Source organism: Aneurinibacillus aneurinilyticus ATCC 12856 (assembly GCF_000466385.1).
In the GTDB taxonomy this organism is placed as follows: Bacteria; Bacillota; Bacilli; order Aneurinibacillales; family Aneurinibacillaceae; genus Aneurinibacillus; species Aneurinibacillus aneurinilyticus.
In genome coordinates, this window is record NZ_KE952746.1 from 1 (window position 1) to 41,474 (window position 41,474).

Consider the following 41,474-nt stretch of genomic DNA (forward strand, 5'->3'; position numbering starts at 1 on the left):
GGACACAAACAAGGCCTTTCGTCTCCCTTTCCGAATATATTGTAGTATCCTTTCATTGCTCTAATGGGGCCGAAATGGCGCCGACCTATGTCGGCCTTTTTTATTTCCCCTCTTTTTCACCATTGTCATATTGCAAAACACACTACTGCTTCTTTTCTTTAATTTTTACTTCTTCAAAAATTAACCTTTTTTCATTCCTGTATAAATAAGAATGGCATCTCTGAGAAACTCTGCTACTCCAGAATTTTTTTTATCATAATAGGCTGCAAATCTTTCATCATCTACATACAATTGTGCTACCCCTGCATGTGCCTCCTTCGTGTAGCTATCCCAAAAGTAGCTTAACCATTGGCGATGCAGATCAGCAGCTTTCTGTGCTAATTCGCTTGCAGGGTCTCCGATTAGGAACGCCTCATTTACTAGATCCAGGACCTCTTTTTCAAGCTTTTCAACCTCAGCATACTGTGCCTCTGTCATTCCTTTTAATTTTTTATTTGAATTGTCGATTTGTTCGTCCCCATACTTTGCTCTAATCTCTTCACCATAGTTCTTTTCATTTTCATTAATCAATTTTTGTTTAAAGGCTTCAAACTTTTCTTTATCGCTCATGTTCATTCTCCCTTCCCTAACAGCTAACGTTTTATCAACATTAGCAATTAATAAATTTAATTGCTGACGTTTGGTCAGGAGCTTTTCACGGTGTTCTTTCAGTGCTTTTACGTCATCAAAGGATGGGGAGTTGACGATTTTTTTTATACTTTCCAAATCTACATCAAGCTCCCTGTAAAAAAGAATTTGCTGTAGCCTATCAACCTCTGCTTGCCCATATATGCGATACCCGGACGAATTGATTCTTGCCGGCTTAAGAATTCCAATTTCATCGTAATATCGCAATGTTCTGCTCGTAATCCCAGCCAATCTTGCTAGCTTTTGCACTGTGTATTCCATGCCCTCACCTCCTGACACCATCACTATATACCTTTACGTAACGTTAATGTAAATAGGTGATTTATGAAAAATTATACTAAGGTGTCTTCTGCCTTTTTCAATAAAAATCAGATCAGAAAGCAGGCATTACTTACAGCAGCCTGCCAGAACTAATGAGTATACCTATTTATTATATACACTCTCTTTTTGTTCTAATGCCAGCAAGCATCCCACATGATGGTTAAACCGCTCAAAATGGTGGTTCAGTTCTCCTGATTGCTTCCGCTCATGCCCGGCTGCCCGGTATAGGTCAATATACCATACATGATAGTGCCCCCAACCACGATGCCATACGGATAACAACCATTGTCTCATCCTGCTGTCCCCTTCTTTTCCATTCTTTTTATCTGTTGAATCGTATCAGCCAACGCTTTCGCTTTTCCACTCCAGTAAAAGTATGCCATATAATCTGGCATGTCCAACAATTCATTAGCCCGCTGCTTAGCTTGTCTCTGTTCTGCCTGCAACGTTTTGACCAACTCGATAAAAAAAGAATCCATATTCATCCACTACCTTTTTTGCAGATTCGTCGATGTTATCTGCCCGCATATCGATTTTTTGGCCAGCCAGCCCGCTCGGCAGGCCTTTTTCTCCAAAAATGACTATATAATTCATACAACGCTTCTGTTTTCAGCTCCCGCTGTCACTGACAGATTGACATCGACATTCCCTTTATCATATGTAGCAATGAATCGTACGGTTCGTACTTTTTTGCTTCATTCATCCACGTTTTGACCAACTCGATTCCCTTTGCCATTGCAGCTTGCAGCACTCCCCTTCTTCATATTCAAATAGCTTTACATAATAAAAAAAACCTATTTTTTTATAGATCAAAAGGCCTCCATAAATCATTATCCAACAATAACCAAGAACTTTCCGACCATGAAACTGTGTAAAAATTTAGGTATTACATCATTTAACAAATTCTCCCGTTTGGGATATTATTTTTATGTCCAGGCAATTGGATGTATTTTTTACCTGACTTCACAATTGAATAAGGCAACGATAATAGCAAACGTATCGAAAGATAGGGACGCAAAGCCACGGGTCTAACGTGTAAAAACCATGACAGCCGGGTTACCGAAAGCCTTTTAGTATAAGGGCTATTTCTCATGCAAAGAGATAGTCCTTTTTATATAGAATTTTTAGTAACAGGAGGAGATGTACATATGCATAAAGTTTTAGTAGTAGATGATGCTGTTTTCATGCGAAATATAATTAAGGATTTTCTAACGAAAAATGGATTTGAGGTAGTTGGTGAGGCTGGAAATGGGGCGGAAGCCGTCCAAAAATACATACAGACACGCCCTGATCTTGTCACTATGGACATTACGATGCCAGAGATGGATGGGGTAGAGGCACTGAAGAAAATCAAAGAACATGATCCCCTTGCCAAAATCATTATTTGCTCTGCAATGGGCCAGGAGAAAATGGTTATTCAAGCTATGGGAGCTGGTGCAATCGATTTCATCGTCAAGCCTTTTCAGGAAGCTCGGGTGCTTGAAGCCATTACTAAAGCTGCTGCTTCCCTATAGGAGAAAAGAGATGAGAACATTAAAAAAATCATATTCACTACTATTTAAGTTTCAGGTAATTATGGACGCGATGATATATGAAAACAATGCTCGAGCCGCCCGTAAACATCAACTGAATATAACGATTGTCTCCCGCTGGGTCAGAGAATACAAACAAGGAAAATTCGACTCCTATTTCAATGGCTAATACGATTGGCAACCCATCGGCTAAACCGATGGGTTATTCTTTGCTTCTGCGCTTTCTTATCTATAAAAAAGCCACTTGGCAGTGGTTTTAATGCTGACTTCCTGCTTTATTAACGCCAGCATTAATCTCTCTATTTTTTGGCGTTTGGAATAAACTTCGTGATAAGATCTGCTTCTTTGTCCATAGACACAACATCAGTCATCACTGTTATATAATCGCAGCGAATACGATAGGCAGATTATTCGGCTATCATTTGCCGAGCAATCGCAGTTACGTTATTTATGAGATGTAACCAATGGCAAGCGAATTTCTACCACCGTTCCTTCCTTCTCTTTGGACTGTACATTGATACTTCCATTCATTTCTTCAATTAATCTCTTGCATATACATAATCCCAAGCCTGTTCCTTCCTCTTTCGTTGTAAAGAACGGATCGAAAATTTTACTTAGCTGGCGTTCCGGAATTCCTACTCCATTATCTGCAAAAGTTAGTACCACTTGCTTACCGTCTTCTGAAGGAGATAAGCTGACAAGCAAGACCCCTCCTGAATCCATTGCAGAAATACTATTTTTCGTGATATTGAGAATAATTTGTTCAATATAGGAAGGTATCCCCCGGACAAAAATATTAACCGAAGGCAAGGATAAACGAATATCCAGGCTGCCCTCCAACACAAAATAAGCAGACAGATGGTATACTTTTTTAAAAAGCTCGTTTAAATTAATTGTCTCCCATCTATTTTTTTGCGTATCATTTTTTCTTGCCAAAAGCAAAAAATCAGAGACAAGATTCTCTACTTTCGTAATTTCCTCAATGCAAATGTCGATGTAATTCAAAAAGTCTCCCATGCTTTCTGAACGATCTGCTGCCATCTGCCTTATTAGCTGTTGAAAGCCTTTAATGCTGCATAGGGGATTTCTAATTTCATGGGCCATTCCAGCTGCCATTTGTCCCATAATCGAAATCTTCTGGTTATGCAAATGAGTGATCATTTTATCCTTAGCAAATAGAAATCCGTTAATATAACCATAAAATCTTGTATTTAGAATATCGACAAATCGAGAGGTAAGAAGGGAACGCGTTTCCGGATCAGGTACATTCTGATTAATCAAATCACAAACGTATCCGAAAGAGTTTGTTCGGATGCTATGTGTGAGTTGGAGTACGACTTCCCTGTTCATTTCCTTTACTTCTCCAAAATATACCCCTACCTCATAGCCGTCCTCTTCTATTTGCTGTATACACTTCTTATACTCCTTCTCACTCTCGAATAACATTGTCGCTACTGCAACATATACTGATTCCAGGGAAGCGGCATACTCATGTATATCTCCAATAGCTTCTTGAAAGTTCGTTATGTTTCTTTCCATATCTTGCAGATGCGCTTCGATCATTCGTGGTATTTTCCGAATAATTAAAGGTAATAAAGTATTTCTATATTCACTTATTCTAGCCATTTCCATTCTCCATCAAGCATAGTATTTTAGCATTCATATTTGGAAATAAAAATACATGCATTATTTCCACCATAACCGTGCGACGTGACAATAAAGCTGTCAACCTGTGTTTGAATTGTATGACATACGATAGGTACATCCGGATAATCATTCTGCCCAATATGTATAGTAGATGGGATGAAATGACGCTCCATTCCAATAAGGGAGGAAATGATTTGCATGCCCGCACTTGCCCCGAATGTGTGACCCGTTATTCCTTTTATCGAAGTAATTGGAACACTTTCACCGAATACCTTCATATGATTTATAGCTTCAATTGTATCATTTTCTACCATTCCTAATGCCTGGCTATTAACATATGAAGGATTTTTTCCCCCGGCGGCCCGCTTTATATCATGAAGCAAATGTTTTCCTTCCCGATCCGAAAAAAAGATTCCTTTTCCATCATTCGTCGTGCTGATTCCATCGATTACGCCCAAAATTCTGGCGCCTCTTTTCCGGGCGATGGATTCCTTCTCAAGAATAAGTACACTTGCTCCCTCCGCCATTACGAACCCCCCACTTTTTTTTGAAAATGGCACCCCCATCATGTGCAGTTCCTTATCTTGAGATAAACATCTTATCTTTCCGAAAGCATACATCACGGTCTTAGATAAAGGAGCATCCGCACCACCGACAATGCAGGCATCCAGTTCCCCCATATGTAAGTACATCATTGCATCCTGAATGGCATCAATACTTGCCGAGCATCCTGTTGCTACCGTTCTGGTAACACCATGTACGCCGACAAATTCCGCTATCGAAGAAGCCAAGCTATGATAATGAACGATGCCGCATCCATTTACAGGCACATCTTTAAAATTGCTCTGATGCGCAAGAACGACCATCTGATCATAACCTAAAGTCCCCCCTAAAGCCGTTCCCATAAAAACTCCTGTTCTGTATGTATCCCAGTTTTTATACCCGGCCATCCTTATTGCCTCGCCGGCCGCTGACATGGCTAGGAGACTAATTCTAGGATATCTCTTGTATTTTTTATCCTGCACGTCTTCCAGTCTATCATGTACCACGCCAAACGCGATATTTTTTCCTTCTGTCCCTTCCCCTATGAAGAGGTCAAGCGCGCTCTTTTCTGTCAACAGGGTATCCGTAAAATGTTCGACGCCATATCCTCCCGGGACTTTAATACCATATCCTGTAATGACAATTTTTTCCCTTTCCACATTTTCTCTCCTTTCTAATATAATTTCCATAGTTTTGGTTTAATTACTTCTTTTATGTCCGGGATATTTTGATTATCTTACTTCTACAAGGTAGTAAAAATAACCTTTTTAGACTGCTATTTCTGACATAAAAAATCGTAATTCCTTATGTCCTGTGTATGTTCCTTTCATCCCTGTTAAGAAATCAGAAAATCACCCCATTTGTCCAACTTCGGTTCCGATAAGAAAAAATGATAATTTCGTGAAACTTACAGCAAATCAATTGAACTTTTCAGTTGTTTCTGCTTTCCTTTTTATTTATAAGGGTTTTGTGTACAATAAGTGAGAAGTGATGGGTTTGGCTATTTTTCATCCTTCTTGCTTGCAGCTTGCTCTGCTATATTGCTGCGAAATGCCAGACCTCTTATTTCAAAAAATACACAATTATCAACATGCAATGACACATAAAGGAGATTAATCATGGGAGCAGCAAAAAGCTTACTAATCGGGGTGCTTGTATGCAGCCTGTCCGGGGCAATCGGATGTGCAGCACAGCCGCAGAAAACAGAGCAACCAAAGCAGGAGCAAGGACAATCAAAACAAGAACCAAAGACAGAAAAAGGAAAAATCACATTCTCTGATCCTCGTCTTCAACGAATTTCCGAAAAGTTTAAGACAAAATATACAGAGGCGGAGTTACCTAAAGATAAGGTAACAAAGGTAGATCTAATGAACATGGTTATGGAGTTTCAGAATGGCACGCAATATAAGCCGGATGAATATGGACTATACAGCATGACTGCTTATCAGGTCGACAAAGAAAAGGAACTTTATGATTGGCAAAAAGATGATCTTGTAGCGATGTTTATCGTAGATGGCCTCATTGGGCAACCACCGTATGCGCTTAAGCAAATCGAAGAAGCAAAAAAAAGAACACAAGATAAGGACCTGCTGGAAGTGCTTGCAGAGATAGAAAAAGGCTTGAGGGAAATGCCACAGGATGTTGTAATCGGTCGTCGCTTACAGGAAAATGAAGAAAAATATCCAGCCATTAAAAAATATAATGAACTAAGAATAGCTTTACAGAAAGAATTCTATGAAAAGATTGAAGCCACAAAATAACCCAAGCAACGGACTTTTCTATATAAGGTTGCTTTACCCGGTATATACCGGGTCTTTTTTTTGCGAACGGGAAATAAATAGGAAAACTTCATACTTGAAGCACATCTTTACCGTTCATGTTGTTAGGAACTTTCTGCTACAATAGAGCAATGAGGAGTGATACATAAGATGAAGATAGGATCGCACGTTTCATTTTCTAAGAAAGGATTACTTAACGCGGTGGAAGAAGCTATCAGCTATGGCTCCACTTCGTTTATGGTGTATACAGGAGCTCCACAGAATACTCGGCGCAAGCCAATGGAAGAGCAATTCGTCGAAGAAGGCTTTGAGATTATGAAAAAATACGGTATCGACGATATTGTCGTCCATGCACCGTATATTATTAATCTCGGCTCATACAAACCAAACACATTCGAGCTTGCCGTCTCATTCCTTCAGGAAGAAATTAAGCGGGCTGAATATGTAGGAGCAAAAAATATCGTCTTGCACCCGGGCGCATATACCGATAAAGACGCCGAGTATGGAATCAATCGAATCGCCGAAGGTTTAAACGAAGTACTGCATACCGGGCAAACGGTCAACATTGCCCTTGAGACGATGGCAGGAAAAGGGTCCGAAATAGGACGTACATTTGAGGAATTGGCCGCGATCATCGACAAGGTAAAACTGAATGATAAACTCACTGTATGCTTTGATACGTGTCATACGCATGATGCCGGATATAATTTGGTCGATGATTTCGACGGCGTTATGGAAGAATTCGACCGGGTTGTCGGTCTCGACCGCCTGGCTGTTTTCCATATTAATGATAGTAAAAATTTCCGCGGTGCCGCAAAGGACAGGCATGCACCGATCGGCTCCGGCCTCATCGGATTTGATGCTATTTACCGCATCGTACATCATGAAGTAGCCAGAGGAAAGCCGATTATCCTGGAAACGCCATGGATCGGTAAAAATAAAACCGATCAGTCGCCAATGTATGAAGTTGAAATCGCGCTGCTTCGCGGTACGGTCGAAGAGCGATTTACGGAAAACTTCTTAGACGATATCGCACTGCTGTCGTCTTATTTCGAAAAGGAAGGCATCGATCGCCGCGATTATATCGTGCAAAACTGGGAGCTGCTTCAAGACAAGAAAATGAAGAAAGAAGATCCACGTGAGCCATTAGAAAAACTGTTTGATACAGTTACTCGTGCAGAGCTTCTACCAGACGAGTCCGAAGAAGGCATCAACAAGCGGCTCATCGCCTGGTTGGCTGGCATAAACACAAAATAAGCAAATATCAAAAGTCCCCAAAGCGCCAAAAATACTATGGACATATTTGGGGACTTTTATAATAAAGCCAACGGGAGGCATAAATTCTACCATACACACTCAATATAAGAATTAATAAAAGGCATTCCCATGATTGACAAACGTTTGCTAGCTGTCTTTACTTACTATGGAATTCCGCTTGTCTATTTGCAAAAAAACTCCGGCATTAAGGTTTAATCTCTTTTTCCTGCAATTTTGTTTCAAATAAATTGTTTGTTTGATTGTTACTTGTTCGTTGATATTCGAAATAATTGGTAGTGTTACAATAAATACGCATATACACACATCCTATTGTTTTTATACGTAGCATTACACATCTAAAAAATATTACTTTGTTATACAAAATATCGGAAGATTCTATTTTTAAATTAATCCTAAACTAATGTTTACCTCCCACCACAAACATGTGTCGATTTATCCAATCAGATGTATATAGTATGAACGTAAGGAAGGCCGCTCTTATAAAGCGGCCTTCCTTATGTCCATATGCTATTTATATATTTTCTCTCCTAGTTTCTATCTATACTCCTTATATACCTCTCACCTGACGAATCAACACATTTTAGGGATAAGGATAAAAAACTACGTCAAACGAATTCTATATAGCTACCACTTCTGTTTTCGGTAACAGCCTTTCTACAAATTGCTGCTCCTCTTCCGTCAATTCAACGAGCGGCAAACGTACACCACCTACTTCGATGCCCTGCATAATGAGTGCGGCTTTTACAGGCGTCGGATTAGCGGCAATGAACAGCCCTTCGAATATCGGCAGCAGCTTACGGTGCAACGCACTTGCCTTTGTAATATCGCCACTAACGAATGCCTGAATCATTTCTGACATTTCTCGGCCAATCACATGACTTGCTACGCTCACTATACCTTTACCGCCAACAGACATGCAGGGTAATGTCATGCCATCATCGCCGGTATACAGGACGAAATCATCAGGTGTCTTGTCAATAATGATTGACATTTGAGAGGTGTCACTATTTGCTTCTTTAATCGCCACAATGTTAGCTACATCATGCGCTAGGCGTATGGTTGTCTCGGGCTTCATATTAATAACAGATCGACCCGGGATGTTGTACAGCATTACCGGCAGTTTCGTGCTTTCTGCAATCGTTTTAAAATGTTGATACAGGCCTTCCTGTGATGGCTTATTGTAATAAGGAACGACCAGCATTACACCATCTACCCCGCACTTCACTGCCTTTTGTGTCAGTTCAATGGATGCAGCCGTGCTATTGCTACCTGTACCAGCTACCACCGGTATACGTCCGTTCACAATCTCTACAACATGACGGAATAAATCTACCTTCTCCTGTCCAGTCAAAGTTGGTGATTCTCCGGTCGTACCCGCTACAACAAGTGCAGTCGAACCGGTCGCAATCAGATGTTCCACGAGCGCTTCTGTTTGTTTCTTATCAACCTGTAACCCCGCGTCAAACGGCGTCACCATCGCGGTAACCATTCTCCCTAAATCAATCATTCCAATTCCTCCTTTATCGTCGTTTCGCATTGGCCTATGTACGACTTGTTTTTGTATACGAGCGCGCGTATTGGAAAGGGGAACCTAATCCACAGCCCGTGCCCACAAAAAACTCCCCTAACCGGACAGGTAGGAGAGCATACAGGCGAAGAAAATAAAAACACCTACAACACGGGTCGTAGATGGAAATTGAACATTGTGTTCCCCCATCTCCGTATCTTCTGCAAGATAGCGCAACACGCGTATCCGGAAAGTACGCGTGACAGTTCTGTTCCTATTCGGAAACAGCCCCAGCCTGCCTGTCTAGAGAATCCAGGCAAACTTCGGCGGTCTTCCCTTTCCTCTGCGTTCTCCGATGTTCTCTCCATCTCCCGCAGCATACTTTTGAAGCCCGCGACCTCTACCTCATCAGAGTGTTGATGAGGTTTTACGAATATAAAGTTGTATTGATGCTAGTATATTGGACTTCCTGCCTTGGGTCAAGGGAAAATTGGAGAAATGATGGACAAACAACTCAATCAGACATTTTTTCAATTTCCCTAAGAAAGACCTTCACCAGATTGGTCTGCTCTGCATGTACCGGGACTACATAAGATAAGCGGCGTGGAAACTGTTCTCCCTGAATCGAAATCATCGCCAGTTCACCATGCTGAATGGGCTTTCGCACCACCCATTTCGAAAGCAATGTAATGCCCAATCCGGCCGCCACCGCTTCCTTAACTGCCTGGTTGCTGCTAAATGTAATCGTTTTTCCCACACTCAGCCCCAGCGTACGAATTACATGATCAGAATACACACGAGTACCGGAGCCTTCTTCCCGTACAATCCATATCTCATCCTGCAATTCATCAGGCGTGATTGGCTTGTTGCCTACAAGTGGATGATTCATGGGCGCTACCAGAACCATCTCATCTTTCATAAACGGAACGATTTGCAACTCTTTGTCACTTGTCTGTCCTTCTATGAGACCGATATCCATGTGCAACAGTTTCACCGCCTCAATAATCCGTTGCGTATTGCCAATGGTTACTTCTATTTCTACATGCGGATAGCGATGACAGAAATCTGCCAGCAGAACAGGTAAGACGTATTCACCAATGGTAAAACTGGCCCCGATATGCAGCGTTCCGGCAATTCGGTGCTGGTGTGCATAAATGTCTTCTCTCGCTTTCTCATATAAGTTCAACATCTGTCTCGCTCGCTCATACAGCATTTCTCCTGCCTGGGTTACATATAGATGCTTAGGTGAACGGTCAATAAGTTTCGTGCCGAATTCACGCTCAAGCTGCTTAATGTGCAGGCTAACACTAGGCTGAGACAGACGCAGCATCTCTCCGGCCCGAGTAAAATTCTTCACTTCCACTACAGTAACAAAGGTGCGCAGCGCATCGTAATGCATGATTGCCTCCTACTATCATTAAAAAAACTAATCTTAAAGATAGAATAACTATATTTTACTTATTATTCAACCGCTTTTATAGTAAAAGTAAGCATACTATATATGAAGTGGGGGAAAAAAATGCAGCAAGGTGCAGCTATGCAACAAACGACTGGCCAACAGAAAAAAAGAGAAAAAAAACGGGGAGCCACTCCTTTTCTGTTAGGACTTGGGATTACACTGGTAATTGCCATTATAGCAAAATATATTGCAATGCTTCCGGTGCTCAGCATCATCGGGCAACTCGTCATCGCTATCCTGCTTGGCATGATGTGGAGGGCAACACTGCCGATACCAGGTTCCGCTATGGTCGGGGTGGAATTTGCCAGCAAAAAACTTTTACGACTAGGAATTATTCTCCTAGGAATGCGCCTAAATCTACAGGATATCATTCAAGCGGGGCCGAAAGTGTTCGCCGTAGCTGGTTTGGATATTGTATTTGCGCTAATTGTTGTATATGGATTAACCCGCCTATTCGGGGTAAACCGCAGGCTTGGCATGCTAACCGCATGTGGCACAGCCATTTGTGGTGCGGCAGCGGTAGCAGCGGTAGCTCCGCAGGTAAAAGCGGATAAAAAAGAAACAGCGGTCGGTGTGGCAACTGTCGCTGTACTGGGAACCTTATTTACACTAGCGTATTCCGTGATATATCCGATACTTGGTCTGACAGAATCCGGCTATGGGGTATTCGCCGGTGGTACGCTTCATGAGATTGCTCATGTAATAGCTGCCGCTGCTGCTGGCGGATCACAAGCGATGGACATTGCCATCATCGTAAAGTTAACGCGGGTAGCGCTATTAGTTCCGGTGGCCCTTGTAATCGGCTGGTGGTATCACCGACAAACAAAACACGAGGACGGTGCCTCCCAAGCCGAACGCACACCACTTGCCATCCCTTGGTTTATCCTTGGTTTTCTTCTTGTGAGCGGAATTAACACGCTAGGCATCGTGCCGCAGGGCATCGCAGCTCAAATCGTAGCACTTGCGTATTTATTGATTGCAATGGCAATGGCCGGTCTTGGCCTTAATATTGATGCAAGTACATTAAAACGAATGGGAATACGACCATTTTGGGCGGGGCTAATCGGCTCGATTCTTCTTTCCGTTTTCGGTTTTACACTCGTATATTTGTTAGGGCTTTCCTGACATATTACCGTATCAATATTCGAAAAAAACGGATGCCATCCTCTTTGGCATCCGTTTTCGTATCCGCCTTTTACTTCTGGTCCATTGGGTGCTGTCCGCCTTCCCATGGGTTTTTGAAGAACGCTTCCACATCCTCTTGCTTTACCTCATGAATCGTTGCGGGATTCCAACTTGGATTTCGGTCTTTATCTACCAGTACAGAACGTATACCTTCATAAAAATCATGACTGTGCATAAAATGCATACTCATGTTCATCTCCATCCGAAAACAATCAGCAGCCGTCATCTCTTTCCCCCGAACAAGCTGTTCCAATGCTACAGCCATGGAAATCGGTGATTTTCCTCGCAGCGTGTTTGCCGTTTCCGCTGCCCATTCATCCCCCTCGGCTGCCGACCGATCAAGCGAATCCAGAATATCTGCTACTGAGTGATGGTTAAAATGATGATCAACTTTATCTTGCACTTTCGCCAGCGGTGATTCTGGAAGGTTGGTTGTCCCGTATTTTGCAAGGATTCTGACTAATTTGGCGCTCACCTGCTCACGGTTTCCTGCCTGTGTCCAATCTTCTGTCTGTACATCGCTCTTAAGCTCGTTCCATTGTTCAGATTGGATATAATAATCAGCAGCGCCAAGATAGATTGCGTCCGCACCATTGAATAAATGGGCCGTCAATGCCAGATATCGCCCCATCTGCCCTGGCATCTGATTCAGAAAATAACTGCCCCCTACATCAGGAAAAAAGCCAATATTCATCTCGGGCATAGATAATTTCGAGCGCTCAGTCACTACACGATCACTCGCAAAAATCGATACGCCAATACCACCGCCCATAACGATGCCATTCATATAAGCAAGAACCGGCTTCGTATAACGATGCAAAGCCAAATTCATTTTATATTCAATTGAGAAGAATTGCAGCGCATATTCCTCTACATTATCACCGCGCTTATCATAGAACGAACGCATATCTCCGCCCGCGCACAATCCTTTTTCTCCAGCCCCTTCGATTATGACAAGGGTGACGGCTGGATTGCGCTCCCACTCAGCAAGCTTTTTGCCGATTTCATCGACCATATACAAAGACAGGGCATTCAAGGCTTTCGGTCGATTCAGCAGAATATGTCCGACACCCTTCTCTACATGGAATAAAACTTCATTGTTCGTCTGCACTACGTTCTCCACTCTGTATGACCTCCTATTCGTCCTTACTATTGTGTATCTTTTCGACAAAATGCTGCTAAAATCCTCTTCTGTCAGCGCATCGATCGATACAAAGATACGCTTAAAATAATAAGCAAGCAGTGAAGCGGAGTACAATCATGCAGAGAAGCTTTACTCTTCTTCTTTATAAAATCGTTCCCCCGAACCTGGATGGTAATATACATACAATTTTTTACCTGTGGTCGGATCAATCGTGACTTCCCCGGTTTTTTCAAAGCCTGGGGGAACTTTATCATCCTGTTGTCTGCTTTTAAAGCGTTTATCCCAAATAAACCATGAAAGCAAAACAATAATAATAAACAGCAGCAATTGAATACCAATATACCCGACGGCAAGATTTAGCCAATTCATGATTCAATAGGCTCGGCTATAACAGCTGTGCCATACGCAACAATTTCGCTCATATTGGAGCCAATTTCTCCAGAATCGAAGCGCATCATAATAATAGCATTCGCTCCCATCGCCTGTGCATTTTTCACCATCCGATCAAGTGCCTGCTTGCGCGCATCTTCAAGCATTTCTGTATACTGATTAATTTCTCCTCCGACAAGCCCTTTCAATGCGGCAGTAATATCTTTCCCTAGCCCTCTTGCCCGCACTGTTAAACCAAATACCGGTCCCTTTATCTCCTTTACCCGATGATTGGCGATATTTTCAGTCGTTACAATTATCATTGATTTTCTCCTCACATTATCATCATTATCATTATTGATATTAATAATATTTTACAATATAAAAGATGTCAATAATTTTGATGTCCACTCTAATTAAAAAAACCGAAAAGCGGAAGTATCCCGTCCTTCGGTTTGTCTATGTTTGTTCAGTTACCAGCTTGCTTTTTTTACGCCAGGCAAATGTCCTTGATAGGCCAGGTCGCGAATGCAAATCCGGCACAGCTTAAATTTGCGATATACAGAATGCGGGCGGCCGCAGCGCTCGCAGCGTGTGTAAGCCTGTACTTTAAATTTTGGCTTCCGCTGTGATTTAACAATCATTGATTTTTTTGCCATAACTGCCTCCTTCAATTTATGAATGTATATGCTAAACCTACTGTCATATATAAATACAAAAACATGCAATACTATTTATTATAGTACTTCTGATGAATAAATGCAAAACATATACTTAGCTTTTCTGTGCTTCAATTTCTTCCACCAGCATGTTCAGCTCAGCCCAACGCTCTACCTTGGCCTCCAATTCAGCATCAACCTTATTTTTCTCCTCGGTCAATTCAGCGAGCCTGCCATAGTCGCTTCCCGTCTGTGCCATGTCCCTCTCAAGCGTTTCGCTTCTCTGCTCCAGCTTACTGATTTCCTGTTCAATCGTCTCAAACTCCAGCTTTTCTTTATACGTAAGACGTCGCGGCTTTTCTTTTTTCTCCCGGGACACCGCTTCCTTTGCCTCCCGGTGTTCATTCATTGCTTTTTGGCTCTCTTCATATTTTCGTGCATCTAAGTACTCACTATAATTTCCATTGTATTCCTTAATGAGCCCGTTGCCCTCAAAAGCAAACAAACGCTCCGCCGTCCGATCAAGGAAATAGCGATCATGCGATACAGTAATAACGACACCCGGGAAGTTTTCAAGATAATCTTCAAGAATCGAAAGCGTCTGAATATCAAGATCATTCGTCGGCTCATCAAGCAACAGCACATTAGGCTCTCCCATCAATACACGAAGCAAATATAGCCGTCGCTTCTCTCCGCCGGATAGACGCCCGATTAGCGTACCGTGTGCTTCAGGGGCAAATAAAAAGCGCTCCAGCATTTGACCTGCAGACAATGTCTTGCCGTCTGCCAGATGAATCACATGCCCTGCTTCTTTAATATAGTCAATAACACGCTGACTTTCATCCATCTCCGTATTCTCCTGGCCATAATAGCCCATACGCACGGTTGGCCCCAGCACTGCTTCCCCGCTGCTTGGCACAAGCTTACCGGCAATAATCTTCAATAACGTAGATTTGCCACTACCATTCGGTCCAACAATACCAACACGATCTCCCGGTACAGCAATATAGCTGAAATCGTGAATAAGTGTCCGTCCGTCGAATGCCGCCGATATATGCTCAAGTTCGATGATTTTTTTACCCAGGCGTTGCGATTTCAATTCGATTTCAAGTGCCTGCTGTTGGGCCTGTGGCTTATTTTCCTGCAGCTGGTGAACACGGTCAATACGCGCTTTTTGCTTCGTCGTACGAGCTTTTGCCCCCCTGCGCAGCCAAGCAAGTTCACGCCGTAGCATGTTCTGACGAGTCGCTTCTGTAGCCGCTTCCCGTTCCTCCCGCTCTGCTTTCTTCTCAAGGAAATAAGTGTAGTTCCCATCATACGAATACAGGTTTCCTCGGTCGAGTTCTACAATCCGATTTACTACACGATCCAAAAAATAGCGATCATGGGTAATTAATAACAGTGCGCCTTTAAAGCGTGATAAATAGCCTTCCAGCCACTCTACCGTCTCATTATCAATATGATTCGTCGGCTCATCAAGAATGAGCAGGTCTGCAGGGTTAATTAATGCGCGTGCCATCGCTACCCGTTTACGCTGTCCTCCGGAGAGCAGACGCACCTCCGCAGAGAAATGATGAAGACCGAGACGCGTCAATATCGCTTTTGCATTCGTCTCTACATCCCACGCCCCCATACGATCCATCCGTTCGTTCAAGTCGGCCAGTTTTTGCTGTAGCTTTTCATCTCCTGGATCGCTGCTAATCCGCTCAATTGTTTGTTCATATTCTTTTACCAATTGCATGAGCGGCGAATCACCAGCAAAAATCTGATCCAATACCGTCCCCGCTTCTTCAAATACCGGATTCTGCGGCAGGAACTCCACGCGCATCCGATTGCCTATCGTTACCGTACCGCCATCCGGCGGAACGATACCAGCCAGCACTTTCAGAAGAGTGGATTTACCTGTACCGTTAACACCGATAATACCGATTCGTTCCCCTTCTTGAATACCAAGTGAAATATTGTTAAACAATGTTTTCATCCCATACGATTTGGAAATATTCTCTACTGTTAAAATGTTCATAGCCGTCATTGTCCTTTTTCTTGAAAAATTTTATCGCCGTTATACAACTTATTCTCCAATTATAAAATAAAACTTCCATCAACGGGAGTTTTATTCATCCTTCACCGATAGCTCGTTGTACACATTAAGCTTGTATGAGAAAAAATGAAGCTTTTTGGCCAGTCATCATATAGTACAATGAAAAAAGTTTGAGTTGCTTCTTATTCATAAAAAAGACCCGGGCACATATACGTTTTCCCGGATCTTTCCTAATTTCTTATCCCCCGCTTACCGGAGGCAGAAACGCCACTTCATCTCCATCCCGCAGCATTTCTTCTATGTTAGCGAATTCTTGATTGATCGCCACCATGGCGGAAGGAATATGCGGTGCAAGCATCGGATATCGTTCTCCGAGCCATCGCTTCACATCCGCTGTCGACATTCCTTCCGTCCAGGGCAGCTTGATCGTCTCTTCGTCAGCTTCCTCCGCCATGGCCGCAAAAAGTTTAATCGTAATCATAATTCGTGTCCTCCCATCTCCGGCTTTCCGGTTGGATACACTCTCGTCTCTTTCTGATCGCCTATCCACGCTTCGCCATCTTCCCAATGTTCTTTTTTCCAAATCGGTACAATCTCTTTAATTCGCTCAATTGCATAACGCGAATATTCGTACGAGTCTGCACGATGTGGCGTAGCGACCGCGATGACGACAGCAATATCGCTAATCTCAAGCCGTCCGATGCGATGGGTAATAGCCACGCGTGCATCCGGGCACTTCTCCTGAATCTCCTGACCAATACGCGCTAATTGGCTTTCCGCCATCTCCTTGTAAGCAGCATATTCTAAATACAGTGTCCGTTTCCCTTTTGTTAATTCCCGCACCGTACCCACGAACAAATTGACAGCTCCGCAGTTGGGATGGATAACTTTATTCATCACCTGCTCAACTGGAATCACTTCTTCAATCACTTCAAACAATTTCATTGTGTCTCTCCTTTAAGATGCGCCAGCAAGATACCAGCGATGCCCTCGATATCATTGACATCATATTGTGGATGCCCGATTTTCTCAAGTCGCTCCCAGGTTGCAACCGCCAGCACAGATGTAACATTCTCCATAAGTTCGACATGTTCTGAATGACGAAGTACAACGATTTTCGGATAATCTGCAAACTTATATCCTTCGATCAGAACAATATCCATATCTTTGTAAAGGGGGAGCAGCTCTTCAATCGTGCGATATTCCTGTATCATAATAGCCGTTTTTTGCGCTGATGTAATTGAGACGAGCGAAGCTCCTGCTTCCCGATGCCTCCATGTATCTTTGCCCGGTTTGTCAACCTCAAAATCGTGTGCATCATGTTTAATCGTGCCGATTCGATACCCCTGTGCGCTCAAATAAACGAGAAGTTTAGTAATGAGTGTCGTCTTGCCACTATTAGAATAGCCTACGACTTGCAGTACAGGCGGATGCCTGTCTTCCTGTGACATATTTCTCTCTCCTATATTTATTCTCCGACATTATACGGAAGCTGTAAAATCGTAACCTCTTCACCTTTGGCAGCTCCGCTTCCTCCCGGCGGGATGCGCATTAGGCAGTTCGCGTCTGTAATATTCGTCACAACACCCGACTTGTCCCGTCCAACCGGATAAACAACAACTCGTCCATCTTCGATAGCCCATGAACTGCGGACGAATCGATCGAATGGAGACGGTTTCTTCATATCTACACCTAATATGGCTTTCGTCTCTGGCAAATGCACTTCTGGCTTGCCTTGCATCGCTGCCAGAAGCGGACGAACAAACAGCTCGAATCCTACGAAACAAGCCCCCGGGTTGCCGGATAATCCGAAAATAAATTGATCGTTATAGCGCGCTGCCGATGTAACACTCCCCGGACGCATCGCGATTTTATTAAACAGCAATTGCGCATCGAGCCGATTGAACACTTCTACCATAATATCGAAATCTCCAACCGAAACACCGCCTGATGTAATGAGCATATCTGTTTCCTCAAGGATCATGAGAATGCGCTCTACTGCCTTATCAGGGTCGTCTTCAAGATTGCCGTATAAAATAGGTACTCCCCCTGCCTGGCGCACCTGGCTTGCAGTCATATAGCTGTTACTGTTGCGGATTTTCCCATAGCGAAGCGGCTCTTCCGGCATGAGAAGTTCTGAACCTGTCGCAAGAATACCAATTCTGGGCAAGCGGTATACCGGAACTTCTGCATAGCCAAACGTTGCAAGTATTGCCATCTCTCCAGGTCCAATCCGCTTCCCGGCTTCGATAAGCAAATCTCCCGCTTTCTTCTCTTCGCCAAGCTGAATAATATTTTCTCCTGGCTCCATCTCTTTCTTCACGCCAACATAACGCTCCACCCGCTCTTCATTCTCCGTTGTCATCTCAAACATGATAACGCAGTCAGCCCCTTGCGGAATTGCTGCACCTGTCATGATCCGGGCAGCCTGTCCGGCCTCAACTGTAAACGCCGGCTCGTCACCACAGGCGATGGCCCCTACAACCTCCAGTTCCACCGGCATAGCAGGGGTGGCGCCGCTTGTATCTTCAGCACGCACTGCAAATCCATCATACGGCGACTTCGGAAAATGAGGCACATCATTGGTAGCCTGTATCGGTTCAGCCAGACGACGGCCTTCGCTCTCGAGCAGAGGAACCCTTTCAACCGGATTTTTTTCAGCATACGCAAGCACACGCTCCCTTGCTTCCTCTACCTGAATCGGCTCACGATGAAATCTCATACTCTCTCCCCTTTTTGAAATTCGTCATAATCTTGTACAGTATTTATATTGCAAAAAGGATCGGTTGGAAAGCTCAGCGTCGCATCCCACGCAAACGTGCGCCTGCCATCGATCAAATCGAACATTCGCCTGCGTCCATCCTTAAGAAGTGCCTCAGCAAACGGCCATACGCGTCGATGGTACAGGGCGCACAACGGGTGTGCCCTTCCGCTCCATACAGGGTAAATAATGTCGTATTCCTTCTCAAGCATGGATGCCCTGTCACATAATTGAAGCACCACGTCTGCTTCTAATGCTGGCATATCGCATGCGACGACGAACAAAATATCGGAAGTTGCAACACGCATCGCAGTCACAATACCGCCCAATGGTCCCTGTCCCGGGATATCATCAGGATAAATCGGCACTTCATTCGGTATCATTTTCAGCCGCTCTGGATGGTTGGAGATGATGACGCAGCGATCCATTACCGGGGTAAGCAAACGCCGGGTACGTTCGATTAACGGCACACCCTCTACAAGCAGCAGTTCTTTCGGCTGCCCCATACGAGAACTGTGTCCACCGGCCAGAATAATTCCTTCCATCCTGCTCGCTCCTTCTTCGCTAATGACTTCATTTTATATTGTAGCGCATTTTTTCTGACAAGCCCATTAAAGATACGCTTACACAGCAAATTGCTTCAAAGTAAAAAACGAGACGTATCATGTTGTGCGTCTCGCCTTTTTATCTTCACGCTTTCTCTGGTTCAATCCATTCCCCGGTTGCCTCCACGATAACATGCGGACTGGCCGAAAGTTTACACGTTCCCTCCTCTGTCTTCAATCGGCACGAGCTGATGCGTATAATTCCTTCCGCATCTTCAGCAGTGTCATAGGAAAGCAGAACGCCTTCTCCAAGTTGGTTGTACATTGTATCGTACACCCGTACATGCGTATCTTGAATTGCGTTGAAACGAGCGGCATGCAGAAAACTAATCCAGCGCTCCCAGTTACAGAACAGGCTCGTCTTCGTACCATCCTGTAAATAGCCGATATGATAATCAGTTTCCGAAATCATACCGCCTGCTCGATTTTTTACATCAACAATCATGCGACGCACCGTTTCCAGGGCGGGAAGCGAAAGTTGCTCGTTAATATAAAACGTCACTGTCTTATCCATAGCGACTTGGACCGTATTCTCCCGGTGTTCGATAAAATAAGAATAATCATTAAGCGTTTTCTGATGATATCCCAGCTCTTGCAGCAAATTCGTAATAACAAAAAAATCAGCGTCCGGCTCCCGGATAAAAACAGTATAAGGCATATACTCTCCTCCTCTATGAACGCAAGGAAGCTCCCACGTCTTTATGAGAGCTTCCTTTATTCTTTTCGATGACTTACAGTGCTTGTTTCTTTACAAATGAATGATTGTTTTTCGTGTCGAAAAAACGTTTATTCAATACAAAGCAAAGAATGGCGAAGCCAACAAAGAAGAAGAAGCCCAGGAAGTAGGAATCCGTCATGTCCTTTACTGTTCCCATCACAATTGGCGGAAAGAAGCCGCCCAGTCCACCGGCTGCACCTACGAATCCGGTCACTGCGCCCGTGCTTCCCGGAAACAAGGTCGGGACCAGCTTAAATACAGCGCCGTTGCCGATACCGGCTAAAAACGATATGGTTAAGCATCCGACAGAGAATGCGATCATGTTCTCCGTCATAAATGAAACGAGTGCACCGGACAATACCATCATCAAAAACACATAAGTGAGCACACGTCCTGCACCGATTTTATCACCCAGGTATCCGCCAATCGGACGCATCAACGTGGCAATCACGACGAATCCGGCGGCACGAAGCCCTGCATCTACCGCGGAAATACCAAATAAATCTTGTAGTAGCGTTGGCAAATAAATACTGAATGCAACGAAACTACCAAAAGTTAAAAAGTAGAAAATGGATAAAATCCATGTGTTTTTGAATTTGACAACGGAAAACGCCTGTGCAAATGTTTTTGTCTGTTCCGGCTTTGGTAGTTCTTCCGTTGTCAGCCAGAATACAATTGCTGTGATAAGAACGACGGCTGCCAGAATCAAGAATACACTCCCTAAGCCAAACGCCACGGCCAGCGAAGGAATCACAAAGCCAGCGACAGCATTCCCGAAGTTCCCCATACCAGTGATACCGAGCACTGTACCTTGTTTTTCCGGCGGATACCAGCGCGATACATATGCAATCGCAATCGCAAAACTCGTACCGGCCATCCCGATGAAGAAGGCCCAGAACAGATATGCAGTATAACTGTTAGCAAAGCTAATACCAATGAGCGGAATTATCAAGAAAAGCATGAGCATTGTATACATTTTCTTGCCGCCATACCGATCGGTCATAATACCAAGCGGTATACGCATAACGGAACCAAGCAGCACCGGTGTAGCGACGAGAATGCTTTTTTGAGTAGCTGTCAGTTCAAACAGCTTCTGTAGCTGGGACGCAAGTGGCGAAAGTGAGGCCCACACCGCAAAAGCTACGACCATCGCCAGTGTGGACATGATAAGAGCAGATGTTTGGCCTTTCTTACTCATTGTTCTCTTCTCCTTTGGTGAGCGGATTTTTCTTTTTTTGCCCATCGTTTATATATATAAATCATAAGAACAGCTAGAAGCATCGAGAGCCCAGACACCCAAGGGATGCGCGCACCATGCTCCGCAAAATGCAATTCCACTACATACTGCAACAACAGTGCCTGGACAAATGTCAGGATAACCATCGCGTAGAAGTACGGCCTGGAAGGTCGGGACGCTTTCCCTATCTTAGACATGATGACGCACCTTCCTTCCAATGGCGTATATGGCGCCGTTTCTTACCTCCAGCTCAATCAACGGCAATTCACGTTTCGGAGGACCTGCCAGCGGCTGGCCATTCTCGACTGAGAAAAAACCATGATGACACGGACAGACAAGCTTTTCCTGCTCAGGGCTCCAGAAAACGCTGCACTGTAGATGTGTGCATTTGCTGTTGTATGCTTTATACTTTCCGCTGTTCAGATGAACCAGCACTGCTGGCTGACTCTCGTCCGGATAATTGAACACGACGGATCCGCCCTTCGGTACATCCTTCACATCAGCGATTTTCACTTGCGGCAATGCTTCCTTTTTCTTGCCAGCCAACGCATGGATAGAAAACGGAAGCGTTGCTGCTGACATCGTCAGTCCAGCGGCAAACATCGCCTTGAGAAAACTTCGGCGATTATAGTCAACATCTTCTTCCCGGTTGACGTTATCCACCAGGTGAAGCAGGTCGGATTCGGAATGTTTTCCAGTTTCGTGTTTAGGCATGGCACATGACACTCCTTCCAGTTTCGTGCCGTTATTCGGTATAGACGCCGAACGTTTCGGGGACGAAGTTCCATTTGTTTTGCTCGGTTGGCTTTTTGCCTTGCAACAAATTGGATTGGGCTCGCTTGCGGCGCAGCTCCATCATTTCTTCAAAACCGATGAAACGGATTGCTTCCGATGGGCACACCGACGCACACATAGGCGAGATGTCCTGCGACGTACGTTCATAGCACATGTCACATTTATACATGATGTTCTTCTCGAAATCGAACTTTGGAATACCGAACGGACAACCAAATGTACAGTTACGGCAACCGATGCACTTTTCTTCCATCGCGGAAAGCACCACGCCGTCCTTCGTAATCTGAATGGCGTTAGCCGGACAAACCCTGGCACAGGCCGGGTCTTTGCAGTGCATGCACATCATCGGGAATGTCTGCCGACTTTCCATAAAATCGATATATTCCACATAATTACGCTCTTTCGCATCGTGTCCGCCACACTCCCGGCAAGCCGCCTGACAGGCGCGGCAGCCAATGCAACGTTCAAATTCAAGATACAGCACTCGATCCATGCTTGTTCACTCCTCAAGATTTTCTCAGGCGTACCGCGCATACTTTGAATTCCGGCATACGGGAAACCGGGTCTAGGCACGGATTGGTCAATTGGTTGACAGACAATTGTTTGCCCCAATGATACGGCACAAATACAGTGTCCTTGCGGATGGCTTTTGTCAACCTTACTTTTAATTTCATTTTTGCACGACGCGTTTCGAGTTCTACCTCTTCGCCATCTTGCAAATTGTATTTACTTGCCATCTCCGGATGCATTTCCGCGTATGGCTCCGGACATTTCTCCATAAGAAAATCAATGCGTCGGGTCTGGTTACCGGACAAATAATGGAACACCACACGCCCGGTTGTTAAAATTTCCGGGAACTCTTTGCTTTGAATCTCGCCCGCTTCCTGCCAATCGACTATACGTAGATTAGCTTTGCCGTCCGGCGTCGGAAACGAATCCTGATACACGTACGGCGTTCCGGGATGCTCAAGGTCCGGGCATGGCCAGAATACACCTTGCTGCTTCTCGATTTTTTCATACGTGATGCCGTAGTAGTCCGCCTTCCCACCCCTAGAGGCTACACGCAGTTCATTAAAAATCTCCTCTGCATTCCCATATTTAAAATACTTGCCACGCCCCATGCGTGTAGCAATTTCACTGAGAATCCGCCAATCCGGCTTCGATTCTCCTGCTGGCTTACGGATTTGATTGATTTTAATGACACGTCCTTCTGTATTGGTTGTGGTGCCTTCGTCTTCGGCCCACGTAGTTGTCGGCAGGACAACATCGGCGAACTCTGCTGTTTCGGATAGGAAAAAGTCATTCACAACAAGGAAGTCAAGCTTTTCCAGCGCTTTCCACACATGGTGTGCGTTCGGTGATGATACTGCCGGATTGCTGCAGATCACATGCATGGCCCGCACCGTTCCCTGGTGAATGGAATCGAGCATTTCATACGCAGATACGCCCGGTCCCGGCATTTCAGCCGGGTCAATCCCCCATACTTGCGAAATATACTGCACAGCTTCCGGATCGGTCAGTTTGCGATAGCCGGGAAGAAGGTCTGCTTTCTGTCCATGTTCGCGACCGCCTTGTCCGTTCCCCTGGCCGGTAAATGTCGCTACACCGCTCGCAAATTTACCGATTTGACCACGGATAAGCGCCAGGTTCGTGTAGGAGCCGACATTGTCCACGCCTTTGCGCTGCTGTTCTACCCCCCGCGCAAACATTACGACCGATTTTTTTGCCTTCCCGTATATGTGTGCCGCTTTGATGATTTTTTCTTGTGCAACACCGGTAAGCCAGGAGGTATATTCAGGCGTAAATTTCCCTACCATTTTTTCCAGGTCTTCAAAACCGTTGACCCGTTGCACAACGTATTCATTATCTACATAACCTTCTTTGATCAAAATGTGTGCAATTCCATTTGCCAGAGCAGAGTCGGTACCCGGTTTCAGATCCAGATGCACATCGGCAATGCGAGCGGTTGGCGTCTCGCGGGGGTCGGCAACAATAAGTTTCGCTCCCCGGTCGCGGCCCCGCCAAAACCAAGTGATGCTGGTTGGATGGCATTCTGCCGTATTCGATCCGGCCAGGAAAAAGCAATCCGAATGCAAAAGATCCGTCCAAGGTAATGTGGAGCCACGATCCATGCCTAAGGTGGCATTAAATCCACCAGCCGCTGACGACATGCAGTAGCGCCCATTATAGTCAATATGCTTCGTGCCAAGGCCTACACGAGCGTATTTACCGACGAGGTAACATTTTTCGTTCGTCATTGATACGCCACCATAGACGCCAACAGCATCTTTGCCATACGTGGCAGCAATTTCTTTAAATTTTCGTTCGATAAGGTCATACGCTTCTTCCCATGAAGCTTCGATAAATTTTCCGTCCCTCTTGATTAATGGACGGAGAATGCGGTCCGGATGCTCAACCTGCTGATAGGCCGTTACACCTTTCGGGCAAAGACGACCTTGATTGACCGGCCATTCGTAGCGTGGCTCTATGCCTACGACACGTCCTGTAGCATCATCAATCCGAACATTCATGCCACATTGCATACCACAATATGAACAATGCGTCGGGATAAAACTCTCGCCTTTTCGATGCAAATTTTTCGTTTCCGTTGCCATATTCGTCTCCTCCTACGCTTTCTTCTTGCTAAAGCCCGGCATTGAGATGCCTGTATTCGTATCAATTGGTGCGTACGGATCTTTCGTACGTGGATTCAGCATGTTCATCTGGCGCATAGCGCGCAGTTTACGGCGGCAATCCCAGCAATACTCCGCCAGATAACTGCCGTCCTCAAGTTGCAGGTCGAAGCTGTTATCCTGCAGGATGCTGACAACGTCTTCGATTTGCTCCTGTGCAGCATACGATGTGCCGCAACGCTTACAGCTGTGCATCGGAATATCCTCCCCTACTTGGTAGTTTAGCGGTACCGCAGTCGCCAATGGGCGCAGCGGGAAATGAAACAATTTGCCGAATGGAAAATAAATAAGCAGTGTAATAACCGTTAGTTGATGAATCATCGAAATTGTCATATACAGCGTGCCATGAAACAGCACGGCACTCATCGTAAGCGCAAGGCCTGTGAGTGTCACCGCCAGCAGGATGAACAGCGGTACAAGGTCAAATTCAAAGCGCTGCGTTACCTGTAGATCGCGGTCTTTAATCCGGCGATAGAACATCATGGATAACCCGATAAGGCACATGGCAGCAGTCCAGTTCAGTCCGTTATAAATCATAAAAGCAGGCCAGCCTTCCACATCCATTACGAATGTTTTCAATCCAAGCACCGATACAGCGTAATGATTCGGGTCAACGAGTTCGAAGTGAAACCACCCGAAAACAAGACCGAATGTAATAATGAAGGAGCCGATGCACCCATAGGCGACCAACAGGTGCTGAATACCACGGTATAGCCCGCGTTTAAAAATGAATTTTTGCAACACAATATTTTCGAACAGCGTGACCGTGATAGCTTTCCATGTGCGCCGTTTCCTTGCTTTATTCTTCAAGTTTTTCCGGCTTCGTCCGTCCACCCGTCGGGTTGCAGGACGCATGGCGAAAGCGACAATACGGTAAACAAGGCCGATGAAACAGACAGCGGCGGCGACCATGTAGCCGGAAAGCGCCAAATCAATATGTTTAAATTGATTTGTGCCAAAAAACATCGTGATAAACAGAAACAGGATGACAATGAAGGAATACATGCTGGCACGAGAATAAAATGATTTTTCAAGTGAAAAAAAGTTCATGCTTTCACTTCCCTTTTTTGTTTGCATATGGCTTTGTAAGTAAATGGTCGTTTGGTTACTTTCATCCTAAAAAATTTCACGTGCTGTGGGTGTGATATTTTTCACACTGTAGTCATCTTTCACAATTTGGTCATGAAGCTGTGGCATATTGTTGAAGCCCAATAAAAAAACCGACCCTTTCTATTTTTGAAAGAATCGGCCTTGCAATAATGTATTTCTGAATATTCCATTCAAATGTTCATATATTTACTTTATTTCGTAATTTAGCCAAACCGCCTTCTGTGCCCCCATCTTGTCATATAAGGATTGGGCAACCATGTTATCATGAGCTGTTTCCCATATCATATGTGAATAGTCGTTCTCTCTAATATACGAAAGGCACGTTTGAAAAAGCTTTTCGCCAAGCTTCTGTCCTTGTATATCCGGTACAACAAATAAATCATAAAGAAAAGCCATCCGTTTTGCTTCCAGAGTGTTAAAAGTAAAATACAGCGTAGCGAATCCAACGATTTTCTCTGATGGTGTTACAGCGACAAACTGCCTTCCTTCCCATGGATTATCAAGCAAATGATTCACCAACTTATCAAGGGCTCCCTCTTCCGGACGAGGACACTTGTAAAAATCGACAATATACTGGTACATGACATCAAGCAATTGTGGAATGTCCTCTTTTGCAGCAGGTCTAATATTTACAGCTTCCATTATATCTTCCCTCCAAAATAATAGTTTCAAATGCTTTATTAAAATTATAAAAGCAATTTACATGCCAATACTTGAAATGGATGAGATAAAAATAATGGCATTGGATGAATACAAAAAGCATGATTTACTTTATCATCTATCATATAGACTTTTATTATTTGAATTTTCCGAAAAGGGGAGAAAAACAAATTGACTACTCAACAACATCATGTACGTGTAGCTGTCGTCCAAGCCGCTTCTATTATTATGGAGCGGGAAGCAAGCACGGAAAAAGCAGTTTCATTAACCCTGCAAGCAGCAGAAAAAGGAGCCAGACTCGTCGTATTTCCTGAAGCCTTCATTCCGGCTTATCCCCGGGGGCTTAGCTTCGGAACAAAGATCGGAAGCCGAGCGCCGGAAGGAAGAAAAGACTGGCTGCGCTACTGGGAAAATGCGGTTCCTGTGCCGAGTGAAACGACCGAAAGATTAGGGGAAGCAGCTCGTCAGGCCGGTGTCTATCTTGTAATCGGCGTAATTGAAAGAGACAACGAATGTAGCGGTGGGACCGTATATTGCACGGTACTATTCTTCGGACCGGATGGAACATTGCTCGGAAAGCATCGCAAGCTAAAACCTACGGCCTCTGAACGTATCGTTTGGGGAGAGGGAGATGGAAGCACCTTACCGGTTTTCGATACACCTTTTGGGAAAATAGGTTCGTTAATTTGCTGGGAAAATTATATGCCGTTAGCCAGAATGGCAATGTATGCTAAAGGGGTTCAAATTTATATCGCTCCTACAGCAGATGCTAGGGATGTATGGCAGTCTACAATCCGCCATATTGCTGTGGAAGGAAGATGTTTTGTTTTATCGTGCAATCAATATGTTACGAAAGATATGTACCCCAATGATCTGGCCTGCTACGACGAGCTGGCTTCTTCTCCACATGAGATGAGTTCAGGTGGAAGCGCAGTTGTTGGCCCATTAGGAGACTATATTGTTGAGCCTGTTTTCGGTCGCGAAGACATGCTGATCGCCGATCTGGATATCCGTGATGTCGCTTATAGTCAATTGGATTTTGATGTAGTGGGGCATTATGCAAGACCTGATGTATTTCAATTGCTTGTGAATGAAGAGAAAAAAGAAAGTGTAAAATGGTTGAAGCCAACGCCCTTTGCATAAAACCGACTTTATCATAAAAAAAGAGAGCCCGTTTGCTCTCTTTTTTTATGTCCTTACTTATACTGTCGCCTTATCTTTCGGAACGGTTTCATACGCTTCTTCCAATACACGAACCAACTGGTTCATGCCATACTCGATTTTTTCCGGCACAGCATGTGTAAAGTTTAAACGGAATGTATTGTGCTTTGGTTCACAAACATAGAACGGAGAACCTGGCACGTATGCTACGCCATTCTCAACTGCTTTAGGCAACAAATCTTTCGTATTAATGCTTTCGTGCAATGCAACCCAGAAAAACATGCCTCCCCGCGGCACCACATAGTCAAGCCCTGGAAGATGAAGCCGTTGCAGTTGACCGAGCATCACTTCCATCCTTTCTTTATATACAGCACGCAGTGTTGCAATATGGGAATTCAAGTCAAAGTCACGAAGCAGATAATACAATGCCTGCTGATCAATGGAGCTGGAATGAAGATCTGCAGCCTGTTTCGCCTGTGCCATCATTCGAATAATTTGATATGGTCCCATTACCCATCCTGTACGTAGCGCTGGTACGACCGTCTTAGAGAACGTGCTCGTATACAGGACAGTCTCTCCGTTGTCAAGAGATGCAAGCGTAGTATAATTAGCTGCTTCATCAAATTGAATTTCTCCGTACGGATCGTCTTCAAAAATAATGACATTGTATTTTTTTGCTAAATGAAGCAAATGTTTACGGCGCTCAAGCGACCATACTTTTCCGACAGGGTTTGAGAATGTCGGTACGATATATACGAATTTAGGTAAATGAGATTTCATTTTTTCTTCTAAATCCTCCGGCAACATGCCGAATTCATCAGATTCGACCGGCACCACTTGGGCTTCGTATGATTGGAATACTTGAAGCGCTGCCAGGTACGTAGGATTCTCTGTCAGAATCACATCACCGGGATTAAGCATAATACGGGAAAATAAGTCGATCGCTTGCTGAGACCCGGTCGTCAGCAAAACGTTATCCGCATCCATCCGAATTTGTTTGCGTACAGCCATTCGGTCTGCCACCGCTTCACGCAATGGTGTATATCCTTCCGTTAAACCGTACTGCATTGTATGTTTTCCGCCTTCAAATACACGTTTGTACGCTTCTTCTACCGCATCAAGCGGGAATAAATCATCATCGGGCAATCCGCCAGCAAATGAGATGATATCCCCCTCGCCGACCACTTTGAGGATATCCCGTACTGCGGATGATTCAAAATTGCGAGTCCGTTGTGCAAATGCGTACTTCATTGTCCAGCCACCTCGATTGATTTGCTTTTTTAAATATTAAAAATACATTATACCTTTTCAAAGAGAATGGCAAGACTTTTGCTTATTTTTCTTCAGGATTCTTTGGTATAAAACGGGAACAATCGCTCATAACGGAAGCATAATCCGTATATTTCGCAAGGCCGCATTCCTCCACACGTATGCGATAAAGCAGCATCCATGCATTCAACATGCTGAATAACCCAAGCGTTACGTATGCCTCAAACAACAGCGGAATGAGGGCAAGTTCCAGGATAACGGCCATATAATTCGGGTGGCGCATAAACCGGTAGGGTCCCCGCTTCACTACATGGGCACCCGGCACAAAAATAATGCGTGTATTCCAATAGGGGCCAAGCGACGTAATAGCCCAATAGCGAATGAATTGTACAATAAGGAGCACACAGGCAATAAACGGCCACCAATCTAATACAGGATAGCCCCGGGTGGCCGTTTCTATCCACAATGACAGAAAAAAACCGATATGCAGCATAACTATCCACATGTAATGCTCTTTCCCTATCTCTACTCCGCCCCGGCCCTCCATCCACGCCTGATTACGTTTAGCAACACGAAGCTCAAGCAAACGCTGGGCAATCAATAATATAAAAACGGTATAAAAAACGAACAACTGCGAGTCACCCCCTTACAAGCAACATCTCCGAGCTAAAACCCGGCCCTAACGCGGTAACAATTCCATATTCTCCAGGCGCAATGCCTTGCTTAAGGAAAACCTGCAATACGAAAAGAACAGTCACGGATGACATATTGCCAAACCGGCGTAGAATGTCGAGTGCATGGGAAAAATAAAAAGGCTCGACGCCCAGCATCTCCCTGTACGCTTCAATCACTTTTTTACCGCCGGGATGTGCAATGAAATGACGAATATCACGCTGTGTCATGCTATTCCGTTCAAAGAATTCGGTCATATTCGGTCTAAGGAGCTGATCGACAAGCGCCGGAATATCACGGGAAAAAATGACCTTTAGTCCGTTCTCATTAATCTCCCATCCCATAACATCACGGGTATCCGGCCAAAGCGTGCTCATCGTATCGATAACCTGTAGCTGTTTTCCGTTTTCCTGTATGGTGTTCTCACCCTCAATGAGTACAGCGGCGGCACCGTCAGCAAATAACGATGTGGCCACCAGATTGCTCTTCGATTTATCTTCACACTGGAAGGTAAGGCCGCAACATTCGACTGCAATTAAAAGGACACGCTCATGAGGATAGGCGGTTACATAATCAGCAGCCCTTGAGAGTCCTGCTGCACCACCCGCGCATCCAAGTCCCCAAATAGGTGTGCGTTTCGTGTGCGGATTCATGCCCAGCTCATTTATGATACAGGAGTCAATGCTTGGAGTAGCGATTCCTGTCGTGGAGACAAACAAAATATGATTAATATCTGCAACGCTTTTCCTGGCCTGCGCTAGGCAATCTTTCACTGCTTCTACACCGAGGCGGACAGCCCATTTTTGAAACAAAGCATTTTTTTCGGAGAACGTATGCTTCGCGCCGAACCATTCCAGCGGAACACAAAAATGCCGCGTCTCTACCTGACCATTACGAAAAATCGGCAGCAGACGGTTAATGTCTCGGAAAGAGTCCCCAAACAGATGGCGCGCAAATTCGCAGATTTCAGTTTGCTTGAGAATATGCGGTGGGACCGATGTCCCTACAGCGGTGATACGGGCCAAATCACATCGCTCCTTTGCGTACTATGTATATATTTCTTATTTATACCCGTAAAGCTGATAGGAAAAACGGCAAACAAATCATTACACAAAAGGAATGAGGAAAATCCATGTTATTCTTCTTCGAATTGGTTGTCATTCTTTTAAGCACAAAGCTCGCCGGGGATATAAGCGTCAGACTCGGCCAACCTGCTGTCCTCGGAAAACTAATTATCGGGATTATTATCGGTCCTGCTTTACTTGGCTGGATTGAAAAAACTACACTAATTGATGAATTAAGCACGATCGGTGTGCTGCTTCTCATGTTCATGGCCGGGCTTGAGACGGATATTAAGGAACTGAACCGCAATCGTAACTCGTCACTAGCCGTAGCAATAGGAGGCATCGTATTACCTTTCATCGGCGGATATGTGATGGGTCAATTAACAGGGCTGGAACCGGCACATTCCACTTTTCTGGGACTTCTGCTATGCGCTACATCTGTAAGCATCTCTATACAAACATTACGCGATTTAGGTAAAATGCACACGCGCGAAAGCACGACGATTCTAGGTGCCGCAGTTGTAGACGATGTACTGGTTGTCATTTTATTGGCGTTCGCTATGAGTTTTCTCGGCGGCGAAGATGTCAGCCTGGGCGCAGTTATCGGGAAAAAGGCTTGGTTCTTTATTACAATTTTCTTCATCGGATGGAAGGTAGTCCCGTGGATCATGCGCCTTCTGGCTCCTTTAAAAGTTACCGAATCCATTATTAGCGCAGCGCTTATCATATGTTTTTCATTTGCCTATTATGCTGAATTGTTGGGCATTGCGGGTATCATCGGTGCATTTGCCGCCGGTATCGCCATCTCACAAACAGCATATAAGGAAGAAGTCGAACATAAGTTAGAACCGATTGCATACGCAATTTTTGTCCCAATTTTCTTCGTTAGCATCGGTATGGAAGTATCCTTCACAGGAATTGGAAATCAATTATGGTTTATTATCATTCTAACGTTTATTGCCATTCTGACAAAGCTGGTAGGGTCCGGACTCGGCGCCCGGATGACTGGCTTTCCCCGCCGCTCCTCTCTTGCGATTGGCGCCGGCATGGTATCACGCGGTGAGGTTGCCCTTATTATCGCTGCGATTGGTTTAGAATCACATCTGCTGGCTCAGGAATATTTCACACCTATCGTTATCGTGGTAATTCTCACGACGATCGTAACTCCTCCAATGCTCAAAATTTTATTTTCTTCCAATAAACCATCCGCAACAAAAAAGGCACTCAAATGAGCGCCTTTTTTAACAAAGTTATTTCTACACTGTATATTAACGATGCGCTGCTACTTCTTCCATAATATGCTCCGGAAGAATAAGCTGTTCAATGCCAAGCATATCTGCCACCTCATCCTTGCTATACCCACTGAACAGCTGATGAACAACAAATGTATTGCGTAATTTTTGCGCATGAATATGCAGACCGGCTTTCTTACCAAGCGTATTTAAAATAAACTGCATGCTTCTTGGACTCATTCTTTCCCCTTGACGGGAAGTGAATACGAATGTTGTATCACCTGACATTTCTCGGTGTCCACGTAAATAACGAGCGTCACGTTCATTCAACACAATACGGCGCAGGTTCCCAAGCGAAATACCGACAATCGCACTGCCACCCTGCCAAACAATTTCATTCCATAGCAAATTAGACGCTTCCTGAATGCGAAGACCTCCCCAAAGAAATACAGTAATGAGCGCCATATTACGTAAATAGAGGGCTTCATTGTTTTTCGATGCAGCATCCTGCTCGATTGTATGAAATAAAAAATCGAGTTCTTCATCCGTTATATAGAACGCCTGCTCTTCCTTCTCATCCCGGCGGCGTTTTAGTTTCGCACACGGATCAAGACCAATGACGCCTTTCAACCATAGAAAATGAAAATATGACTTCAGTGCGGAAATTTTTTTATTCACCGTCGATACTTGCCGACCGACTTTTAATTCTTCTTCAATAAATTGGGTAACAGTAGAATAACCGATATCATGCAATTCTATATGAGGATGCACCCGCCCCAACCAAGCAAAAAAAATCGTCATCTCCATCATATAAGAGTGGATAGTTAAGTCAGCACGCATCTGTTCCATTAAATATTTTTCATATTCATCATGGTAACCAAAATGAAAACTCATTGTTTTTTACCTTCCTTTTGGAAGTATTTGATTTTTTACTTATACGTAGTATTATAATACTATATGTGTATTGATAGCCGTTTTGCAATACACGACAGTGTCGGTCCAATCTCTGCATGTAGTACAATGTCAAAATATTTGTCCATCTGGGTCGGTTCGCGGTTAATAATTGCTGTCATCTTGGCCGCGTCTGATGCCGCTGCACCTGGAAGATAGTTCACAGGCGTTACCTCAAGCGAGGAACCTAGCGTTAAAAACAAATCGCAGTTTTCAACCGCGGCAAATGCATCTTCCAGCCCTTCCACCGGATCACCGAATAGAACAACGGCAGGGCGTAATACCTGCCCGCATATCCCACCGGATAATCGTTTAATACAACGAGGTACTTCATGCTCTTTAACGTAGCTTACGTCATACTGTTCAACACATGAAGGGCAATATGCCTTTTTGATTGTGCCATGAATTTCCAGCACATGGCCGCTTCCCGCCGCCACATGCAAACCGTCCACATTTTGCGTAACTACAGTTATGTGCTTGCCTGTTTCCTCTAACGCTGCCAGAAAATAATGACCTCGGTTCGGCTTAATTTCTCCTTCAATTTTAACGCGAAAAATATCTTTGAATGCAGGCCAGAAACGGTCTGGATTACGACGCAGATATGAAGTAGACATCATATCCATCCGGCTTACATCCTCCGTCCATATTCCTTCTGTTGAACGAAAATCAGGAATGCCGGATTCGGTACTTATACCGGCACCTGTCAATACTACAATGCGATCCGCCTTCTGAATCGCCTGTGCCAGCATCTCTACGCTCTCTGCTTCTGTCATGCTCACTATCCTCCTTTGCTTCTTTTACACGCATGTTTTTATACATAGTATTTATGTACATTTTATTTTACTGAGTTTTCGCTTCTATCTCAAACCCTCTCGTTCGACATTAATATATAATAATATCTAATTATTTTATATTTTTTGACAATATACTTCTTAGGACTCAAGACATTACAAAAAAACTTCAAATACAATAAAAATAAGTCTCTATTTCAACAAGGAGGGTTGTCCATGTACGAGTTGCAGGCACACGAAAGAATTTTCGTTTTTACGGGCCCCTATGGCGCAGGACGTAAGACAGTTGCGGATATGGTCGGTGAAACGCTGGGGATGCAGCGAGTCATTCCTTATACTACCCGTCCCCGTCGCTCAGTTGAAGTAGACGGACAAGATTATCATTTTGTTTCTCCAGAACAATTTGCGCAAATGAAGGCAAACGACGTATTCATCGAAACGATAGAGCTTGATCATATTATGTATGGCATCAAAGAAAGCGATATTGAACACGATTTACAAAAAAGCGGGGTCATCTACTTGATCCTCAATCATTATGGCGCCGATGCTTTAAAGCGTCTATATGGAGACAAAGTTATTCGTATCTGTATTCATACGGATCCGGACACCATCATGAAAAAACAGCGTACACGCGGGTATTCTGATGAAGTTATTCGTCGTCATTTAAAATACTACGAAAAAGAAAACGCTTACAAATCACAATGCGAACATTGTTTTGCAAACAATGAGCTTGCACATACCGTATTTGCCGTATCAGAAACAATCGAGCCGTACTTGGGTCGTAACCTTATGCCGGATTATCAATAAACCACAGAAAATCAGCAAGGCTTAATCAATAAGAAAAAAGAGCCGGAGGACACATTCCTTCCGGCTCTTTGCTTATAATCCAATAAAAAAGCTGTTAGATAACCTTCTCTCGTGTAAGACAATGCTTATGAACCAGCATAAAATAAACAAAAGACCCGGACGTTACATATTCACAAGCGCTGAAAATCTATAAAAAACTTCGAAAAATCAACATCAAAATTCAAGCGATGAAACGATAATATGTTTGCAACAACTGTCTGCTATATATGCACTGCTGCCCCTTTGGCGGCGCGAACCGCTTCATGAATAGCTTCCGCAAGCGTCGGATGGGCAGCGATGAAATCGTCCAGCGTATCCACCGTCATTTCTCCGTGTATCATTAATGTTCCTTGTCCAATCAACTCTGTGGCTCGCGGTCCAACAATCGAGATACCAAGAATCTCCTGAAATACCGGCTCCGTAATTACTTTTACTTTCCCGATTTGTTCCTGAAGAATAAGCGCTTTACCGTTTGCACTAAACGGAAATTCGCTCACTCGTATATCACCGTATTGCTGGCGGGCTTGTCGCTCCGTCAATCCGACGCTCGCCACTTCCGGCCAAGTATAAATACAGCGTGGGATCGTATAGCTATGAGCCTGATGCGATCCGCCGCAAGCATTTGCTCCTGCTACTTCTCCTTCATGGAAAGCAAGGTGTGCGAGCTGAATACCACCTATAACATCACCACAGGCATAAATATGCGGAACGCTTGTGCTCATATTATCACTAACCTCAATACCTCGCTCCGTCCATATCACACTTGTATTCTCCAGCCCGAGCTGTGCCATGCGCGGCTTACGCCCGACAGCGACCAGTACACGTTCCGCCTGTACTTCAATCTGTTCATCTTTTGTTTGAATAACGACGCTTTTCTTAGCTTTGTCCAGTTGTTGTACAGCAGCAGCCGTATGCAGTGTGACTCCATCGGACTGTAGCTGCTTTGCCAGTATGGCCGCAATATCCTCGTCTTCTCCCGGCAGAATGGAATCAGCCATCTCGACTATAGTTACTTCGCATCCCAAACGACTGTATATGCTGGCAAACTCACAGCCGATGACTCCGCCGCCGACAATGAGGATTGACTTGGGCAAATATGGCTGCTCAAGAGCATGTGTGCTGTTTAAAATCCACTCTCCATCGAATGGTGCAAATGGAAGTGCAATCGGTTCGGAGCCGGTTGCAATAATATAACGTTCCGCCTCAATGTCTTGCACTCCTTCTTTTGTATGCACCTGTAATTTGTAATTGTTAATAAAAGTCGCCATTCCCTGTATGACTTCAATTTGATTTTTTTTCATCAAATATTGAATGCCCAGTACAAGCTTTTTCACCGTTTTATCTTTGTATTTCTGTATCCGTTTCCAATTAATGCGTACCTCTCCACCCAGTATCTCAATGCCAAAATCCGCCGCCCGTTTCACCCGCTCATACATCTCTGTGCTTTCTAACAATGACTTGGTCGGCATACACCCTTCATTCAGGCATGTACCGCCAAGCGCCATTGCTTCGATTAGTATAACGCGTGCTCCTTGACGCGCTGCTGTAATCGCTGCGACGTATCCAGCTGGACCGCCGCCAATGATCGCAATCGTATTCACCTCTCTCCCTCCCGCTCCTAGAGCAGCATCCGGTATGGATGCTCCAAATATTCTTTAATCGTATGAAGAAATGCGGCAGCGGGAGCGCCGTCCAACACTTGATGATCAAATGTTAGACTTAATGGCAAAAGGCTTCGTCGATGTAACAAATCCCCTACATAAACCGGCATATCGTGTGCCACGCCCACACCTAGAATTCCTGTTTCGGGCGGATTTAAAATCGGGGTAAACGTCTCGATATGATAAGCACCGAGATTTGTAATTGTGAAGGTCGACCCTGACATCTCCTCCGGATTCAGTTGATTCTTTCGGGCCCGCTGACTAAGATTTCGAATTGTGCGTGACAATTCTAGGACAGACATCCGCTCCGCATGACGGATGACCGGAACGACCAATCCGTTTTCTAATGCGACGGCCATTCCTAGATGAACATGACTGTACGTTTTAATGCCATGCCTAGTATAAGTACTATTCATTTGTACATGCTCCTGAAGCGCTCGTACAACCGCCCGGGCGATAAAATCGGTTACTGTCAGCCTATCCCCTGCTTCCCGGCTGTTTTCCACCTGATTTGCCGCCTGTTTTTTTAATGCCAGCAGGTCTGTGACATCCACCCGCATAGTCATCGTAAGCTGAGCGCTATTACGCAGGCTTTCATGCATCCGTTCCGCAATAATTTTGCGCATGCCGGTCATTGGCACAAGTTGTGTGGCATCTTCGTGATGTGCTTCCAGGGAGACGACCTGCTGTGCAGTAGCCACTTCACCATTTTTTCCTTCTTGAATCGCCTTTTCCACATCTTCTTTCGTAATGCGACCACCTGGTCCCGTTCCAGCCAGCCCTTCAATATTCAAGCCAGCTGCAACCGCTATTTTACGAGCCACAGGGGAGATTTTCACACCGGCCTTTCGTAAGATTGGCATAGAGGATGAACTTTCGGATACGTTGCTTGTCTGTTCTTCTGTCTCTTGTTCTGATAGCTGCTGTGGAGCGGAAGATGCGGTAGGCGTTGCTGCTTTTACAACTTGCTCCCCCGAATGACCGATATGTCCAATAGCCGTTCCGATGGGCACTACTTCTCCAGCTTCCACCGCAATCTCCAGCAGCACGCCGTCCACGGGCGCTTCCACTTCCATTTCGATTTTTTCTGAACTGATTACGACGACAACATCACCTTTATTTACTTCGTCGCCTGCGGCTTTTTTCCATTCTACGACGGTTCCTTCTTTCATGCCCATGCCAAGCTTTGGCATGATGACGTCCGCTGCCATATTCTCACCTTCCTCACTCTATATAATCTTTTGGTGATAATAAACAAGAAAATTCCCACTATACAGAAAATTTATTTTATACTGCAAGAATTGATTCGTCGCCAATTAATTCCGATACGACCTTGATGACTTTTTGTGAATTTGGCAAGTAAGCGTCTTCAAGCACTGGCGAGAATGGAACGGGCGTATGTGGACCGGTAATCATCTTAATCGGCGCATCCAATAGATCAAAACCTTTGTCTGCGACAAGCGCGGAAATATCAGTAGCCGCACTGCAACGCGGGTTTGCTTCATCGATCACGATGAGACGACTTGTCTTGGCAACTGAATCAAGAATTGTGTCTTCATCAAGCGGAGAGAGGCTTCGCGGGTCCACAACCTCTACTTCAACCCCTCTGCGTGAGAGTTGTTCTGCCGCTTCCATTGCAGTATGAACTTGTTTACCGATAGCAACAATCGTTATATCGTTGCCTGCCCGTTTAATATCGGCCTGACCAAGCGGAATGGTATACTTACCTTCTGGCACTTCGCCTCTCATGTTGTATAACGTTTTATCCTCAAAGAAAATAACGGGGTCGTTATCCTCGATGGAAGCCAGTAATAATCCTTTGGCATCATACGGCGTTGCTGGCACGACAACTTTGATTCCTGGAATATGCGTAAACATAGCGTACAAACTTTGTGAATGCTGTGCCGCTGACCGATAGCCGGCCCCATGCATCGTACGAATCGTTATCGGAACTTGCGCCTTGCCGCCAAACATATACCGAAGCTTAGCCCCCTGATTCATCACCTGGTCAAGACAGCATCCGATAAAGTCGTTAAACATCAACTCGGCAATCGGCCTGAGTGCGGTAGCGCCAGCGGCTACCGCAGCACCAATGTACGCCGCTTCACTGATGGGCGTATCAAGCACCCGCGTGCGGCCGAATTCCTTCGCCAGCCCTTTCGTGACACCCATAACGCCGCCCCACGCTTCATCTTCGAACAAATGGTCTACATCCGCACCCCCGGCGATGTCTTCCCCCATCAGAATGACATCCGGGTTCTCCCTCATGGCAATTTGCATCGCTTCGCGAACCGCTTCTGAAAATGTAATTTGTCTTGCCAATTCAAACACCTCCGATTTTAAATTGATAAAATTTAATAGGATACGTACACATCGGTATACAAATCGTCCTCACTTGGATACGGACTTTGTTCAGCAAACATAATCGCTTTTTCCACCGCCTCCTCTACCTGCTGATCAATGTTATCCATTTCGCTTTCGTTCATTACATTCGCGTCAAGCAAATAGCTCCTGAACATGGTGATGGCATCCTGCTCATTCAGATGGTTACGCCGTTCTTCCTCTGCTTTATATTTCTGCTGGTCGCCTTCAAAGTGGCCGTAATTGCGATATGTTCTACACTCGATAAGGGTCGGTCCTTCGCCGCGCCGCGCACGCTCCACCGCTTCTTTGGCCGCATCGTATACAGCTATCATATCCTTGCCGTTCACGATGACACTTGGGATGTTGTATGCTGCCGCTCTATCGGCAATGTTCGTGCAACTGGATGCGTAGTGAAACGGTGTTGCTTCCGCGTAACCATTGTTCTCGGCTACGAATACGACAGGAAGCTGCCAAATAGCCGCAAGATTAATACCTTCATGAAATGTGCCTTCATTATTTGCTCCATCGCCAAAGAAGCAGACGGTTACCGCACCGGTTTGTTTAATTTTCGCTGTTAACGCTGAACCGCATGCAAGCGGAAATCCGCCACCGACGATACCATTCGCCCCAAGCATTCCTTTACTAACATCTGCGATATGCATGGAACCGCCTTTTCCTTTACACAATCCTGTTGCCTTGCCGAATAATTCTGCCATCATACCATCAAGTTCGCATCCTTTTGCAATACAATGACCGTGACCTCGATGGGTACTGGTGATACTATCATTCTCATCTAGATGTGCGCATACCCCAACCGCTACCGCTTCTTCTCCTGCATACAAATGTACAAACCCCGGAAGCCTGCCTTCACTAAACAAGTCGTGAACCCGATTTTCGAACTTGCGAATCTCTACTGCCTTTTGATACATCCACTGTGCCTGACTTTTGGATAGTTCATGATTTTGCGTCTGTGCCATACTCATGCAAAGCTCCTCCTTTAAGCGGATTTGTCTTTTACATACACGCAAACCTCATGCCAATCTGGCAACGCTTACAAACCAGCCTTTCCTGTCTTCTCGTCGTTTCAATAATGGGAATAAATGAGACGCTGTCTCGCTTTGTCTCATTTTATCTCACAAAAAAACCTTCCCTGCAGGAATCAGGTCCGACAAGGAAGGTTTTTATTCATTATATGCCGATTGCGTGAAATATGAAGTTAAGCAGAAATAAACCAGCAATCAAATAAAACAATACGGTAACTTCTTTTCCCTTGCCGAGCGCAAGCTTCAATAACGGATAAATAATAAATCCGAAAGCAATTCCGTCTACGATACTGTATGTGAGCGGAATAAGCGCAATCACTAAAAACGCGGGAAACCCCTCAGAAAAATCCTGAAAATCAATGTTTCGCACACTCTGGATCATAAGCCCGCCAATAATAATAAGGACAGGGGCAATCGCGCTATCCGGAATCAGTCTAATAACCGGAATAAAAAAGAAAGACAGCAAAAACAGCAGACCGGTAACAATGGCTGTAAGCCCTGTTTTTCCTCCCGCTGCGATGCCTGCTGCACTCTCTACTGTAGCTACTGTAGGGCTGGTACCAAAGAAACCACTTGCAATGACAGAAAGAGAAGTCGTCCGCATGGCTCGATCAAACGCTTCCGATTTATCCGCCATGCGAAGCTGGCTGTGAATAAGACCGATATTTTCAAAAACAACTACAAGCGCCAAGGAAAAAGAGGCGATCCAGAACGCCGCAGACGCAACATTATCCAATGACATGGCGCCAAACACCGACCTGTATTCGCCAGATGAAAATCCGACGTGCCCCACCTTCTTGCTATCAATTTGTCCGAATAAAGCAGCCAGAGCTGTACCGAGCAGAATGCTGATTAAAAAATTTCCTGGCACATTACGAGCAAATAAAAATACGGTAATAAGAAGTGTTACCAATGTCAAAAGCACAGATGCACTGCTGAAATCTCCCAATGCCACGAACGTAGTCTGGCTGGCGACTACAATTCCGCCTTTCTGCAAGCCGATAAAGGCGAGAAATAATCCGATACCTACTGTAATCGCTTCCTTCAGCGATACCGGAATTGCTTGTGCAATCTTTGCCGCAAGCGAAGTGAAGGAAATGATCGCCAACAACAGGCCGGATACAAAAACAGCCGCAAGCGCCTCCTGCCAGGTTAATCCCATTCCTTGTACAAGCGTATATGAGAACAGGGCATTTATGCCCATTCCTGGCACAAGAACAATAGGCGCATTGGCTCCAAATCCCATAAGAAAGCAGCCAACGAATGAAGTTAAAATCGTGGCAATGATTCCTGCTTCTACGGGAATTCCTGCATCGGACATAATCGACGAATTCACAGCGATAATATAGACAATCGTAAAAAAAGAAACCGTGCCAGCCAAAATTTCTTTCCTAACCGTCGTACGGCTTCCCGTTAAACGAAAGTATTTGTCCAGCAACTTCTGCAATGCATACCCTTCCTTCTATATAGCCCCTCGCCCACCCATTGTATCAAATGATATATGCACTTATATCACCATTGTTACTCATTCTAACAAAGCCCATTCCTTTTTTCTATAATCAAATGTATCTCTCCCCTCTCTCACGTATATAAATTACACTTAATATTTTGACAGAGTAGCGTCGGTTCGTCTCCCGCACCCAAGCATAGAGGGCCACTTTTTGCCTCGGCCAGTCGGGACCGCAAAACAT

At 44.7% G+C, this 41,474-nt stretch carries 43 protein-coding genes and 2 riboswitches; of the genes, 8 read left to right on the plus strand and 35 right to left on the minus strand.

Annotation, left to right across the window (positions count from 1 at the left end; all coding sequences use genetic code 11):
- Positions 1 to 180: 180 nt before the first annotated feature.
- The 3 genes from HMPREF0083_RS07510 to HMPREF0083_RS07520 form a co-directional block, all read right to left on the minus strand.
- Positions 181 to 948 carry a MerR family transcriptional regulator gene (locus HMPREF0083_RS07510; protein WP_187374792.1) on the minus strand — a complete coding sequence of 256 codons (768 nt, stop codon included), beginning with the start codon at positions 946 to 948 and terminating at the stop codon, positions 181 to 183.
- 162 nt (positions 949 to 1,110) lie between these two features.
- Positions 1,111 to 1,302 (minus strand): hypothetical protein, encoded by a 192-nt coding sequence (locus tag HMPREF0083_RS07515; protein ID WP_040301919.1) that lies wholly within the window; start codon positions 1,300 to 1,302, stop codon positions 1,111 to 1,113.
- Positions 1,299 to 1,487: a hypothetical protein gene (locus HMPREF0083_RS07520; RefSeq protein WP_040301921.1), complete on the minus strand. Its 189-nt coding sequence runs from the start codon at positions 1,485 to 1,487 to the stop codon at positions 1,299 to 1,301. The genes HMPREF0083_RS07515 and HMPREF0083_RS07520 overlap by 4 nt, the downstream gene beginning before the upstream one ends.
- 500 nt (positions 1,488 to 1,987) lie before the next feature.
- Positions 1,988 to 2,072, plus strand: a riboswitch (cyclic di-GMP riboswitch).
- An 84-nt stretch (positions 2,073 to 2,156) separates the two neighbouring features.
- Here HMPREF0083_RS07520 and HMPREF0083_RS07525 point away from each other — a divergent pair.
- Both HMPREF0083_RS07525 and HMPREF0083_RS27935 read left to right on the plus strand, forming a co-directional pair.
- Entirely contained in the window at positions 2,157 to 2,522 is a 366-nt protein-coding gene (locus HMPREF0083_RS07525; protein WP_040301923.1) for a response regulator, read from the plus strand.
- A gap of 10 nt (positions 2,523 to 2,532) precedes the next feature.
- On the plus strand, positions 2,533 to 2,709 hold the full coding sequence (locus HMPREF0083_RS27935) for a helix-turn-helix domain-containing protein (RefSeq protein WP_021620599.1): 177 nt from the start codon (positions 2,533 to 2,535) through the stop codon (positions 2,707 to 2,709).
- Between the two features lie 275 nt (positions 2,710 to 2,984).
- Here the strand turns inward: HMPREF0083_RS27935 and HMPREF0083_RS26265 are convergent, their stop codons facing one another.
- Both HMPREF0083_RS26265 and HMPREF0083_RS07535 read right to left on the minus strand, forming a co-directional pair.
- Entirely contained in the window at positions 2,985 to 4,166 is a 1,182-nt protein-coding gene (locus tag HMPREF0083_RS26265) for a sensor histidine kinase (protein ID WP_167331550.1), read from the minus strand.
- Positions 4,167 to 4,192: 26 nt separating this feature from the next.
- Positions 4,193 to 5,389 carry a beta-ketoacyl-[acyl-carrier-protein] synthase family protein gene (locus tag HMPREF0083_RS07535; protein ID WP_040301924.1) on the minus strand — a complete coding sequence of 399 codons (1,197 nt, stop codon included), beginning with the start codon at positions 5,387 to 5,389 and terminating at the stop codon, positions 4,193 to 4,195.
- A gap of 459 nt (positions 5,390 to 5,848) precedes the next feature.
- Here HMPREF0083_RS07535 and HMPREF0083_RS07540 point away from each other — a divergent pair, with 459 nt between their 5' ends.
- Both HMPREF0083_RS07540 and HMPREF0083_RS07545 read left to right on the plus strand, forming a co-directional pair.
- Positions 5,849 to 6,490, plus strand: a complete 642-nt coding sequence (locus tag HMPREF0083_RS07540) for a hypothetical protein (protein ID WP_021620604.1) — start codon at positions 5,849 to 5,851, stop codon at positions 6,488 to 6,490.
- A gap of 168 nt (positions 6,491 to 6,658) precedes the next feature.
- Entirely contained in the window at positions 6,659 to 7,765 is a 1,107-nt protein-coding gene (locus HMPREF0083_RS07545; RefSeq protein WP_021620605.1) for a deoxyribonuclease IV, read from the plus strand.
- Between the two features lie 637 nt (positions 7,766 to 8,402).
- Here the strand turns inward: HMPREF0083_RS07545 and dapA are convergent.
- Positions 8,403 to 9,293, minus strand: coding sequence for a 4-hydroxy-tetrahydrodipicolinate synthase (dapA, locus tag HMPREF0083_RS07550; RefSeq protein ID WP_040301926.1), 891 nt, complete (start codon positions 9,291 to 9,293; stop codon positions 8,403 to 8,405).
- 221 nt (positions 9,294 to 9,514) lie between these two features.
- Positions 9,515 to 9,704, minus strand: a riboswitch (Lysine riboswitch).
- Positions 9,705 to 9,807: 103 nt separating this feature from the next.
- Positions 9,808 to 10,692, minus strand: a complete 885-nt coding sequence (locus HMPREF0083_RS07555; RefSeq protein ID WP_021620608.1) for a LysR family transcriptional regulator — start codon at positions 10,690 to 10,692, stop codon at positions 9,808 to 9,810.
- Positions 10,693 to 10,830: 138 nt separating this feature from the next.
- Between HMPREF0083_RS07555 and HMPREF0083_RS07560 the strand changes: the two genes are divergently transcribed.
- Positions 10,831 to 11,877 carry a YeiH family protein gene (locus tag HMPREF0083_RS07560; RefSeq protein ID WP_040301939.1) on the plus strand — a complete coding sequence of 349 codons (1,047 nt, stop codon included), beginning with the start codon at positions 10,831 to 10,833 and terminating at the stop codon, positions 11,875 to 11,877.
- 70 nt (positions 11,878 to 11,947) lie between these two features.
- Here HMPREF0083_RS07560 and HMPREF0083_RS07565 read toward each other — a convergent pair whose 3' ends face one another.
- From HMPREF0083_RS07565 to HMPREF0083_RS07650, 18 genes are all read right to left on the minus strand, one after another.
- Positions 11,948 to 13,060, minus strand: coding sequence for an enoyl-CoA hydratase/isomerase family protein (locus tag HMPREF0083_RS07565; RefSeq protein WP_021620610.1), 1,113 nt, complete (start codon positions 13,058 to 13,060; stop codon positions 11,948 to 11,950).
- Between the two features lie 150 nt (positions 13,061 to 13,210).
- Positions 13,211 to 13,450, minus strand: coding sequence for a hypothetical protein (locus HMPREF0083_RS07570; RefSeq protein WP_021620611.1), 240 nt, complete (start codon positions 13,448 to 13,450; stop codon positions 13,211 to 13,213).
- Positions 13,447 to 13,773 carry a YbjQ family protein gene (locus HMPREF0083_RS07575; protein WP_021620612.1) on the minus strand — a complete coding sequence of 109 codons (327 nt, stop codon included), beginning with the start codon at positions 13,771 to 13,773 and terminating at the stop codon, positions 13,447 to 13,449. The genes HMPREF0083_RS07570 and HMPREF0083_RS07575 overlap by 4 nt, the downstream gene beginning before the upstream one ends.
- Positions 13,774 to 13,923: 150 nt before the next feature.
- Positions 13,924 to 14,109 carry a type Z 30S ribosomal protein S14 gene (locus tag HMPREF0083_RS07580; RefSeq protein ID WP_021620613.1) on the minus strand — a complete coding sequence of 62 codons (186 nt, stop codon included), beginning with the start codon at positions 14,107 to 14,109 and terminating at the stop codon, positions 13,924 to 13,926.
- A gap of 115 nt (positions 14,110 to 14,224) precedes the next feature.
- Positions 14,225 to 16,132 (minus strand): ABC-F family ATP-binding cassette domain-containing protein, encoded by a 1,908-nt coding sequence (locus HMPREF0083_RS07585; protein ID WP_040301942.1) that lies wholly within the window; start codon positions 16,130 to 16,132, stop codon positions 14,225 to 14,227.
- Between the two features lie 256 nt (positions 16,133 to 16,388).
- Positions 16,389 to 16,631, minus strand: a complete 243-nt coding sequence (locus HMPREF0083_RS07590) for a MoaD/ThiS family protein (RefSeq protein ID WP_021620615.1) — start codon at positions 16,629 to 16,631, stop codon at positions 16,389 to 16,391.
- On the minus strand, positions 16,628 to 17,095 hold the full coding sequence (locus tag HMPREF0083_RS07595) for a molybdenum cofactor biosynthesis protein MoaE (RefSeq protein ID WP_021620616.1): 468 nt from the start codon (positions 17,093 to 17,095) through the stop codon (positions 16,628 to 16,630). Before HMPREF0083_RS07595 ends, HMPREF0083_RS07590 begins: the two co-directional genes overlap by 4 nt.
- Entirely contained in the window at positions 17,092 to 17,601 is a 510-nt protein-coding gene (gene mobB / locus HMPREF0083_RS07600; RefSeq protein WP_021620617.1) for a molybdopterin-guanine dinucleotide biosynthesis protein B, read from the minus strand. Before mobB ends, HMPREF0083_RS07595 begins: the two co-directional genes overlap by 4 nt.
- A 17-nt stretch (positions 17,602 to 17,618) precedes the next feature.
- Entirely contained in the window at positions 17,619 to 18,872 is a 1,254-nt protein-coding gene (locus HMPREF0083_RS07605) for a molybdopterin molybdotransferase MoeA (RefSeq protein WP_021620618.1), read from the minus strand.
- The gene (gene mobA / locus HMPREF0083_RS07610) at positions 18,869 to 19,456 is read right to left on the minus strand and encodes a molybdenum cofactor guanylyltransferase (protein ID WP_021620619.1); all 588 of its coding nucleotides are present in this window, start codon (positions 19,454 to 19,456) and stop codon (positions 18,869 to 18,871) included. The genes HMPREF0083_RS07605 and mobA overlap by 4 nt, the downstream gene beginning before the upstream one ends.
- A gap of 145 nt (positions 19,457 to 19,601) precedes the next feature.
- Positions 19,602 to 20,174: a hypothetical protein gene (locus HMPREF0083_RS07615; protein ID WP_021620620.1), complete on the minus strand. Its 573-nt coding sequence runs from the start codon at positions 20,172 to 20,174 to the stop codon at positions 19,602 to 19,604.
- A 73-nt stretch (positions 20,175 to 20,247) separates the two neighbouring features.
- Positions 20,248 to 21,432, minus strand: a complete 1,185-nt coding sequence (locus HMPREF0083_RS07620; RefSeq protein WP_021620621.1) for an MFS transporter — start codon at positions 21,430 to 21,432, stop codon at positions 20,248 to 20,250.
- Entirely contained in the window at positions 21,429 to 21,668 is a 240-nt protein-coding gene (locus HMPREF0083_RS07625) for a hypothetical protein (protein WP_021620622.1), read from the minus strand. The genes HMPREF0083_RS07620 and HMPREF0083_RS07625 overlap by 4 nt, the downstream gene beginning before the upstream one ends.
- Positions 21,661 to 22,185, minus strand: a complete 525-nt coding sequence (locus HMPREF0083_RS07630) for a Rieske 2Fe-2S domain-containing protein (RefSeq protein ID WP_021620623.1) — start codon at positions 22,183 to 22,185, stop codon at positions 21,661 to 21,663. Before HMPREF0083_RS07630 ends, HMPREF0083_RS07625 begins: the two co-directional genes overlap by 8 nt.
- A 31-nt stretch (positions 22,186 to 22,216) precedes the next feature.
- On the minus strand, positions 22,217 to 22,759 hold the full coding sequence (locus HMPREF0083_RS07635) for a 4Fe-4S dicluster domain-containing protein (protein ID WP_021620624.1): 543 nt from the start codon (positions 22,757 to 22,759) through the stop codon (positions 22,217 to 22,219).
- A gap of 13 nt (positions 22,760 to 22,772) precedes the next feature.
- Positions 22,773 to 24,881: a formate dehydrogenase subunit alpha gene (fdhF, locus tag HMPREF0083_RS07640; protein ID WP_040301929.1), complete on the minus strand. Its 2,109-nt coding sequence runs from the start codon at positions 24,879 to 24,881 to the stop codon at positions 22,773 to 22,775.
- A 12-nt stretch (positions 24,882 to 24,893) separates the two neighbouring features.
- A complete protein-coding gene (locus tag HMPREF0083_RS07645; protein WP_040301930.1) occupies positions 24,894 to 26,009 on the minus strand; it encodes an MFS transporter in 1,116 nt (371 codons plus the stop codon).
- A gap of 246 nt (positions 26,010 to 26,255) precedes the next feature.
- On the minus strand, positions 26,256 to 26,711 hold the full coding sequence (locus tag HMPREF0083_RS07650) for a GNAT family N-acetyltransferase (protein ID WP_021620627.1): 456 nt from the start codon (positions 26,709 to 26,711) through the stop codon (positions 26,256 to 26,258).
- 189 nt (positions 26,712 to 26,900) lie between these two features.
- Between HMPREF0083_RS07650 and HMPREF0083_RS07655 the strand changes: the two genes are divergently transcribed.
- Positions 26,901 to 27,872: a carbon-nitrogen hydrolase family protein gene (locus HMPREF0083_RS07655; protein WP_021620629.1), complete on the plus strand. Its 972-nt coding sequence runs from the start codon at positions 26,901 to 26,903 to the stop codon at positions 27,870 to 27,872.
- A 57-nt stretch (positions 27,873 to 27,929) separates the two neighbouring features.
- Here the strand turns inward: HMPREF0083_RS07655 and HMPREF0083_RS07660 are convergent, their stop codons facing one another.
- The 3 genes from HMPREF0083_RS07660 to HMPREF0083_RS07670 form a co-directional block, all read right to left on the minus strand.
- The gene (locus tag HMPREF0083_RS07660; RefSeq protein WP_021620630.1) at positions 27,930 to 29,141 is read right to left on the minus strand and encodes an aminotransferase-like domain-containing protein; all 1,212 of its coding nucleotides are present in this window, start codon (positions 29,139 to 29,141) and stop codon (positions 27,930 to 27,932) included.
- A gap of 82 nt (positions 29,142 to 29,223) precedes the next feature.
- Positions 29,224 to 29,790 (minus strand): isoprenylcysteine carboxyl methyltransferase family protein, encoded by a 567-nt coding sequence (locus tag HMPREF0083_RS07665; protein ID WP_021620631.1) that lies wholly within the window; start codon positions 29,788 to 29,790, stop codon positions 29,224 to 29,226.
- Positions 29,791 to 29,797: 7 nt separating this feature from the next.
- The gene (locus HMPREF0083_RS07670; protein ID WP_021620632.1) at positions 29,798 to 30,856 is read right to left on the minus strand and encodes a type III polyketide synthase; all 1,059 of its coding nucleotides are present in this window, start codon (positions 30,854 to 30,856) and stop codon (positions 29,798 to 29,800) included.
- Positions 30,857 to 30,963: 107 nt separating this feature from the next.
- Between HMPREF0083_RS07670 and HMPREF0083_RS07675 the strand changes: the two genes are divergently transcribed.
- Entirely contained in the window at positions 30,964 to 32,127 is a 1,164-nt protein-coding gene (locus HMPREF0083_RS07675) for a cation:proton antiporter (RefSeq protein WP_021620633.1), read from the plus strand.
- Positions 32,128 to 32,163: 36 nt separating this feature from the next.
- Here the strand turns inward: HMPREF0083_RS07675 and HMPREF0083_RS07680 are convergent, their stop codons facing one another.
- Together HMPREF0083_RS07680 and HMPREF0083_RS07685 are read right to left on the minus strand one after the other, a co-directional pair.
- Positions 32,164 to 33,021 carry a tyrosine-type recombinase/integrase gene (locus tag HMPREF0083_RS07680; RefSeq protein ID WP_021620634.1) on the minus strand — a complete coding sequence of 286 codons (858 nt, stop codon included), beginning with the start codon at positions 33,019 to 33,021 and terminating at the stop codon, positions 32,164 to 32,166.
- 59 nt (positions 33,022 to 33,080) lie between these two features.
- A complete protein-coding gene (locus HMPREF0083_RS07685) occupies positions 33,081 to 33,851 on the minus strand; it encodes an NAD-dependent protein deacylase (protein ID WP_021620635.1) in 771 nt (256 codons plus the stop codon).
- A gap of 234 nt (positions 33,852 to 34,085) precedes the next feature.
- On the opposite strand from HMPREF0083_RS07685, the gene HMPREF0083_RS07690 reads away from it, so the two are divergent.
- On the plus strand, positions 34,086 to 34,676 hold the full coding sequence (locus HMPREF0083_RS07690) for a guanylate kinase (RefSeq protein ID WP_040301933.1): 591 nt from the start codon (positions 34,086 to 34,088) through the stop codon (positions 34,674 to 34,676).
- Between the two features lie 260 nt (positions 34,677 to 34,936).
- Here the strand turns inward: HMPREF0083_RS07690 and lpdA are convergent, their stop codons facing one another.
- The 5 genes from lpdA to HMPREF0083_RS07715 all read right to left on the minus strand — a co-directional run bounded on the left by lpdA (position 34,937) and on the right by HMPREF0083_RS07715 (position 41,230).
- Positions 34,937 to 36,316: a dihydrolipoyl dehydrogenase gene (gene lpdA, locus HMPREF0083_RS07695; RefSeq protein WP_021620637.1), complete on the minus strand. Its 1,380-nt coding sequence runs from the start codon at positions 36,314 to 36,316 to the stop codon at positions 34,937 to 34,939.
- Positions 36,317 to 36,333: 17 nt separating this feature from the next.
- Positions 36,334 to 37,587 (minus strand): dihydrolipoamide acetyltransferase family protein, encoded by a 1,254-nt coding sequence (locus HMPREF0083_RS07700; protein WP_021620638.1) that lies wholly within the window; start codon positions 37,585 to 37,587, stop codon positions 36,334 to 36,336.
- 76 nt (positions 37,588 to 37,663) lie between these two features.
- Positions 37,664 to 38,698 (minus strand): alpha-ketoacid dehydrogenase subunit beta, encoded by a 1,035-nt coding sequence (locus HMPREF0083_RS07705; RefSeq protein ID WP_040301935.1) that lies wholly within the window; start codon positions 38,696 to 38,698, stop codon positions 37,664 to 37,666.
- Positions 38,699 to 38,730: 32 nt separating this feature from the next.
- Complete coding sequence (locus tag HMPREF0083_RS07710; RefSeq protein WP_021620640.1) at positions 38,731 to 39,723, minus strand: thiamine pyrophosphate-dependent dehydrogenase E1 component subunit alpha; 993 nt, start codon at positions 39,721 to 39,723, stop codon at positions 38,731 to 38,733.
- A 205-nt stretch (positions 39,724 to 39,928) separates the two neighbouring features.
- Positions 39,929 to 41,230 carry an NCS2 family permease gene (locus HMPREF0083_RS07715; protein ID WP_021620641.1) on the minus strand — a complete coding sequence of 434 codons (1,302 nt, stop codon included), beginning with the start codon at positions 41,228 to 41,230 and terminating at the stop codon, positions 39,929 to 39,931.
- Between the last annotated feature and the right edge of the window lie 244 nt (positions 41,231 to 41,474).

Coding starts and splice junctions, on each gene's coding strand:
- HMPREF0083_RS07510 (WP_187374792.1), bottom strand. CDS start 948: ATGGAATACACAGTGCAAAAGCTAGCAAGATTGGCTGGGATTACGAGC.
- HMPREF0083_RS07515 (WP_040301919.1), bottom strand. CDS start 1,302: ATGAGACAATGGTTGTTATCCGTATGGCATCGTGGTTGGGGGCACTAT.
- HMPREF0083_RS07520 (WP_040301921.1), bottom strand. CDS start 1,487: ATGGATTCTTTTTTTATCGAGTTGGTCAAAACGTTGCAGGCAGAACAG.
- HMPREF0083_RS07525 (WP_040301923.1), top strand. CDS start 2,157: ATGCATAAAGTTTTAGTAGTAGATGATGCTGTTTTCATGCGAAATATA.
- HMPREF0083_RS27935 (WP_021620599.1), top strand. CDS start 2,533: ATGAGAACATTAAAAAAATCATATTCACTACTATTTAAGTTTCAGGTA.
- HMPREF0083_RS26265 (WP_167331550.1), bottom strand. CDS start 4,166: ATGGCTAGAATAAGTGAATATAGAAATACTTTATTACCTTTAATTATT.
- HMPREF0083_RS07540 (WP_021620604.1), top strand. CDS start 5,849: ATGGGAGCAGCAAAAAGCTTACTAATCGGGGTGCTTGTATGCAGCCTG.
- HMPREF0083_RS07545 (WP_021620605.1), top strand. CDS start 6,659: ATGAAGATAGGATCGCACGTTTCATTTTCTAAGAAAGGATTACTTAAC.
- dapA (WP_040301926.1), bottom strand. CDS start 9,293: ATGATTGATTTAGGGAGAATGGTTACCGCGATGGTGACGCCGTTTGAC.
- HMPREF0083_RS07555 (WP_021620608.1), bottom strand. CDS start 10,692: ATGCATTACGATGCGCTGCGCACCTTTGTTACTGTAGTGGAAGTGAAG.
- HMPREF0083_RS07560 (WP_040301939.1), top strand. CDS start 10,831: ATGCAACAAACGACTGGCCAACAGAAAAAAAGAGAAAAAAAACGGGGA.
- HMPREF0083_RS07570 (WP_021620611.1), bottom strand. CDS start 13,450: ATGAATTGGCTAAATCTTGCCGTCGGGTATATTGGTATTCAATTGCTG.
- HMPREF0083_RS07575 (WP_021620612.1), bottom strand. CDS start 13,773: ATGATAATTGTAACGACTGAAAATATCGCCAATCATCGGGTAAAGGAG.
- HMPREF0083_RS07580 (WP_021620613.1), bottom strand. CDS start 14,109: ATGGCAAAAAAATCAATGATTGTTAAATCACAGCGGAAGCCAAAATTT.
- HMPREF0083_RS07585 (WP_040301942.1), bottom strand. CDS start 16,132: ATGAACATTTTAACAGTAGAGAATATTTCCAAATCGTATGGGATGAAA.
- HMPREF0083_RS07590 (WP_021620615.1), bottom strand. CDS start 16,631: ATGATTACGATTAAACTTTTTGCGGCCATGGCGGAGGAAGCTGACGAA.
- HMPREF0083_RS07595 (WP_021620616.1), bottom strand. CDS start 17,095: ATGAAATTGTTTGAAGTGATTGAAGAAGTGATTCCAGTTGAGCAGGTG.
- mobB (WP_021620617.1), bottom strand. CDS start 17,601: ATGTCACAGGAAGACAGGCATCCGCCTGTACTGCAAGTCGTAGGCTAT.
- HMPREF0083_RS07605 (WP_021620618.1), bottom strand. CDS start 18,872: ATGAGATTTCATCGTGAGCCGATTCAGGTAGAGGAAGCAAGGGAGCGT.
- mobA (WP_021620619.1), bottom strand. CDS start 19,456: ATGGAAGGAATTATTCTGGCCGGTGGACACAGTTCTCGTATGGGGCAG.
- HMPREF0083_RS07615 (WP_021620620.1), bottom strand. CDS start 20,174: ATGCCTTATACTGTTTTTATCCGGGAGCCGGACGCTGATTTTTTTGTT.
- HMPREF0083_RS07620 (WP_021620621.1), bottom strand. CDS start 21,432: ATGAGTAAGAAAGGCCAAACATCTGCTCTTATCATGTCCACACTGGCG.
- HMPREF0083_RS07625 (WP_021620622.1), bottom strand. CDS start 21,668: ATGTCTAAGATAGGGAAAGCGTCCCGACCTTCCAGGCCGTACTTCTAC.
- HMPREF0083_RS07630 (WP_021620623.1), bottom strand. CDS start 22,185: ATGCCTAAACACGAAACTGGAAAACATTCCGAATCCGACCTGCTTCAC.
- HMPREF0083_RS07635 (WP_021620624.1), bottom strand. CDS start 22,759: ATGGATCGAGTGCTGTATCTTGAATTTGAACGTTGCATTGGCTGCCGC.
- fdhF (WP_040301929.1), bottom strand. CDS start 24,881: ATGGCAACGGAAACGAAAAATTTGCATCGAAAAGGCGAGAGTTTTATC.
- HMPREF0083_RS07645 (WP_040301930.1), bottom strand. CDS start 26,009: ATGAACTTTTTTTCACTTGAAAAATCATTTTATTCTCGTGCCAGCATG.
- HMPREF0083_RS07650 (WP_021620627.1), bottom strand. CDS start 26,711: ATGGAAGCTGTAAATATTAGACCTGCTGCAAAAGAGGACATTCCACAA.
- HMPREF0083_RS07660 (WP_021620630.1), bottom strand. CDS start 29,141: ATGAAGTACGCATTTGCACAACGGACTCGCAATTTTGAATCATCCGCA.
- HMPREF0083_RS07675 (WP_021620633.1), top strand. CDS start 30,964: ATGTTATTCTTCTTCGAATTGGTTGTCATTCTTTTAAGCACAAAGCTC.
- HMPREF0083_RS07680 (WP_021620634.1), bottom strand. CDS start 33,021: ATGAGTTTTCATTTTGGTTACCATGATGAATATGAAAAATATTTAATG.
- HMPREF0083_RS07685 (WP_021620635.1), bottom strand. CDS start 33,851: ATGACAGAAGCAGAGAGCGTAGAGATGCTGGCACAGGCGATTCAGAAG.
- HMPREF0083_RS07690 (WP_040301933.1), top strand. CDS start 34,086: ATGTACGAGTTGCAGGCACACGAAAGAATTTTCGTTTTTACGGGCCCC.
- HMPREF0083_RS07700 (WP_021620638.1), bottom strand. CDS start 37,587: ATGGCAGCGGACGTCATCATGCCAAAGCTTGGCATGGGCATGAAAGAA.
- HMPREF0083_RS07710 (WP_021620640.1), bottom strand. CDS start 39,723: ATGAGTATGGCACAGACGCAAAATCATGAACTATCCAAAAGTCAGGCA.